56 protein-coding genes, 19 tRNA genes, 1 pseudogene, 1 riboswitch and 1 other annotated feature (1 of these 78 only partly in view) are annotated in these 55,293 nt (G+C 46.1%); of the genes and pseudogenes, 14 read left to right on the top strand and 62 right to left on the bottom strand.

The window, feature by feature from the left end; genetic code table 11:
- The 3 genes in view from BLQ32_RS12650 to BLQ32_RS12640 are tightly spaced (at most 43 nt apart) and all read right to left on the bottom strand, a layout consistent with a single transcriptional unit that may run on beyond the window.
- A protein-coding gene (locus tag BLQ32_RS12650; protein WP_074510589.1) for a hypothetical protein crosses the window boundary here: on the bottom strand, window positions 1–499 show its 5' portion. It extends 11 nt beyond the left edge of the window; the window shows 499 of its 510 coding nt (coding positions 1–499); it begins with the start codon at window positions 497–499; the stop codon falls past the left edge of the window.
- Between the two features lie 33 nt (window positions 500–532).
- The gene (locus BLQ32_RS12645) at window positions 533–1,081 is read right to left on the bottom strand and encodes a DUF84 family protein (protein ID WP_051413752.1); all 549 of its coding nucleotides are present in this window, start codon (window positions 1,079–1,081) and stop codon (window positions 533–535) included.
- A 43-nt stretch (window positions 1,082–1,124) separates the two neighbouring features.
- Entirely contained in the window at window positions 1,125–2,198 is a 1,074-nt protein-coding gene (locus tag BLQ32_RS12640) for a M42 family metallopeptidase (RefSeq protein WP_074510588.1), read from the bottom strand.
- Between the two features lie 167 nt (window positions 2,199–2,365).
- Between BLQ32_RS12640 and BLQ32_RS12635 the strand changes: the two genes are divergently transcribed.
- Window positions 2,366–2,680, top strand: coding sequence for a PepSY domain-containing protein (locus BLQ32_RS12635; protein ID WP_036804920.1), 315 nt, complete (start codon window positions 2,366–2,368; stop codon window positions 2,678–2,680).
- 32 nt (window positions 2,681–2,712) lie between these two features.
- Here BLQ32_RS12635 and BLQ32_RS12630 read toward each other — a convergent pair whose 3' ends face one another.
- The 6 genes from BLQ32_RS12630 to pepV all read right to left on the bottom strand — a co-directional run bounded on the left by BLQ32_RS12630 (window position 2,713) and on the right by pepV (window position 8,111).
- The gene (locus tag BLQ32_RS12630) at window positions 2,713–3,567 is read right to left on the bottom strand and encodes a YtnP family quorum-quenching lactonase (RefSeq protein ID WP_053165398.1); all 855 of its coding nucleotides are present in this window, start codon (window positions 3,565–3,567) and stop codon (window positions 2,713–2,715) included.
- Window positions 3,568–3,587: 20 nt separating this feature from the next.
- Window positions 3,588–4,238: a tRNA (guanosine(46)-N7)-methyltransferase TrmB gene (gene trmB / locus BLQ32_RS12625; protein ID WP_074510587.1), complete on the bottom strand. Its 651-nt coding sequence runs from the start codon at window positions 4,236–4,238 to the stop codon at window positions 3,588–3,590.
- Window positions 4,235–5,167: a diacylglycerol/lipid kinase family protein gene (locus BLQ32_RS12620; RefSeq protein WP_036802209.1), complete on the bottom strand. Its 933-nt coding sequence runs from the start codon at window positions 5,165–5,167 to the stop codon at window positions 4,235–4,237. The genes trmB and BLQ32_RS12620 overlap by 4 nt, the downstream gene beginning before the upstream one ends.
- Window positions 5,168–5,188: 21 nt before the next feature.
- Window positions 5,189–5,728, bottom strand: a complete 540-nt coding sequence (thpR, locus tag BLQ32_RS12615) for an RNA 2',3'-cyclic phosphodiesterase (protein ID WP_074510586.1) — start codon at window positions 5,726–5,728, stop codon at window positions 5,189–5,191.
- A gap of 80 nt (window positions 5,729–5,808) precedes the next feature.
- Window positions 5,809–6,657 (bottom strand): D-amino-acid transaminase, encoded by an 849-nt coding sequence (gene dat / locus BLQ32_RS12610; RefSeq protein WP_036802207.1) that lies wholly within the window; start codon window positions 6,655–6,657, stop codon window positions 5,809–5,811.
- 68 nt (window positions 6,658–6,725) lie between these two features.
- On the bottom strand, window positions 6,726–8,111 hold the full coding sequence (pepV, locus tag BLQ32_RS12605) for a dipeptidase PepV (RefSeq protein ID WP_074510585.1): 1,386 nt from the start codon (window positions 8,109–8,111) through the stop codon (window positions 6,726–6,728).
- A 299-nt stretch (window positions 8,112–8,410) separates the two neighbouring features.
- On the opposite strand from pepV, the gene BLQ32_RS12600 reads away from it, so the two are divergent.
- A complete protein-coding gene (locus BLQ32_RS12600) occupies window positions 8,411–8,632 on the top strand; it encodes a DeoR family transcriptional regulator (RefSeq protein ID WP_036802205.1) in 222 nt (73 codons plus the stop codon).
- A gap of 179 nt (window positions 8,633–8,811) precedes the next feature.
- On the opposite strand, the gene BLQ32_RS12595 is transcribed toward BLQ32_RS12600, so the two are convergent.
- Entirely contained in the window at window positions 8,812–9,525 is a 714-nt protein-coding gene (locus BLQ32_RS12595) for a pseudouridine synthase (RefSeq protein ID WP_074510584.1), read from the bottom strand.
- Window positions 9,526–9,535: 10 nt separating this feature from the next.
- The gene (locus BLQ32_RS12590; protein WP_036802203.1) at window positions 9,536–11,143 is read right to left on the bottom strand and encodes a putative polysaccharide biosynthesis protein; all 1,608 of its coding nucleotides are present in this window, start codon (window positions 11,141–11,143) and stop codon (window positions 9,536–9,538) included.
- A gap of 132 nt (window positions 11,144–11,275) precedes the next feature.
- Between BLQ32_RS12590 and BLQ32_RS12585 the strand changes: the two genes are divergently transcribed.
- Window positions 11,276–12,541: a BaiN/RdsA family NAD(P)/FAD-dependent oxidoreductase gene (locus tag BLQ32_RS12585; RefSeq protein WP_074510583.1), complete on the top strand. Its 1,266-nt coding sequence runs from the start codon at window positions 11,276–11,278 to the stop codon at window positions 12,539–12,541.
- Window positions 12,542–12,911: 370 nt separating this feature from the next.
- On the opposite strand, the gene leuS is transcribed toward BLQ32_RS12585, so the two are convergent.
- The 4 genes from leuS to BLQ32_RS12565 form a co-directional block, all read right to left on the bottom strand.
- Complete coding sequence (gene leuS, locus BLQ32_RS12580; protein WP_074510582.1) at window positions 12,912–15,323, bottom strand: leucine--tRNA ligase; 2,412 nt, start codon at window positions 15,321–15,323, stop codon at window positions 12,912–12,914.
- 41 nt (window positions 15,324–15,364) lie between these two features.
- Window positions 15,365–15,570 (bottom strand) — a binding site (T-box leader).
- A gap of 45 nt (window positions 15,571–15,615) precedes the next feature.
- On the bottom strand, window positions 15,616–16,269 hold the full coding sequence (locus BLQ32_RS12575) for a 3-oxoacid CoA-transferase subunit B (RefSeq protein ID WP_036802200.1): 654 nt from the start codon (window positions 16,267–16,269) through the stop codon (window positions 15,616–15,618).
- Between the two features lie 17 nt (window positions 16,270–16,286).
- Window positions 16,287–16,979 (bottom strand): CoA transferase subunit A, encoded by a 693-nt coding sequence (locus BLQ32_RS12570; protein ID WP_036802199.1) that lies wholly within the window; start codon window positions 16,977–16,979, stop codon window positions 16,287–16,289.
- Window positions 16,980–17,120: 141 nt separating this feature from the next.
- A complete protein-coding gene (locus tag BLQ32_RS12565; RefSeq protein WP_074510581.1) occupies window positions 17,121–18,323 on the bottom strand; it encodes an MDR family MFS transporter in 1,203 nt (400 codons plus the stop codon).
- Between the two features lie 158 nt (window positions 18,324–18,481).
- Between BLQ32_RS12565 and mnmL the strand changes: the two genes are divergently transcribed.
- Window positions 18,482–19,435 carry a tRNA modification radical SAM protein MnmL/YtqA gene (gene mnmL, locus BLQ32_RS12560; protein ID WP_053167788.1) on the top strand — a complete coding sequence of 318 codons (954 nt, stop codon included), beginning with the start codon at window positions 18,482–18,484 and terminating at the stop codon, window positions 19,433–19,435.
- On the top strand, window positions 19,432–19,995 hold the full coding sequence (gene mnmM, locus BLQ32_RS12555; protein ID WP_074510580.1) for a tRNA 5-(aminomethyl)-2-thiouridylate-methyltransferase MnmM: 564 nt from the start codon (window positions 19,432–19,434) through the stop codon (window positions 19,993–19,995). Before mnmL ends, mnmM begins: the two co-directional genes overlap by 4 nt.
- A 101-nt stretch (window positions 19,996–20,096) precedes the next feature.
- Here the strand turns inward: mnmM and BLQ32_RS12550 are convergent, their stop codons facing one another.
- Window positions 20,097–20,543 (bottom strand): hypothetical protein, encoded by a 447-nt coding sequence (locus BLQ32_RS12550; RefSeq protein ID WP_074510579.1) that lies wholly within the window; start codon window positions 20,541–20,543, stop codon window positions 20,097–20,099.
- A 309-nt stretch (window positions 20,544–20,852) separates the two neighbouring features.
- Here BLQ32_RS12550 and BLQ32_RS12545 point away from each other — a divergent pair, with 309 nt between their 5' ends.
- Both BLQ32_RS12545 and BLQ32_RS12540 read left to right on the top strand, forming a co-directional pair.
- Window positions 20,853–21,380 (top strand): RNA polymerase sigma factor, encoded by a 528-nt coding sequence (locus BLQ32_RS12545; protein WP_074510578.1) that lies wholly within the window; start codon window positions 20,853–20,855, stop codon window positions 21,378–21,380.
- Window positions 21,358–21,906: a hypothetical protein gene (locus BLQ32_RS12540; RefSeq protein ID WP_074510577.1), complete on the top strand. Its 549-nt coding sequence runs from the start codon at window positions 21,358–21,360 to the stop codon at window positions 21,904–21,906. Before BLQ32_RS12545 ends, BLQ32_RS12540 begins: the two co-directional genes overlap by 23 nt.
- A 274-nt stretch (window positions 21,907–22,180) precedes the next feature.
- Here the strand turns inward: BLQ32_RS12540 and cdiI are convergent, their stop codons facing one another.
- From cdiI to BLQ32_RS12520, 4 genes are all read right to left on the bottom strand, one after another.
- Window positions 22,181–22,558, bottom strand: coding sequence for a ribonuclease toxin immunity protein CdiI (gene cdiI, locus BLQ32_RS12535; RefSeq protein WP_083335331.1), 378 nt, complete (start codon window positions 22,556–22,558; stop codon window positions 22,181–22,183).
- An 88-nt stretch (window positions 22,559–22,646) separates the two neighbouring features.
- Complete coding sequence (locus BLQ32_RS12530; RefSeq protein ID WP_074510576.1) at window positions 22,647–23,006, bottom strand: cupin domain-containing protein; 360 nt, start codon at window positions 23,004–23,006, stop codon at window positions 22,647–22,649.
- Window positions 23,007–23,032: 26 nt separating this feature from the next.
- Window positions 23,033–23,614, bottom strand: coding sequence for a group-specific protein (locus BLQ32_RS12525; protein WP_074510575.1), 582 nt, complete (start codon window positions 23,612–23,614; stop codon window positions 23,033–23,035).
- A gap of 337 nt (window positions 23,615–23,951) precedes the next feature.
- Window positions 23,952–24,974: a zinc chelation protein SecC gene (locus tag BLQ32_RS12520; RefSeq protein ID WP_139150545.1), complete on the bottom strand. Its 1,023-nt coding sequence runs from the start codon at window positions 24,972–24,974 to the stop codon at window positions 23,952–23,954.
- 641 nt (window positions 24,975–25,615) lie between these two features.
- On the opposite strand from BLQ32_RS12520, the gene BLQ32_RS12515 reads away from it, so the two are divergent.
- Window positions 25,616–25,987, top strand: coding sequence for a YhfM domain-containing protein (locus BLQ32_RS12515; RefSeq protein WP_074510573.1), 372 nt, complete (start codon window positions 25,616–25,618; stop codon window positions 25,985–25,987).
- Between the two features lie 107 nt (window positions 25,988–26,094).
- Here the strand turns inward: BLQ32_RS12515 and BLQ32_RS12510 are convergent, their stop codons facing one another.
- From BLQ32_RS12510 to BLQ32_RS12470, 9 genes are all read right to left on the bottom strand, one after another.
- On the bottom strand, window positions 26,095–26,385 hold the full coding sequence (locus BLQ32_RS12510; protein WP_074510572.1) for a hypothetical protein: 291 nt from the start codon (window positions 26,383–26,385) through the stop codon (window positions 26,095–26,097).
- Window positions 26,386–26,584: 199 nt separating this feature from the next.
- On the bottom strand, window positions 26,585–26,959 hold the full coding sequence (locus BLQ32_RS12505; protein WP_074510571.1) for a hypothetical protein: 375 nt from the start codon (window positions 26,957–26,959) through the stop codon (window positions 26,585–26,587).
- 262 nt (window positions 26,960–27,221) lie between these two features.
- Window positions 27,222–27,659: an SMI1/KNR4 family protein gene (locus BLQ32_RS12500; RefSeq protein ID WP_074510659.1), complete on the bottom strand. Its 438-nt coding sequence runs from the start codon at window positions 27,657–27,659 to the stop codon at window positions 27,222–27,224.
- A 405-nt stretch (window positions 27,660–28,064) separates the two neighbouring features.
- Window positions 28,065–28,520 carry a GNAT family N-acetyltransferase gene (locus BLQ32_RS12495; protein WP_074510570.1) on the bottom strand — a complete coding sequence of 152 codons (456 nt, stop codon included), beginning with the start codon at window positions 28,518–28,520 and terminating at the stop codon, window positions 28,065–28,067.
- A gap of 45 nt (window positions 28,521–28,565) precedes the next feature.
- A complete protein-coding gene (gene uvrA / locus BLQ32_RS12490; protein WP_074510569.1) occupies window positions 28,566–31,019 on the bottom strand; it encodes an excinuclease ABC subunit UvrA in 2,454 nt (817 codons plus the stop codon).
- A gap of 46 nt (window positions 31,020–31,065) precedes the next feature.
- Complete coding sequence (locus BLQ32_RS12485) at window positions 31,066–31,437, bottom strand: hypothetical protein (RefSeq protein WP_139150544.1); 372 nt, start codon at window positions 31,435–31,437, stop codon at window positions 31,066–31,068.
- 84 nt (window positions 31,438–31,521) lie between these two features.
- Entirely contained in the window at window positions 31,522–32,052 is a 531-nt protein-coding gene (locus tag BLQ32_RS12480) for an endo alpha-1,4 polygalactosaminidase (RefSeq protein ID WP_074510567.1), read from the bottom strand.
- Window positions 32,053–32,192: 140 nt separating this feature from the next.
- Window positions 32,193–33,212, bottom strand: a complete 1,020-nt coding sequence (locus BLQ32_RS12475; protein WP_074510566.1) for an LLM class flavin-dependent oxidoreductase — start codon at window positions 33,210–33,212, stop codon at window positions 32,193–32,195.
- Between the two features lie 16 nt (window positions 33,213–33,228).
- Window positions 33,229–34,032: an alpha/beta fold hydrolase gene (locus BLQ32_RS12470; RefSeq protein ID WP_074510565.1), complete on the bottom strand. Its 804-nt coding sequence runs from the start codon at window positions 34,030–34,032 to the stop codon at window positions 33,229–33,231.
- Window positions 34,033–34,248: 216 nt separating this feature from the next.
- On the opposite strand from BLQ32_RS12470, the gene BLQ32_RS12465 reads away from it, so the two are divergent.
- Window positions 34,249–34,767, top strand: a complete 519-nt coding sequence (locus tag BLQ32_RS12465) for a gamma carbonic anhydrase (RefSeq protein ID WP_074510564.1) — start codon at window positions 34,249–34,251, stop codon at window positions 34,765–34,767.
- A 120-nt stretch (window positions 34,768–34,887) separates the two neighbouring features.
- On the opposite strand, the gene metK is transcribed toward BLQ32_RS12465, so the two are convergent.
- A complete protein-coding gene (metK, locus tag BLQ32_RS12460) occupies window positions 34,888–36,096 on the bottom strand; it encodes a methionine adenosyltransferase (protein ID WP_074510563.1) in 1,209 nt (402 codons plus the stop codon).
- 197 nt (window positions 36,097–36,293) lie between these two features.
- A riboswitch (SAM riboswitch) is annotated at window positions 36,294–36,405 on the bottom strand.
- Window positions 36,406–36,641: 236 nt separating this feature from the next.
- On the opposite strand from metK, the gene pckA reads away from it, so the two are divergent.
- On the top strand, window positions 36,642–38,231 hold the full coding sequence (gene pckA / locus BLQ32_RS12455) for a phosphoenolpyruvate carboxykinase (ATP) (RefSeq protein ID WP_074510562.1): 1,590 nt from the start codon (window positions 36,642–36,644) through the stop codon (window positions 38,229–38,231).
- A 75-nt stretch (window positions 38,232–38,306) separates the two neighbouring features.
- On the opposite strand, the gene BLQ32_RS12450 is transcribed toward pckA, so the two are convergent.
- The 3 genes from BLQ32_RS12450 to BLQ32_RS12440 all read right to left on the bottom strand — a co-directional run bounded on the left by BLQ32_RS12450 (window position 38,307) and on the right by BLQ32_RS12440 (window position 40,041).
- On the bottom strand, window positions 38,307–39,086 hold the full coding sequence (locus tag BLQ32_RS12450) for an alpha/beta hydrolase family protein (protein WP_083335328.1): 780 nt from the start codon (window positions 39,084–39,086) through the stop codon (window positions 38,307–38,309).
- Window positions 39,067–39,525 carry an RNA deprotection pyrophosphohydrolase gene (gene ytkD / locus BLQ32_RS12445; protein ID WP_083335327.1) on the bottom strand — a complete coding sequence of 153 codons (459 nt, stop codon included), beginning with the start codon at window positions 39,523–39,525 and terminating at the stop codon, window positions 39,067–39,069. The genes BLQ32_RS12450 and ytkD overlap by 20 nt, the downstream gene beginning before the upstream one ends.
- A gap of 69 nt (window positions 39,526–39,594) precedes the next feature.
- Window positions 39,595–40,041 carry a Dps family protein gene (locus BLQ32_RS12440; RefSeq protein WP_036802183.1) on the bottom strand — a complete coding sequence of 149 codons (447 nt, stop codon included), beginning with the start codon at window positions 40,039–40,041 and terminating at the stop codon, window positions 39,595–39,597.
- A 107-nt stretch (window positions 40,042–40,148) separates the two neighbouring features.
- Here BLQ32_RS12440 and yidD point away from each other — a divergent pair, with 107 nt between their 5' ends.
- From yidD to BLQ32_RS12425, 3 genes are all read left to right on the top strand, one after another.
- The gene (gene yidD, locus BLQ32_RS12435; protein WP_074510560.1) at window positions 40,149–40,379 is read left to right on the top strand and encodes a membrane protein insertion efficiency factor YidD; all 231 of its coding nucleotides are present in this window, start codon (window positions 40,149–40,151) and stop codon (window positions 40,377–40,379) included.
- Between the two features lie 88 nt (window positions 40,380–40,467).
- Complete coding sequence (locus BLQ32_RS12430; RefSeq protein WP_074510559.1) at window positions 40,468–41,469, top strand: metal ABC transporter solute-binding protein, Zn/Mn family; 1,002 nt, start codon at window positions 40,468–40,470, stop codon at window positions 41,467–41,469.
- A gap of 104 nt (window positions 41,470–41,573) precedes the next feature.
- Window positions 41,574–41,939 (top strand): iron chaperone, encoded by a 366-nt coding sequence (locus BLQ32_RS12425; protein WP_074510558.1) that lies wholly within the window; start codon window positions 41,574–41,576, stop codon window positions 41,937–41,939.
- 364 nt (window positions 41,940–42,303) lie between these two features.
- On the opposite strand, the pseudogene BLQ32_RS20155 reads toward BLQ32_RS12425, so the two are convergent.
- From BLQ32_RS20155 to BLQ32_RS12375, 10 genes and pseudogenes are all read right to left on the bottom strand, one after another.
- Window positions 42,304–42,783: pseudogene (locus tag BLQ32_RS20155) on the bottom strand (SMI1/KNR4 family protein); the annotation flags it as partial.
- A gap of 13 nt (window positions 42,784–42,796) precedes the next feature.
- Complete coding sequence (locus BLQ32_RS12415; RefSeq protein ID WP_074510556.1) at window positions 42,797–43,528, bottom strand: AAA family ATPase; 732 nt, start codon at window positions 43,526–43,528, stop codon at window positions 42,797–42,799.
- A 19-nt stretch (window positions 43,529–43,547) separates the two neighbouring features.
- On the bottom strand, window positions 43,548–43,913 hold the full coding sequence (locus BLQ32_RS12410; RefSeq protein ID WP_074510555.1) for a hypothetical protein: 366 nt from the start codon (window positions 43,911–43,913) through the stop codon (window positions 43,548–43,550).
- A gap of 178 nt (window positions 43,914–44,091) precedes the next feature.
- The gene (locus BLQ32_RS12405; protein WP_074510554.1) at window positions 44,092–44,760 is read right to left on the bottom strand and encodes an MOSC domain-containing protein; all 669 of its coding nucleotides are present in this window, start codon (window positions 44,758–44,760) and stop codon (window positions 44,092–44,094) included.
- 106 nt (window positions 44,761–44,866) lie between these two features.
- A complete protein-coding gene (menC, locus tag BLQ32_RS12400; protein ID WP_083335326.1) occupies window positions 44,867–45,931 on the bottom strand; it encodes an o-succinylbenzoate synthase in 1,065 nt (354 codons plus the stop codon).
- On the bottom strand, window positions 45,922–47,355 hold the full coding sequence (locus tag BLQ32_RS12395; protein ID WP_074510553.1) for an o-succinylbenzoate--CoA ligase: 1,434 nt from the start codon (window positions 47,353–47,355) through the stop codon (window positions 45,922–45,924). Before BLQ32_RS12395 ends, menC begins: the two co-directional genes overlap by 10 nt.
- A gap of 63 nt (window positions 47,356–47,418) precedes the next feature.
- Window positions 47,419–48,237 carry a 1,4-dihydroxy-2-naphthoyl-CoA synthase gene (gene menB / locus BLQ32_RS12390; protein WP_053167727.1) on the bottom strand — a complete coding sequence of 273 codons (819 nt, stop codon included), beginning with the start codon at window positions 48,235–48,237 and terminating at the stop codon, window positions 47,419–47,421.
- A complete protein-coding gene (gene menH / locus BLQ32_RS12385) occupies window positions 48,234–49,061 on the bottom strand; it encodes a 2-succinyl-6-hydroxy-2,4-cyclohexadiene-1-carboxylate synthase (RefSeq protein WP_074510552.1) in 828 nt (275 codons plus the stop codon). Before menH ends, menB begins: the two co-directional genes overlap by 4 nt.
- Window positions 49,061–50,758, bottom strand: coding sequence for a 2-succinyl-5-enolpyruvyl-6-hydroxy-3-cyclohexene-1-carboxylic-acid synthase (menD, locus tag BLQ32_RS12380; protein ID WP_074510551.1), 1,698 nt, complete (start codon window positions 50,756–50,758; stop codon window positions 49,061–49,063). The genes menH and menD overlap by 1 nt, the downstream gene beginning before the upstream one ends.
- Window positions 50,745–52,136: an isochorismate synthase gene (locus BLQ32_RS12375; protein WP_074510550.1), complete on the bottom strand. Its 1,392-nt coding sequence runs from the start codon at window positions 52,134–52,136 to the stop codon at window positions 50,745–50,747. The genes menD and BLQ32_RS12375 overlap by 14 nt, the downstream gene beginning before the upstream one ends.
- A 321-nt stretch (window positions 52,137–52,457) precedes the next feature.
- On the opposite strand from BLQ32_RS12375, the gene BLQ32_RS12370 reads away from it, so the two are divergent.
- Entirely contained in the window at window positions 52,458–53,420 is a 963-nt protein-coding gene (locus BLQ32_RS12370; protein WP_074510549.1) for a DMT family transporter, read from the top strand.
- Between the two features lie 79 nt (window positions 53,421–53,499).
- Here the strand turns inward: BLQ32_RS12370 and BLQ32_RS12365 are convergent.
- The 19 genes from BLQ32_RS12365 to BLQ32_RS12275 all read right to left on the bottom strand — a co-directional run bounded on the left by BLQ32_RS12365 (window position 53,500) and on the right by BLQ32_RS12275 (window position 55,283).
- Window positions 53,500–53,571 (bottom strand) — tRNA-Glu (locus BLQ32_RS12365).
- A 6-nt stretch (window positions 53,572–53,577) separates the two neighbouring features.
- Window positions 53,578–53,668, bottom strand: a tRNA-Ser gene (locus BLQ32_RS12360).
- Window positions 53,669–53,672: 4 nt separating this feature from the next.
- Window positions 53,673–53,747: transfer RNA gene (locus BLQ32_RS12355), tRNA-Asn, on the bottom strand.
- A gap of 1 nt (window position 53,748) precedes the next feature.
- A tRNA-Ile gene (locus BLQ32_RS12350) sits at window positions 53,749–53,825 on the bottom strand.
- A 10-nt stretch (window positions 53,826–53,835) separates the two neighbouring features.
- Window positions 53,836–53,909: transfer RNA gene (locus tag BLQ32_RS12345), tRNA-Gly, on the bottom strand.
- 6 nt (window positions 53,910–53,915) lie between these two features.
- Window positions 53,916–53,991 (bottom strand) — tRNA-Phe (locus BLQ32_RS12340).
- A gap of 18 nt (window positions 53,992–54,009) precedes the next feature.
- Window positions 54,010–54,085, bottom strand: a tRNA-Asp gene (locus tag BLQ32_RS12335).
- A gap of 4 nt (window positions 54,086–54,089) precedes the next feature.
- Window positions 54,090–54,166 (bottom strand) — tRNA-Met (locus BLQ32_RS12330).
- A 70-nt stretch (window positions 54,167–54,236) separates the two neighbouring features.
- A tRNA-Ser gene (locus BLQ32_RS12325) sits at window positions 54,237–54,329 on the bottom strand.
- A 14-nt stretch (window positions 54,330–54,343) separates the two neighbouring features.
- Window positions 54,344–54,420, bottom strand: a tRNA-Ile gene (locus tag BLQ32_RS12320).
- Between the two features lie 8 nt (window positions 54,421–54,428).
- Window positions 54,429–54,502, bottom strand: a tRNA-Met gene (locus BLQ32_RS12315).
- 20 nt (window positions 54,503–54,522) lie between these two features.
- Window positions 54,523–54,598, bottom strand: a tRNA-Ala gene (locus tag BLQ32_RS12310).
- Window positions 54,599–54,604: 6 nt separating this feature from the next.
- Window positions 54,605–54,681: transfer RNA gene (locus BLQ32_RS12305), tRNA-Pro, on the bottom strand.
- 25 nt (window positions 54,682–54,706) lie between these two features.
- Window positions 54,707–54,783 (bottom strand) — tRNA-Arg (locus BLQ32_RS12300).
- Window positions 54,784–54,816: 33 nt separating this feature from the next.
- Window positions 54,817–54,905, bottom strand: a tRNA-Leu gene (locus BLQ32_RS12295).
- Between the two features lie 28 nt (window positions 54,906–54,933).
- Window positions 54,934–55,008: transfer RNA gene (locus tag BLQ32_RS12290), tRNA-Gly, on the bottom strand.
- A 5-nt stretch (window positions 55,009–55,013) separates the two neighbouring features.
- Window positions 55,014–55,098 (bottom strand) — tRNA-Leu (locus tag BLQ32_RS12285).
- 24 nt (window positions 55,099–55,122) lie between these two features.
- A tRNA-Lys gene (locus tag BLQ32_RS12280) sits at window positions 55,123–55,198 on the bottom strand.
- Window positions 55,199–55,207: 9 nt separating this feature from the next.
- Window positions 55,208–55,283 (bottom strand) — tRNA-Thr (locus tag BLQ32_RS12275).
- Between the last annotated feature and the right edge of the window lie 10 nt (window positions 55,284–55,293).

The raw sequence follows: 55,293 nt of genomic DNA, 5'->3' as shown, positions 1-55,293 counted from the left end.
TGGATCGGACTGTTTTCATCATCCAGTCCATATTTTTTTCAATGTCCCGTTCTTCGGAAATGGTGGTCAACTTGACGCCTCCAGCGCTTACAACCAGTTCATAGCGGTCTTCGGCGATTTCCCGGACGGTTGTAAAGCCGAACCGTCCACTTTGTTCAAAGGTTTCATCAGCTACCCATTGTTGTTCTGGATTGGCTTTTTGAAGGTCATAGAATAAAGTGCTGTCTGCTGCCTCGTTCGGGTTAATAAATAACGCATAGGAGTCGCTTCCTTTGGTGATCATGATATTCTGTTTGTCAGAAGGCTCCTCAATGGTATAGCTTCTTGGGACATAAAGTTCAGTCCCGTCTGAACTTTCATTGGTTTCAACCGGCTCATCTTCAAAAGCTGCAGCCACTTTTGCGACACCGTCTGCAATACGTTCTTCCGGCAATGCCAGACAGCCGCTCAAAACAGCAGCCGATATGATTATTCCTGCAAAAAATCCTTTACGAGGCACACTTATTCCTCCCTATCCATACTTGTTCTTATTTTAAAGATGTTTCGGAGCACTTGCAACTGTATCGATGCCCCGTACATATTGTCCGACTAATAGGCTGACAATATGCTCGAACATTTCATCCCGGTTAACAAACCCCGCCGTCAAAATCCCGACAGCCCCTTTATGGTGGCGGACGCCGGTTTCATTCGCATAGTTGTCCATCACTGGACCCAGTTCTTGCCCTGCCCGCAATTTCCCGGCAATTTCATCCGGCAATGGGATTTGTGCACCTGCAGCTGTGTAAAGTTGCCCTTCGCTTGTCGCCAATGCTCCCCAGTTGCACAAATACATTTGCCCTTCCAGGTCATAGACGCCGCCTTCCAGGCCAATCGCCAGATCAAGTGTTCCAGTCAGTGCCGATTTCGAACGGTTAACCGCCCCTTGCCTTGTTTCTTCAAGAGACAGTGGTTGAGCGGAAACTCCGGACTCCACATCTGCTTGGGCCAAATCATACGCAATTTCCAATTTTTCCAAAACCGCTTCCACCGCTTTTACTTTTGCCGGGTTTTTCGAAGCGATTGCTGCCTTGATCTTTTTCATCCCAATCATTCCTTTCAAAAAAAAAGAGCCCGAAGGCACTTTTTTAGACGTTTTGTTTAATGGTCTCAAGTGTCGTGCGGTCAGCCGCTTTGACAAGTTTCGTAATCAATTCTTTTGCTGCTGCATAATCATCTGTATGGATGATCGATGCGGAAGTATGGATGTAGCGGGAACAAATACCGATAACGGAGCTTGGAATGCCTTCGTTGGCTGTATGCACACGGCCTGCATCCGTTCCGCCTTGTGAAACGAAGTATTGATACGGAATATGATGCGTTTCCGCCGTATCCAGGATGAACTCGCGCATGCCGCGATGTGTGACCATGGTCCGGTCCAGGATGCGCAGCAATGCGCCTTTTCCTAATTGGCCAAACTCATTTTTGTCGCCGTTGGCATCGTTTGCCGGGCTCGCATCCAGTGCGAAGAATAAATCCGGCTGGATCATTGCGGCAGCCGTCTGAGCTCCGCGAAGCCCCACTTCTTCCATGACGGTTGCGCCTGAATACAATTGGTTCGGCAATTGTTCATCTTTCAGTTCTTTCAGCAATTCAATGGCCAATCCGCAGCCGTAGCGGTTGTCCCAAGCTTTTGCCATGATTTTTTTGTCGTTTGCCATCGGAGTGAACGGGCTGAATGGCACAATTTGCTGTCCTGGACGGATGCCGAATGACAATGCATCTTCCTTGTCGTCTGCCCCGACATCAATCAGCATGTTCTTCATGTCCATCGGCTTGCTCCGCATTTCTTCGCTCAGCAAGTGCGGTGGAATGGATCCAACCACGCCCTGGATTTTTTTATCGCCGGCAATGATTTCCACGCGTGTAGCCAGCATAACCTGGTTCCACCAGCCGCCCAATGGCTGGAAACGGAGCATGCCGTTGTCGGTGATTTGGGTGACCATAAAACCGACTTCGTCCATATGGCCGGCTACCATGATTTTCGGGCCGTCTTGCGGGCCGTACTTGACGCCAAAGATGCTGCCCAGATTATCCTGAACGACTTCGTCCGAATATTTTTTGAGTTCTTGCTTCATGAATTTTCTCACTGCGTGTTCATTTCCTGGAGCTCCCGGAAGTTCAGTTAAAGTTTTAAACAACTCGCGCGTTTCATTATTCATCTAAGTGTTCCTCCTAATGGATTGCTAATTCAAGTTTAGAGCTTTTTTGGGCTGATTTCCAGCTTCTTCTTTCGATTATCGAAAGAAATATATTCTGCTTAGCACTTTGGTATGGCGAAATAAAATTTTGTGTTACAATTTATGGAGCACGTATAGGAGGGATTCTTGTGAAAAATCGAGATTTATTGGTTGGATTTGCAGCGGGTGTTGCAGCGACTTATATCATCAGAGAAGTCTATGACAGAAAAGCGACGCTTTACCCGGCTGACGATGTACTGAAAAGCGTCAAATCAGCGTTTAAAGAAGAAGGACCGATCGACGGCTCGTGGATTTTCATGAAAACCGAACCGTACAAACAGCATGCAGTTGCAACAGAAGTTTATAAAGGCGGCATCACCCGGCACCGCGAAGACGAGCTCGAGCAATTCGAGTTCCTGGCAGATGCGTATACCGGAGCTGTTCTTGAAGTAAATAAAGTCTAAAAAAAGAGCCGGCATTCAGCCGGCTTTTTTATTTATAGCTTTTTCTCTTGGTATTGCACCGATTCTACGATTTCTTTGCCATCCGCACTCCATTTAAGGACGCGGTAGTAGGCATCGTGGTAGAACGAGAAGTAATAGCCGTTTTCGAGCGCTTCTTTCATGAGCTTTTCCTTGGCGTAAATGGAATCCATCGGATAGTCGTCATAAGCAAGCACCCAAAGCGGATTTTGGTGGGCATGCGTTGGCATAATATCGCCCATATGCAGGAGCGTTTCGCCGCCGCTTTCCATTTTGATGACGCTGTGGCCGTTGGAATGGCCGCCGGTATGGATCATCGTAATGGCGTCGAACAAGGTTTTTTCGCCTTCGAAGGTTTCCACTTGGTCCACAATCGGCTCCCAGTTTTCTTTCCAGTATGTATTTCTGGAACGGATATTCGGATGCTGCATTTCTTCCCACTCAATGGCGGAAACGTGGATTTTGGCATTCGGAAATGCCGAAACGTACGCATCGCCTTGTTGCTTCGTCAAACCTGCGGCATGGTCTCCGTGCAAATGCGTCATCAGGACCGTATCAATATCTGCAGCAGTCAGCCCAAGTTCTGCCAAATTTTCTTCGATGCGTGATTCAGCGGATACCCCGAGATTCCGCTTTTGGCGGTCTGTCAGTTTTCCAGAGCCGAGCCCGCTGTCGATGATGATGTTATGGCCCTTATACTGTATCAGCACCGGATGTGTTGGCAATTCAATCTGGTTCTCTTCGGTCACTGGATATCGTTTAGACCAGACCACTTTCGGCACCACCCCAAACATTGTGCCTCCATCAAGCCAAGTCGTTCCCCCGTCCAGCCAAGTTAATGCCATGTCATGAAACTGAAATTTCTCCATCCCCAAATTCCTCCCAGTCCTTAATTCGCGTTGAATTGTGCTTCGAGCCGGTAAATCGGCTGCCCTTTTTTCGAGAACTTCTCTTCATACTCGGTCATGATGTTCCATTCCGGTTCGTTAGCGTGAAGGTCCAAAGAAACATCCTTCAGCAGCATGCCGTATTCCGACATGCTGACCAGCGAGTATTCAAAAAGGCCGCGGTTATCCGTTTTAAAATGGATTTCCCCGTTTTCCGGCAGAACCGATTCATAAAGCGCCAAAAATGTTTTGTACGTAAGGCGGCGCTTTGCGTGGCGCGTTTTTGGCCACGGATCGGAAAAGTTCAAATAGATGCGGTCCACTTCGCCTTTTTCAAAGAACTCCAGCAAATCAGCTCCGTTTACACGCAGCAGTCGCAAGTTCGGAATGCCGCCTTCCGTTTCAAGGACTCCTTCAAGCGCACTGACGATAACGCTGTCAAACAACTCGATGCCGATGTAATTGACTTCCGGATTGGCTTTTGCCATGCCGAGGATAAAACGGCCTTTGCCAGTTCCCACTTCAATATGAAGCGGCTTGTCATTGCCGAAAACTTCTTTCCACTTGCCTTTTTGCTGCTCCGGATTTGGAATAACAATCTCCGGATTGGCAGCGATCAAATCTGCTGCCCATGGTTTATAACGTGATCTCATTTACTTTCCTCTTTCTTCCTTGTATTTACGGCGTACCAATGATGCTCGCTTACAGTATAGCGTACCGCTTCTTGAATAGGTGTTTTCCCTGCGTAGTCTCCGTCTGTATGCCGGAAGATCTCCCCATCGACCGCCAGCTTGAATTCAGTGCCGCTCGTCTGGTGCACTTCTTTAAACCTTGTGTGGCTTCCGGTAAAAACCGTACCAAAGACCAGCAGCAGTTTCAAGCGGGAAATCCCGTGGACCACCGTCAGCTCCAGCAGGCCGTCATCGGTTTTTGAAGCGGGCGATAGTTTCATGCCCCCGCCAAAATAAGGCTGATTGCTCACCGTAGCGAGCCAGACATCTTCAAAAATCGTCTTCTGCCCTTGCTGTTCCACCGTAAGCTGAAATTTTTTGAAGCGGGCCAACGTCAAAACCACATACAATAGGTAAACCAATTTGCCGGCATTGATTTTATTCAGCCAGCTCTTTAATAGTGAACGGTTGACCAACGCCGATATTTCTGCATCCAAGCCAATGCCGGAACTGCTGGCAAACCGGTGGATTTCGCCGTTTTGCAGTTCGCCTAGATCTTCCCGTTTGGATGTTGGGTGCTTTAGAAAGTCCGCAATTGATTCAGCGGTCGGGAACGCGTGGTACCCTCTTCCAAAATCATTGCCGGAGCCTGCTGCAATCGCACCTACAATCAGCTGCTCGGCTCCCGCCGCTCCGGCGATGATTTCACGCAAGGTGCCATCCCCGCCAAAGCCGATGATCAGCGTTTTGTTCCCCGCTTCTTTATAAGACCGGACAATCGATGTAGCATCCCCAGCCCTTTGCGTAAGCACCGTTTCATATGGAAAACGGATGGTTTCGGCAAAGCGGCGCCATTTTTTTAAGGCATTGCCGTTGCCTGCCACTGGATTTATGATGAACACTGTTTTCATTGGACCTCGCCTATCGCGTTTTTAAACGCTTTCTTTCAGTTGATAGCTTGCTTCGGGAATGTACTTCGGCACACTGCCCGGCTCAATCCGGAAAACGGTGAATTCCGTTACCGGAAATTTCATGGCCGGAATCGGCATTTCAATATCAAGCGGCGGACCGCCTGCCCATTTTCCCGCTAACGTAATATGAGGAACAAACGGCTTTCCATCCGGATTCAATCGGAACGGACGCAGCGCTTCCCTGACTTTTGCCTGAAGTTCGATAAGCGGCGGACTGTCTTCTACCGCTGCATAAACAATTCGCGGTGTAGCAGGATTGCCGAAAGTTTTTACCGTGCTCGTCGTCAATTCAAACGGTGCGTGGCGGATTTTAGAAAGTGCCTGCTGCGCCTCCTGTATTTCTCCGTGCGGATCGCTGCCGATAAAAAGCAAGGTAATGTGCATGTCGACCCAATGGGTATAGCGCTTATGGCTTTTTAGATTCCAAGCCGTTCTTGCTTGGTCCAGTTTTTTGGCTGCTGGCTCTGGGATTTTGATGCCAATAAAATAATGTGCCTGCATAAACATCACCTCTCTTCAGTTTACCATTGATATCACCACAAAAAAATAGCGATCGGCTTTCGCCGATCACTTTGTGTCATTTATGATTTTACCGTTAACTTTAAGTTCGCTTCGAACGCCTGTTGGAGTTTTTTCGTCAGTTCACCAGGAACTCCTTCACCAATGTTCTGGCCGTCGATTTGAATGATCGGCATGATTTCAGCTGTCGTAGACGACATAAAGATTTCATCCATTTCAAGCGCTTCCGTTTTGGTGAACGCCGTTTCCTGAACCGTAATGCCCTGTTCTTTGCACAACTCCAAAATCACACGTCTCGTAATGCCGTTCAAAATCAAATTTGTAGCCGGATGTGTATAGATGACGCCGTTTTTAATTCCATACATGTTTGAAGAAGATCCTTCCGTCACTACTTCTCCGCGGTGCAGAATCGCTTCATAAGCGCCTGCTTCATGGGCTTCCTGCTTCGCCATTACGTTGCCAAGCAGGTTCAAGCTTTTAATATCGCAGCGCAGCCAGCGGACATCTTCAACAAATGCCGCTTTTACGCCGGCTTCCATCATTTCCACCGGACGTTCCACTTTTTTCGGATAAGCGACTAGCACTGGAGAAGTTACTTGCGGGAAGTGGTGCTGTCTCATTGCTTCTCCGCGCGTAATTTGCACATACACTTGGCCGTTGTCGATTTCGTTCATTTCCACCAAGTCATACATCATTTTGTGGAACACATCTTTCGTGTAGGGAATGACAATCTTAATTTTTTCTGCGCTGTCATAAAAACGGTCGATATGTTCTTTTGCTGTAAACAAATTGCCTTGGTACACGCGGATGACTTCATAAATCCCGTCGCCGAATTGGTACCCCCGGTCTTCTTTTGATACGTTCAACTCATTTTCCCGAATAAACTCACCGTTATGCAAAATCCACTCCATGTCAAATCCCTCTTTCCTCATTTTGTTCTGCCGCATTCCACGGGTCTTGCAAAAGCCCACTGCGGAAATCAAACGTCTCCGCTTTTCTTGCATGCTAATTGGTAAATGGCTTCAGCGTAAATCGCTGTCGCTTTTATTAAATTGTCGATATCGACAAATTCATCCGCTTGGTGGGCGACATCCTTTTCGCCTGGGAACAGCATGCCGAATGCCACGCCTTTTTGCAGCACGCGCGCATAGGTTCCGCCGCCGATGGATAGAAGATCCGCAGTGTTGCCTGTTTGTTTTTCATAAGCATTTTGAAGCGTTCGGATGAATGGGTCGTTTTCATCCACATAATGAGGAGTCGAATTGGAGCGAATTTCCATTGAAAAAGCATCCGTTTTCGCATCTGCCATTTTTTCTTCAAATGGATAACTGATCGAATACCTCATGCTGACTTCAACTGTTGCCAATTTGTCCTGTTCAAACTTCAGAATGCCGGCGTTGAATGTAGTATCACCGGAAATGTCATCGGTGTAATCCAGGCCAAACCGACGGCCGCGCGAATCATTGTAGAAATTATCTGCAACAAACGCCGTAAATTCTTTGCCGTCTCCAGCCAACTGGTCTTTCAAAAATACAGCCAGCAAAATTCCGGCATTAACACCGTCGTCCGGTTCCATGGCATGCGCCGATTTTCCGTGTACGGCCAATTTGACGCCTTCCTCCATTTGTTCGCATGTGCCTGCCACTTTGTGTTTGCTGCAGAATTCATCGAACTGCGTCTGCCAATCCGCTAAACTTCCATCCACGATTGCTTCTGCCAAATCCGGCACCATATTGGTCCGTTTGCCGGAAGCGAATGATTGCAATGCGTCCGGTTGCATCCATTCCTTTTTGGAGAATGCAAGAGACGCTATGCCTTTTTCAGCATTAATAATCGGGAAATCGGCATCCGGCGCAAAAGCGATCGTGGGCATTTCTTCGGTTTCAAAATAACGATCGACACAGCGGAACCCGCTTTCTTCATCGGTTCCGATAATGAGGCGAATCCGTTTATCAAACTCAAAACCTGCTTCTTTCACCATATTCAGTGCAGTCCAAGCGGCAATGGTCGGGCCTTTGTCATCAATGGATCCGCGTCCGTATAATTTGCCGCCTTCCACTTCACCGCCAAATGGCTCTTTCGTCCATCCAGCTCCAGCAGGCACTACGTCCACATGCCCCAGAATGCCCAGCAATTCTTCCCCTTCTCCAATTTCAAGATGGGCTGCTACATTGGCTACGTTTTTCACGCGGTAGCCGCGCTCTTCACCTTTATCCATAAACCAATGTAATGCACGTTTCACTTCGGTTCCAAAAGGGGCCTCGGGTGTTGCGTCTTCACTCAACACGCTCGGGATTGCGATTAAGCTTTGCAATTCCTCAATGATTTGGTCTCTTCTTTTTTCTGCTTCTGTTTGCCAGTCCATTTTTCACTCCCCTTTTATTAACGCTATTGTACACCTTTTGAGAAAAATTTAAAGAACCAACCTTAAAATTGCGAAAATAATCCTGTGTTTAAGAATGTTAAGTTTATGTGAAATAAACGTTATTTGTAGATATTCGAATACTTTTTCGCTATAATCAAATTGTCAGATAATACCGACTGACAGATTTTTATAAAAAAAGGGGATGTCTTTGGCATTTATTTCAAACCTGCTGAGTATAACTCAGCCATTCGTCCGCTAGTCTTTGCCTACAGGAAAAAAGATGAAGGAGTGGTTCTTACTTGAAACCAACAACTGATCGCATGCTAATTCGTATTAAAGATATGTATAAGTACATCCGTGACAACGGGACTGTAACTACGCAAGATCTTGTCGATGAATTCGGCATCACTCCTCGCACCATTCAAAGAGATTTGAATGTGTTAGCCTTTAACGATTTGGTAGAAAGTCCAACTCGCGGCAAATGGACAACGACGCACAAGAAAGTCAAAATGACATCCTAAGAAAAGCACAAGCGCCCATTCAGCTTCGACAGGCTTAAGGCAGAACTCGCAGGAATCCTGATTTCCGCAGCGGGCTGCCTTAAGTTCCCGAGAAGCTGGGCGCTGGAGCCTGGACATCCTGAGAAAAGCGCAAGCTAAAATTCTCCCCTGCATAAAGAAAATGACCGCAATATCTGCGGTCATTTTCTTTGTTTTAAGGCCTCTAATTCTGCTTCTGCCAAATGGCGGTATTCCCCAAGCTGCAAATTGGGATCCAGTTCCAGCGGCCCCATCGACAGGCGCTTCAAATAAGTCACTTCTTTCCCGACACTTTGAAACATCCGCTTTACTTGGTGAAACTTGCCTTCTGTAATCGTCAATTGGATTTCCGATTGCTCCCCGCTTTTCAAAATCTCCAGAACAGCCGGTTTTGTCACATAGCCGTCATCCAGCATGACGCCCCGTCTAAACGCTTCTCCGTCTTCTTCAGTCACAACGCCGTCAATCAAGGCGAAATACTTCTTGTCTACATGCTTTTTCGGAGACAATAGCTCATGCGCCAGTTTGCCGTCGTTCGTGATCAGCAAGAAACCTTCTGTGTCTTTATCCAGACGGCCGACCGGAAACGGTTCAAAGTTCTGTTCCGCTTCCCCCAGCAAGTCAATGACGGTCTGGTCGTATTTGTCTTCCGTTGCGGAAATCACGCCCTGTGGTTTGTTCATCAGCAGGTAAATAAACTCGGTGTAGTCGACTTTCTCTCCGCCCACTGTCACCACATCCGCTGCTTCATCCACATGGACTTTTGGATCGCGGACGGCTTGGCCGTTCACTTCCACCGCTTTTGACTTCAGCAGGACTTTCACTTCTTTCCGGGAACCGTAGCCCATATTCGATAAAAATTTATCTATGCGCATTGTGCCCCTCCTAAAAACCGAATTTCCGTGTGTATTTTGTCAGGCGTTCGCCTAAAAGCTTTTGCGCGATGCCCGTTTTCAAGCTGAGGTATCCATAAACTGCTCCGCCGATTCCGCCGACAATGAGGATGCGGGCCAGTGAATGGAATTTTGAATCCATTCCGAGGAACAGGTCCAGGCCGGCCAGTGAAGCAAAAACAGCTCCAGCCATAATGGCATTTAAAATGACTATCAACAGGATGCGGCGCAGCACCATATTCGAACGGTAATTCATTGTTTTGAAGATGACTGCCAAGTTCATGACGATAGCGACAACATAGCCGATAATGGTCGCCGCAATGGCACCGTCTGTTTCAAACATGCGAATCAATGGAATATTCAATGCAAACTTCAGCAAAAGGCCGATCGACAAGTTTAAAATAATCCATTTTTGCTGATTGATTCCCTGCAAAATCGAAGCCGTCACCGGGAACATGGCAAACAGGATGGCGACCGGCAAATAATGCGCCAGAATTTCCGAGCCCGGTTCGCTGATTTCATAGAACACATGGTATAGCTCATCCGACAGCATCGTCATGCCGACTACGGCCGGCAAGGTCAAGAATAAAAGAATTTGGAAAGTCTGGTCCAACGTGCGGTTTACAGACTTGAATTGATTATTCGTAAAGTATTTGGTGATCAGCGGGATAAGCGCCATCGAGAATCCGGTAGCAAGCATCACCGGAATCATCACCAGTTTATGGGCGGTCAAGTTTAAAATCCCTAAGTAAATGCTTGAATTGGCTGCGTTTTCCGTAGTGCTCATCGCATTGTTGAACGTCAGCATATCAATAAACTGGAACAACGGATTGGCAATGCCAAGAAACACGACCGGCAAGGCATAAATGGCGATTTCTTTATACATATCGCGCAGCCGGACATCATATGACTCCACCGATTTGGCGCGAAGTTCGTTGTACTCCGGCTTTTTCTTTCTCCAATAATAGAACAGGACAAGGACGCCGCCAAGCGCCCCGACAAATGCAGAAAGCACGGCAATCTGCACGGCGGTTTCCGGAGTTCCGTTAAAGACATTCAGAACCAGGTAAGCTCCGCCAAGCAGGAACACGATGCGGACAATCTGTTCAATCAATTGCGAAACGGCCGTCGGCATCATGAAGTTATAGCCTTGGAAGAATCCGCGGAACAAGCTCATAAATGGCACAACGATCAACGCAAAACTTACCCATTGAATCACTTCTTTTACGTCTTGCACCGAATTGACTTTATCTTTTTCATCAATTGTCAGCTCCGCAAGCGGGCCGGCAAAGAAATAAAGAAACAAAAACGCGGCAAAACCGGTGACCATCATAGTTGTCAGGCCGGATTTCAATAATCTCCTGCCGGTTTCGTAATCACCGAGCGAATTGTATTTCGCGACAAATTTCGAGAACGCAATCGGCGCCCCGGATATTGCCAGCGACAGCATTAAGTTATAAGGTATGTACGCATACTGGTAAAGGCCGATATTCTCTTCCCCAACCATATCGTAAAACGGAATGACATAAATGACCCCAAGGATTTTAGATAAGAACAAACCCATGGTTAAAATGGCGGTTCCTTTTATTAACGTTGACATTTTACACTTCCTGACATTTTTCTAATAAAAAAAACAATCTACACGATAGTTTACACCTATAAAAGAAATTACTCAACGAGTTTTCTTCCATGGTGTATACTGTAAGAAAAAACGAAAGCGAGTTCTTATTTTATGTATGATGTAATTATTATCGGCGGCGGCCCTTCCGGATTGATGGCCTCCATCGCCGCGGCTTCAGATGGCCAAAAAGTGCTGTTGATTGAAAAAGGCAAAAAGCTGGGCAAAAAACTGGTGATTTCGGGCGGCGGACGCTGCAACGTAACCAACCGGCTGCCACTTGAAGAAATTGTGAAACACATTCCGGGAAACGGACGTTTTTTATACAGCCCGTTTTCTGTCTTTAATAATGAAGACATCATCGCCTTCTTTGAAGGCCTTGGCGTCGCTTTAAAAGAAGAAGACCACGGCCGCATGTTCCCTGTTTCGAACCGGGCGCAGGACGTGGCAGATGCCATGTTCCGGGAAATGGACCGGCTGAACGTCAAAGTGATGCTTGATTCCCCGGTCAAAAAACTGCTGATGACCGATGACAAAGTGACAGGTGTGCGCCTTCATTCCGGCGAGGAATTTACGGCACAGGCGGTTGTCGTTGCAGTCGGCGGAAAAGCGGTGCCTCAGACCGGCTCAACCGGAGACGGCTACCCGTGGGCAGAAAAAGCGGGCCATACGGTAACGGATTTGTATCCGACGGAAGTTCCGCTCCTGTCAAAAGAGCCGTTCATCGTTGGCCGGGAACTTCAGGGCTTAGCGCTTCGCGATGCATCTGTATCCGTGCTGAATAAAAAAGGCAAAGTGCTCGTCACTCACCAGATGGATATGCTGTTCACCCACTTTGGCCTCAGCGGCCCGGCGATTCTCCGCTGCAGCCAGTACGTCGTCAAAGAAATGAAGAAAAACGGCCAGCAGCCGGTGGAAATGCGAATCAATACACTGCCGGAAGAAAATGCCGAATCGGCGTTTCAGCTGCTTCATAACATGATGAAAGACGAGCCGAAAAAAGCGGTGAAAAACGTCTGGAAAAGCATCACGCAAGAACGCTGGCTGCTGTTTTTGATGGAACGCGCCGGAATTGATCCGCAGGCAATCGGTGCAGAGCTGGCAAGCGACAAAGTGCGTCTTCTTGCTCAGCAACTGACGGCTTTCTCGATGTCCGTGACCGGAACTCAGCCGATTGAAAAAGCGTTTGTCACAGGCGGCGGCGTCTCGATCAAAGAAATCGAACCGAAAACGATGGCTTCCCGCAAAAAGCCCGGCCTCTACTTCTGCGGAGAAATTTTGGATATCCACGGGTATACTGGCGGCTACAATATCACATCCGCTTTGGTTACGGGCAATGTCGCCGGACAAAGCGCCGCAGCTTTTGCACGAGAAGCATAATAAGAATGGCAGCGTCCGCTTTTAGCGGGCGTTTTTTAATAGGACGAGAATATTTGATGAAGGATGCAGGCTTGTGGATTTATCGAAGGTGCTTCTCTCTTCACTTCTGTTTATCTGCTTTTATTTCCGTTTATCTGCGATTTCCGGTTTTTATCTGCGATTCTGAAAATTTATCTGCTTTATTGGAATTTTATCTGCGTTCCGCTATTTTACTGAGGCTTCCCTTCAAATATTTCTGTCACTTGCAGCACTCTGTTTTTTCTTGCAGCATTTCACTCCTTACTTCCACCAACTCCATTTTTACTTGCAGCAAACAAAAAAAGCCTGTCCGGCATGAGCATTAGGCTCTGCCGGACAGGCTTTAACTTTATTAAGCGATAACTACGTTAACCAATTTCCCTGGAATTGCGATGACTTTACGGACTTGTTTGCCCTCAGCCGCTTTCACAATGTGCTCATCCGCAAGTGCTGCAGCTTCCAGTTGTTCTTTCGTGGAATCTTTGGCAATGACCAGTTTCGTTCTGACTTTGCCGTTCACTTGGACGACCACTTCGATTTCGTCGTCTACCATTTTCGACTCATCAAATTCCGGCCATGCCGCATACGTGATCGATTCTGTATGGCTCAATTTCTCCCACAGTTCTTCTGCTACGTGAGGCGCAATTGGAGACAAAAGTTTCACAAAGCCTTCCACGTATTCTTTCGGGATCGCATCCGCTTTATAGCCTTCGTTGATGAAGACCATCATTTGTGAAATGGCTGTATTGAAGCGCAGCCCTTCAAAATCCTCTGTCACTTTCTTGACGGTCTGGTGATAGACTTTTTCCAGTTTGCCGTCATTGGCGTCAACCACTTTGCTGCTCAACTGCTCTTCTTCCACCAACAGGCGCCATACCCGGTCAAGGAATCGGCGTGCACCGTCAAGGCCGTTTGTCGACCAGGCGATGGACGCTTCAAGCGGCCCCATGAACATTTCGTACAAACGAAGCGTATCAGCTCCGTGGCTTTCGATGATCTGATCCGGGTTGACTACGTTGCCTTTGGATTTCGACATTTTCTCGTTGCCTTCCCCCAGAATCATGCCCTGGTTGAACAATTTCTGGAATGGCTCTTTTGTGGAAACCACACCGATATCGTAAAGCACTTTATGCCAGAAGCGTGCGTACAATAGGTGAAGTACGGCATGTTCCGCTCCGCCGATATATACGTCTATCGGAAGCCAGTGTTTTAGCAATTCCGGATCCGCCAGTGCTTCCTCGTTGTTTGGATCGATGTAGCGCAAGTAATACCAGCAGCTGCCAGCCCATTGCGGCATTGTGTTCGTTTCGCGTCGGCCTTTCATGCCCGTTTCCGGATGAACGACATTAACCCATTCCGTAATGTTGGCAAGCGGCGATTCGCCTGTTCCGCTTGGCTTAATGTCTGTCGTCACTGGCAGCATCAACGGAAGATCTTTTTCGTCGACCGGCGTCATGGTGCCGTCTTCCCAGTGGATGATCGGAATCGGTTCGCCCCAGTAGCGCTGGCGGCTGAACAGCCAGTCACGCAAGCGGTACGTGATTTTCTTTTCGCCGACGCCGTGCTCTTCAAGCCACGAAATCGCGCGTGCAATTGCTTCTTTTTTGTTCAGACCGTTCAAGAAGTCGGAGTTGATCAATTCGCCGTCGCCTGCATAAGCTTCCGTTGAAATGTCTCCCCCAGAAACCACTTCCACAATCGGCAAATCGAATTGCTGTGCGAATTCATAGTCGCGTTCGTCATGCGCCGGAACTGCCATGATGGCACCTGTTCCGTAAGTTGCCAACACGTAATCCGCTATCCAGATTGGCATTTTCTCGCCGCTTACCGGGTTGATTGCATAAGCGCCGGTGAACACGCCGGATTTCTCTTTTGCCAAATCAGTGCGTTCCAAATCGCTTTTCGTTTTCACGTCGTCGATGTATTTTTCAACTGCCGCTTTTTGGTCCTCCGTTGTAATGTCTGCCACCAATTTGTGCTCTGGTGCCAAAACTGCATAAGTTGCACCGAAAATCGTATCCGGGCGAGTGGTGAAAGCACGGAATGAATGGCCGTTGCCGTCCACCTGGAATTCAAGTTCTGCGCCTTCTGATTTGCCGATCCAGTTGCGCTGCATGTCTTTCAAGCTTTCCGGCCAGTCCAATTCATCCAAATCTTCCAGCAAACGGTCCGCGTATTCCGTAATGCGAAGCACCCATTGGCGCATCGGGCGGCGTTCAACCGGATGTCCACCGCGTTCTGATACGCCGTCGACCACTTCTTCATTGGCAAGGACGGTGCCAAGTGCCGGGCACCAGTTGACCGCTACTTCATCAACGTAGGCCAAGCCTTTGTTGTAAAGTTGGATGAAAATCCACTGGGTCCATTTGTAGTATTTTGGATCCGTTGTATTTACTTCACGGTCCCAATCATAAGAGAATCCAAGTTCCTGGATTTGGCGTTTAAACGTTGCGATGTTTTTCGCCGTAAATTCTGCCGGGTCGTTTCCGGTATCAAGCGCATATTGCTCTGCCGGAAGGCCAAATGCGTCCCAGCCCATCGGATGGAGCACGTTATAGCCCTGCATGCGTTTCATGCGGCTCAAAATATCGGTTGCTGTGTACCCTTCCGGATGCCCGACGTGAAGGCCGGCGCCTGAAGGATATGGGAACATATCCAACGCATAAAACTTCGGTTTGGAAAAATCCGTTTCCAATTTGAAGGTTTTGTTTTGATCCCAGTATTTTTGCCATTTCTTTTCAACTGTCTTGTGCTTGAATGTCATCTCTGTTCCTCCTCAAAAATAAAAACTCCCGTCCCTCATAAATAAGGGACGGGAGTTTCCCGCGGTACCACCCAAATTAGCGGCCAGCCGCTCAACTTGATTCCTTAACGCGGAAAACGGTGTATATTACTCCATTCACATACACGGACTCCAAGGCGAGTTCAATTGCGCTATCCACCGGCTTGCACCACCCGCCGGCTCTCTTCAAGAATAGACGCAATCTACTGCTCCTCTTCACAGCCACTTACTATTACTCCTTATTCTATCGGAGCCGCCAGCCTTTGGCAATACATTATGATACTTTCACGTTCTCCGTATTCAGCGGCGCATCCGTTGAATCGATGATGTCCTGCACCGTGAAGCCTTCGAACACTTCAGTCAACACTAGCCCGTTTTCCGTCACTTCGATGACGGCGCGCTCCGTGATGATTTTATTGACAACGCCTTTGCCCGTTAAAGGCAGATCGCACTGCTTTTTGATTTTTGGCGAGCCGTCTTTTGACACATGGTCCATAATGACGATGACTTTTTTAGCACCGTGCACCAAATCCATTGCGCCGCCCATGCCTTTGATCATTTTCCCGGGAATCATCCAGTTTGCCAAATCCCCATTTTCCGCCACTTCCATACCGCCCAGAATGGCAACATCAATATGGCCGCCGCGGATCATGGCGAACGATTCAGCACTGGTAAAGAAAGCGGAACCTGGAATCGTTGTGACCGTTTCTTTGCCTGCGTTGATCAAATCCGGATCCACTTCGTCTTCCGTCGGGTAAGGCCCGATGCCGAGCAAGCCGTTTTCAGATTGCAGCACGACGCTTTTATTGTCAGAAATGAAGTTCGCTACAAGCGTCGGCATGCCGATGCCCAGGTTCACGTAATCGCCGTCTTTGATTTCTTTTTCGGCGCGTCTGGCAATTCGTTCTCTCACTAAGTTCTTGTCCACAGAATTCCCGTCCTTTCTTATACCGATCGAGTGGTTAAGCGTTCAATTCGTTTTTCCTGTTTCGCTTGAAGCAAACCTTGCACGTAGATGCTTGGCGTCTGGACTTGGTTCGGGTCGATGTCGCCGATTTCCACGATTTCCTCGACTTCGGCAATCGTGATCTTACCCGCCGCTGCTGCCAAGGGATTGAAGTTTTGCGCGGTTTTGTTGTAGACGAGGTTGCCCATTTTATCGGCTTTGGCTGCACGCACTAAAGCGAAATCCGCTTTCAAGGCATGTTCCAATACGTATTCTTTGCCGTCAAATTCACGGATTTCTTTTCCTTCCGCCACCGTTGTGCCAACGCCCGCCGGAGTGAAGAATGCCGGAATGCCGGCTCCGCCTGCCCGCATTTTTTCTGCCAATGTCCCTTGCGGCGTCAATTCCACTTCGATTTCACCGGACAGCACCTGGCGTTCGAATTCTTTGTTTTCGCCCACATAAGAACCGATCATCTTTTTGATTTGTTTGTTTTTCAGCAATAAGCCGAGACCCCATTCATCCACACCGCAGTTATTGGAAATAACGGTAAGGTCCGTTACCCCTTTTTCCACAAGCGCCAGGATCAATTTCTCAGGAATCCCAACCAAACCGAACCCGCCAACCATTATTGTGGCGCCGTCCTGTATTTGTTCAACTGCTTCTTGAGCAGAACCATAAATCGGTTTCATCAAAAGTGGCCTCCATTCGACTTTACAGAATATTATTTAAATAAAGCGCTTTCTCTTCTAATTTAAACAAACTCCCATTTAAAACGCAACATGAAGAAAGCCGGAAGACTAAGTTTTATCAGTCTTCCGGCTTCTGTTCAATCAATTATAGGTTTCCTGCAGTTGTGCCGATTGTTCCAATTCGGCTGCCTTAAGCGGACGGTCGTATAATAATGCGGTGACAATCGCAATCGCGATTAACACTGTCACCAAGATGAAAAGTGCCGGCATGCCATACACATCGACCATCACACCGCCAAGGAGCGGCCCGATCATGCGGCCGCCAGTTGCGACGCTGTTGACGATGCCCTGGTAAAAGCCTTCCCGGCCTTTTGGCGCAAGCTGATTCGCCAAAGCCGGAACCGCCGGCCAAACGAACATTTCCCCGATGGTCAACACAACCATGGCCGCCACAAACATCGAGAAGTCCTGGGCAAATGCAACAATCACATATGAAACGATCATGATGCCCATGCCGATGACGAGCTGGCGTTTGATATTGTCTTCAATCCGTTTCATGATCGGCCGGATAAATGGCTGGCCCGCCACAATTAAAAAGCCGTTCAATGACCACAATAAACTATATTGTGTCAAGGTAATGCCGATTTCCTGCGTATAGGCAGAAATCGTAGATTGCCACTGTACGTAGCCGATCCAGCATAATAGATAGCCGGCGGAAACGATCATCAACGCATTAAATGGTGCTTTTTTGCGGATCCGCTTCCCTTCATTGAACACCGACGTATGCGACACCGGAGAAATCGACATCGACTTGAAGCCGAACAAGGCAATCAAGAAAAACAGGACGTACATTCCGAGGTTCGCTGCAAATATAAAGTCAAAGCGGTAAGCGGCGAGTATCCCGGCCATCGCCGGACCGATGGCTACGCCCACGTTCTGTGCCAAGTAAATGGCGTTGAACGCTTTTCGCCCGCCTTCCGGCCAGACCGTTCCCACCATCGCATACATACTTGGGAACACAATCCCGCCGCTAAATCCGATGATCGTATAAAAAATGACAAATGGCAGAAACTCGTGCCATAAGGTCAACCCGGCCAAAGCAACGGTTGTAACAACAATCCCGCCGAGAATCGATTTATAGCCGCCGATCCGGTCAAAGAGCGCACCGCCCAGCAAATTCCCGATCACCGCTGCGCCTGCGTTGGCCATTAATACAAGCCCGGCAAGCGAAAGTGATTTCCCTAAATGGTCGTGCATATATATAGTAGTCAAAGGCCATAAAAACGAGTTCCCCGTCACGTTGACGAGCATTCCGATAATCAAAAGCCAGACGCGTTTTGGCATCCTAATCTCTCCTCATATTCCAATTCCAAAAGCCATTGTATTCCTTTTATTCCTTCCCGACAAGACAAATATTTCGCGTCCCGTAAAATCAGATTTTTCAGGCGTTGTAGCGCTATTTCCGCCCGTGATACAATACTTTTCAGAGGAGTTGTTTTAAGATGAATTCTACTTTGCCTTTTCCGTCTGACGGCAAACGCTACTATACATGGAACCGCCATTTGCGCGGCGAGTTTGGAATGAAAATCATGAAAATCGCACTCGATGCCGGCTTTGACTGCCCGAACCGCGATGGCACCGTCGCCCACGGCGGCTGCACCTTCTGCAGTGTAGCCGGTTCCGGCGATTTTGCCGGCGACCGGGTCGATTCCATTCCGGTCCAGTTTGATAAAATCAAAACGAAAATGCACCGCAAGTGGAAAGACGGCAAATATATGGCGTATTTCCAGGCGTACACGAATACCCACGCGCCGCTTCCGGTCATCAAAGAAAAATTCGAAGCCGCACTGCAACAGGAAAACGTCGTCGGCTTAAGCATCGCGACGCGCCCCGACTGCCTGCCGGACGATGTGGTTGAATACCTGGCGGAACTGAATGAACGCACTTACCTTTGGGTCGAGCTGGGCTTGCAGACCGTCCATGAACGGACTGCCCTGCTCGTCAACCGGGCACACGACTACGAAGCTTACGTCGAAGGAGTGGAAAAACTTCGCAAACACGGCATCCGGGTCTGTACGCACATCATCAACGGCTTGCCGCTTGAAGACCGCGGCATGATGATGGAAACAGCGCGCGAAGTGGCAAAACTCGACGTCCAAGGCATCAAGATTCATTTGCTTCATTTGCTGAAAGGCACGCCGATGGTGAAGCAATATGAAAAAGGGATGGTTGAATTTCTGGACAAGCAGGAATACATCCAGCTTGTGGCAGATCAGCTCGAAGTCCTGCCGCCAGAGATGGTCGTTCAGCGCATCACCGGAGACGGCCCGATCGATTTGATGATCGGACCGATGTGGAGCGCCAACAAATGGGACGTACTGAACGGCATCGATGCCGAACTCGAAGCGCGGGACAGCTGGCAAGGTAAATTGTACAAAGGGCATGTTGAAGTATGACATTGCAGCGCGTATTGCCTTTTACGAAAAGTTTATTGGAACAAACGGTCCGACCGGGAGATGTTGTGATTGACGCGACTGCCGGAAACGGCCACGACACGCATTTTCTGGCCGGGCTAACGGGCGCCGGTGGCAAAGTATTTGCTTTTGATATCCAGCAGGAAGCCATTGATGCGACCCGAAAACGCGTGGAAGCGTTCGCGCATGTGGAATTGGTCCACGACAGCCACGCCAAGATCAGTGAATACGTCAGTGAACCGATTTCTGCCGCTGTCTTCAACCTGGGGTATTTGCCAAAAGGCGACCATAGCATCATCACAAAAGCCCAAAGTACCCTTGCGGCCATGGAGCAATGCTTGAGCCTGTTAAAAGAACAAGGGCTGCTGCTCGTTGTTATCTACAGCGGCCACGAAGGCGGCAGCGAAGAACGGGACGCCGTCATGGCATTCGTCCAAAATCTGCCGCAGGTTTCGTATGACGTATTGAAATACGAATTTATCAACCAGCGCCATTCGCCTCCTTTTTTGGTGGCGATTGAAAAGAAGAAATTGAAGAAATGAACAAGAGGGCAGCCGGTAGTAATTTAGCCGGCTGCCCTCTTGTTTTATATAGAGCTATTAGACAAAATTGAATGACGATAATCCTTCATATGCAAACCAAGTTAAATATTTTCTTCATAATAAGTCAGCTCATAATAGCCGTATTCACTTTCCTCTAACAAAAGTATTTGGTTCAAGTCGATTGAACATACGAACCAATGCAAGAGTGCATCCTTTGAGAGGTCTTCAACCATCTTATCCACATGCCGAATCAATTCACTTTTATTAAACTGAACGAGAAAACTGTCTGTACTAAAGTAAAGCACTGTCCCTAATTTCTCGCTGGCAGAGAAAATTTGTCCAATCTGTTTTCGAAGGGATTCTATGCTAACTTCTTCAATTCTTCCTATTACTCTCCCCTGGTTTATTTTATTCCATATTTTTTCATCCGCATTAGAGACTAGAAGTTGGGGTGGCGGGTAATTTTTTGATTCAAGCATCTGTATAAATTGTTTTTGTCTTTGAACCACTTTTAATTCATCTATTCTGTTACGTCTGTCATCCTTCATCGCCAATTCTCCTTTGCCTGGTTCTCTTAGTAAACGATTCTCTTGAACTATACGGAGTGGTAACTAAGACATCCAGAGATATTTGGAAATAAAACTATTCGTAAAAGTACACTTACACAAACACAAAGAAAAAGCTTTTTTTGCTTCTTCCCTTCCGATAACTGCTGATATGTAAACCAATTTTCTTCATACAATCATATTTAGAGAATTATAAAAGAAAAAATCGCTTTATTTCCTAAAAAAATACAGAATAAAGCGATACTTTTTCCACTTTCATTCGTCTAGATGAGTAAGGGGGGGGGAAGAACCATGGACGAAGAAGTGGAAAAACTATTTTTTGAGCACAATCAAGCGATTTATCGCTATATATACTGGCTGGTTAAAAACAGAGAGACCGCAGAGGATCTTACTCAGGATACCTTTTGCAAAGCCCTTAAAAGCATTCATAAATTTCAGCACCAGTCTTCCGAATTAACCTGGCTTTTAAAGATTGCCCGCAATATTACATATGACTATTTCCGTCGTAAAGGGTTGATTCGTTTTTTGAAGTGGGAGTCTGAAAATGATGTAGATACGTCTTCTTTGAGTCCGGAATCTTCTATCCTGCAAAACGAAGAACTTTCCAAACTGTATCAAGCTTTTGATCATTTAAAGAAGGATTACCGGGATGTCCTGATTCTTCGCCAAGTAAACGAATGCTCCATCAAAGAAACCGCCTATATATTGGGGTGGACAGAAGCAAAAGTCAAGGCGAAGATGTCTAGAGCCTTTGAGGCTTTGAAACAGGAGTACAACCGAAAGGACGGTTTTTTAAATGAGCCCATCAAAAGAATTTGACCCTCTTTTTCAGGAAATGAAAAATGTAGAACTATCTAAAACGGCAGAGAGAGAGCTTCTCGTGAAAATACAAAAGAAAGCCGCTCGTAAACGAAAACACCTTGTTCCCACTATCTTATCTGGTTTAGCAGTCGCAGCTGTCCTTACTTTTTGTGTACTTTTTGCCACAAATTCAGTGATGTTCGAGAATATCGCTACTGGTAGTTCGGGCACTGAAAAAATAGTATTTGCTGGATCCGAAGAAAATTGGACGATTGAGTACGTCATCACTTATCCCAAGGAGGGTTGGGAAAAGGAAGTTTTCACCATCACCTATATTGGTGATGAAGAACCTCCTGAAAGCATCGACTATTTAATTGAAAGCATAAGCGGAGGCAGTAATGGAACAAATGTAAGTTTGAATGAAAATCAGAGGGTAACTGGAAGCAAGGAAAGTAACGGAGCAAAGGTAATGGAAAACGAGGAACTCGAAGCAACCATTACCTGGCTCGGAAAAACTGAAACCATTACTTTAAGAAGCCAGTAAAATGACAGGCTTGTTGTCTATACTATTTCGTATAACAAGGCATTTATTTTATAAAGAGATATCGAAAAGATAAGATGAAGTACTCCCGAAAGGTTGCCACTTTTTAACGGCTCCCTTACGGGGGTACTATTTTGCATTCGGTTAAATTCATCAAGTATTTAGGACAGAATTTTGCACTTAAAACCGTTCGTAAAAGTACGCTTTCCTGGACAAAAAAAGAGGAAACTTATTGCAAGTTCCTCCTCGTCCTTTGAGCTATTATAATTTTTTATGCTTAATTAAGATTTAAATTGGAATGAATGACGCTCAATAATTTTTTCACTTCCTGCGAATCCCGAGGGTGCATCTCAAGATAAAGGATGCATACTTTTGAGAGATAGTAATAAAAAATCTTGTAGCTAACAATTACTTCTGCTTCATAGGCATGAGGAACATCTACTGAAAATCTCACACCGTCTGGAAAGTAATCATCCTCTAAAGGATGCATCTCCAGAGAAAGCTCAACGGTATGGTAGTCAATTGAGTAACCTTTATTTTGCGAGAACAATCTTAATGCTTCTAAAAAAGTTATCGGGCTACCTATCACTTGGTCGTAATAAGCAGACATTGCTACCAATTCTGGCGGAGCACCTATCTTATCAGCTACAAACATGCTATTCCCCCTCTTTCCCCTTGATATATCAGTAACTTCTCATAATCCCTCATATGTAAACCAGAATTTATAAAGATACAGCTTAAGTCTAGGTTTTTGGGGGACTACTACAATCAAACGGCAGTAATTCTTCAGCTTCAATTATCAATGCTGTTAACCCCTTTTCGGTCGTCGTTTCATGACCTTCACCTTTCGCCCAACTAACGGCTTCCCCTTTCTTGATCCGTTGTTTTTCTTGCGTATCACTTCTCACCCATCCTTCCCCTTCTATCACCAGCAGAATTTGGGGAACCACGGCTTCATGAAATCCGATGATCTCTCCAGGTTCAAGAAAGACAACTCCTGTATGAGTGGCAGTTTCTGTCTTTGCAATTCGCGTCAGAATAAAATTTGAGTCAAAAGCCGTGATCCGTTTCCCATTTTCTTTATCGAACGAATATACTTTCACTAACTACCCCTCCATAAATTCATTCTTTATGATTTTAAAGATGTTGAATTAATAGGACTGCTCCAGTTAATAATATCGACTTTTGCCACATCGACTTCCCCTAGACTCAACAAATGAGGAATATAGGCAAACATGCCAAACCCTCTCCCTTGCTCATTTTCTTCCTTATAATAAGCTAATGCAGCTTCAGGCAGTGTTTCGAGCATTTTGTACTTTCGTATATCAATCAATTCAATATTCTCGAATTGGATGGGGGCTGCTGGACCCCCGTAGCTTTCTTTAGGGTAATGATAAAGCGCATTTGGGTTTTCCTTCAGCTGTTCTACAGGAATCTGGAAGAAAAGGACATCGCTCTTCACCGGTATTCCTAATGACTGCAAACCTTGATAGATATGATAGGGATGCAAAGGCAAGAAATGAAGGACATCGTTCCATAAACAGTCTAATTTCGGCACGGATCTTTCTAAAAGCTTAGGCCTATCCGGATGATTAAAATACTTCTGTTTGTACTCCTCATAAAGTTCTTCATTTATACTTTTCAATTGATTTAATGGAATGAGTCGATTCCCCATCATTTTCTTAGGTACCATGTGATAAACATACGCCATCCAATCTCCTCCTTGTGCTTCTCTTCATGATATGGAAGAAGTTTGGATATTTAAAGACTTATAATTCAAAATTCTATGTGCTATAATGGTAATACAAGGAAAGAGATTCTCTAGTATTTAAAATTGCATATTTCTATATACTTAAGCCCTCATTTTTCATTGAGGGCTTTTATTTTATTATAAAAGACGAAATGAAAAACCAAAACGTTGAAAAAAGTACAATTAAATAGGCAAAAGGGGAAAAGCCTTGCTAACTAGCACTGCTTTCCCCCTTTGTATTCTGCTATTTCAATTTCTGTAACTTCCTATAAATTCATGTTATGTTCGCAATCCAATTTTAATTTAGTGGCTTGAATAAATTTATTTTATTTCTTTCCCCGTAGCGAAATCCTGGCAATTTAGCTGAATTACGTAGTATCATTCCATTCATTTTGTTATATAAAATAAAATCTTTCTCCGTCAAATTTGCATAGAAGGTGTACGCCATTTGTGTTTCTTCGTCCCAATTTTTCCATAATCTTGGGCTTAATACCATGTTTTCAGAGTATAACGGCAATATAAGAGACATATAAAACTTCACTTTATCTACGGGTGAACTTTGTAATTGATTAAATAAGTCTAAGTAAATTTCTTTTTCACTGTCTAAGCAATTTAATAGGATGTAGGAATGCCCTTTCTCTGGAATTGCAGTAACAGCAAAGCGATGGATGAAACCTTTAACCTTGTTTTTTATTTTCTTTCCATTCAAATCATAATCAGGTGCAATGTATGCATAGTTCGAGAAATTAATTTGCTCTGGTATTTTAATAATACAGGATGTTACACCAGTATGTTCTCCAGCAAGAATTTTCTTATCGAAATGTTCTTTTATAGAATCAAACTCTTTCATATTCAATTGTAAATTTCTGTATCTGGAAACCATATCAGATTTACTAAATACTGTTGGATACTTTCCGAATTGAGTTCTGAAAATATCCATTGACATCCAAACCTTATAATATTCAAAGATAAAAGCCTTATAAGCATATACAAATTTCATTATCTCACTAGTTTCATCAAAATCAGGTGCTCCCTTTTCAATTGCTGCAAAAGCAATATTATCATGTAAATCACAAAAGCAAGTTTCAGTTGTTGCAGCATTTGCACTTGTTCTGCTCATTTCGATAATAAGTTCTTGTTCTCCGTTGGCAAGCGGAACTATTAAAGGACTTCTTTTAGTGTCCATCAAATATACATGCCTTTCATCACCTGCTAATAAAGAAATAATTTTATTATTTTGCAAAGCATGAGCTCCTTTAATGATTCCTTTACAATTTTGTTGATCCGGATGCATACAGAACTTTTTCATTGATTTTCTCATCATTTCCCCAATCAATACTTCAGGTGGTTTCTTAGTTTCGATGGGTGGATTAAATTCTTTATTACGGCAACAGTTTATAAAGACTTCACCACTTCCACAAGGACAACTTTTCTTTTTTGCTAATCTTGATACGTTTTAATATATTCATTTTATAAGCTCCTTTTAATGACCAACCAATTTTCTCAACTTTGCCCGACTGTTCCCTTAATTATACAGTCTCTTATTTTATAATTAGAATATTATTGTCAAAGAAATACTGGCGTTCGGAAAAGTATACTTATACAGATAAAAGAGGAAGTCGGACGCTAATCAGCATCCATCTTCCTCGTTGTGTTTTGCTATTGAAATTACAGCTACTACCGATAACCCCATGATATGTAAACCTAGATCTTTTTGAAATTCTTCCCTTTTAAGCCTTACGGAACAGCCTATTGAATGTATCATTTTTTCTAGCAAATCCCCTCTATCTCGTTGCTCTTCAAAGTCCTTTGTAGTTGGGATTCTGAATGTAACTTAATTACTATTATGTTACATTCAAAATCAATAAAAAAATAATTTTAAAAGTTAGATTAATAACTGAAAATAAATTAAGTAACTTTAATTGCTTAGAAATGTCTAATCAATCATAAGGGGGGATTCCGTTGAAAAAATGGTCTTTGTTATTTATATTCGTGGTTTTTACTTTGTCTTTTGTTGGTGGGTGTTCTTCAGAAAATACCGAAAAAGTAGATGTTTACGAAATGGAAAGCTTTTCGGTTATCAAAAAGGATTCATTAACTTCATACACAGACTCTGATGATGTTAGCCATTTAGTAAAAGCGTTCAAAAAAGCTAAAAAAGAGCCAGGAATAGTTGATATGGTTGATCCTGACTATAAAGTTGAATTCGGTGAAGAATCATATTATCTCTGGATCAGTAAAGAACAGGGAACGATAATGAATCTAGATGATACGAATTTCATCTACACCCTTTCACAAAGTTCAGCAAAAACAATTTACGAGCTATTAAATTAACAGGTTTTTCAGTACAGTGAAATCAAAGGTTTGAATGTAACTTACTTGGTATTAAGTTACATTCACATTCCTTATACCTAAATTGTTTAGCTATTTCATTAATCTAATTAAAAAAAGTGCCAAAATAAATAAATCAATCCGATCATAAGTAAGGAAGTTAAAAGAGCCACCATCCGAAAAACTATTAACTGGAACCTTGGGGGAAATAGTTTTTCACTTACCCATAAAACGAAAATAAAAAATAATCCAATGATTGCAAAATTGTCAGTGCCGTAGGTATAAGGATCATCAAATCCTCTTTCCTCATCTTTTTTGTAAGGTTTTACGCCAGCATATAAGCTGGTAATTGCAAAGTATCCGAACAAAACAGTCGCAAGCCAAGGTAGCCATACTTCCATATAATTCTCTCCATTCTTGTAACTGCTTATTAGACTTTCCTACTTAAATTTCAAGGCACTAACAATCAATAGAAACAAGAAATTTCAGGTACAAGAGCTGCTTTGTACCTCTCACTTCCTAACAAGTAAATCAATCACTTTTACTTGAATGTAACTTAATTCACATTAAGTTACATTCAACTTTTTTAGAACCAAGGTTTTATGAACCCGTAATTACACCCATCGGAGTGGATTTTCCGTTTATGAGTACGTCTATCATTTCCGTCTCCTTGTCGATCTTCAATTTGAATACATGCTGTTCAACATTGTCGCCATCTTTAGGTACAGCTTTTAGTTTTATGTTTAACTTGTCTCCTTGTTTTTCAAGAGAAGCCGTTACCTCATCCTTTGATTCATAAATAAGATAAGTCATTTCTCCATTCTTATTTACCGATTGAAGAGGCACAGCCGGATCTAATAGTTCTTGCACATTTTCTGGCGCCTTATTTAGTTTTTCGATACTAGGTGAAGACTCAATTAAATTACACGCTGACAGCAAAGTAAAAATGAGTACAATTACCAGTGATTTTTTCACGATTCTTTTCCTCCTCTGACTTGGAACTTATTTCCTTTAAATCTATCTTACCTTATTTCAAGAAAAGTCAGTATATTAAAAAACGAATGTAACTTAACTGCACATAAGTTACATTCAAATCCTAGTCTTTGCGCCAAAATTTCTGCTTGGAATTTACCGGCGCTTTTTTCAATTCGTCTAGCTCGGTTTGCAGCTGCTGAACGCTGACTAAAAACTATTCTTTCCGTTCCTGGCTCTTTTTTTCATCTAACCTTAAAGCTTTTTAAACAGAAATTTCCCCAGTAATCCATCCCTCTATAAACTCTTTCAAAGAGGAAGCAATCCAAGTTCGACTGTCATCTTCATGATTCCAGACATAGATGTCTTCTCTTTGGATTTGTCCGTTCAAAATGGCATAACCAAATAAATCCCCGTTTCCAGCATCTGAAAAAAAAAGGAGATGATCAAACGGCATATAAAGGTCTTTAAAATCTTCCCATCCTCTATAATAGAGGTTTTCTTCAACAATTTTATTGATTGACCAGAGTAAATGGCAATCGAATTGATCATACACTCCATCTGTTTCACTCAGTAAGTCTTCTAACTCTCTCGGCAATTCGACATTCAATTTTTCCTTGATTAAGCTTATATCCTTATTAGTGGCGGGATGAGTAGTGTGATAATCGCTTGATACATTTTCTATAAAGCTTTTCCAATTCATCATAAAATCCCTCTTCCAAATTTATTAAGACTATTGAATACAGCTGAACCGCATACTACTTATTTTCAAATCCACGTCGTTGTTCTAAAACTTCCCTTCAAACCTTGTAGTTTCTTTTCATTTTTCAAATCATGGAATAAAATTCTTATATTTAATATACTTAGAACTCAAATTAATAGCTAGATAATTCTGGAAATAAAAGCGTTCGTAAAAGTACACGTTTACGAACGCTTCAAAAACAGTAGAATATAGCAAAAATAAACGTTCGTAAATGTGCCAAAACACTTTACGAACGTTCGCCATTTTTATATTCTTTTACGAACGGGAATTGGGTCTTCCTTTATTACAGCAATCATTTATTCAACATCAACTTGCTCATGCTTAAAAGAACCTCTTTTTACCGCTTCACAATTCCTTCGCCATAAATACACTGTTCGGATCTTCCTTATAATCGGCAAAAGGTTCACACACCACAAAACCGAACCGCTCGTATAGTGTTCTCGCCGGTTCAAAAGGAGCAGCCGAACCCGTTTCTAAACTCAGCCGCCGGTAGCCGCGTTCCTTCGCTTCATCCATGATGTGTTCGAGTATTTTCCGGGCAACGCCTTTCCGCAAATGGTTGGAAGAAGTTCTCATCGACTTGATTTCCCCATGCCGCGGGTCAAGTTCTTTCAATGCTCCGCAACCTAATAGTTCGCTTTCTTCCCAGGCACTCCAGACAGTTATTTCCGGAGTGCGCAAAGCTTCCACGCCGAGTGCGTGCTTGCTTTCAGGAGGAGAAATTTGGAGCATATTCTGTATATGTTCCTCCACCAATTCCGCTATTTCTTTTCCTGACAAATCGTCCAATTTAATGTCCACTACTGCTTCCCCCTTAGACGCCTTTTGGTTAATTCACTTTGTTCTTCATACTTTCAAGAATCCACCCGTGTAAGAGGCAGGATTTTTAGCCACTTGTTCCGGCGTCCCTTCCGCCACAATGTAACCGCCTGCTTCACCGCCTTCAGGCCCTAAGTCGACAATCCAATCAGTTTCCTGAATCATCTCAGTATTGTGTTCGACTATGATGACCGTATTGCCTGCTTCCACCAATTTATTGAGCAGGAGGAGCAGCTGTTTGACGTCATTCGGATGGAGGCCGGTTGACGGTTCATCCAGAATGTACAGAGTCTGTCCTTTTGCCGGTTTGTTCAATTCCTTGGCAAGTTTCAGCCGCTGGGCTTCGCCGCCAGATAAAGTGGTCAGGGTCTGGCCCCATTTCAAATAGCCTAAGCCGACTTCAAGCAATAAGTTGATTGTCATTTGGACTTTTTTGTTTTCTGTAAACAGCTCCATGCTTTCTTCAATGCTCAGGTCCAGAAGACTGGAGATAGAATGCCCTTTGTACGAGACTTCCAGCACTTCTTCTTTAAAACGTTTGCCGCTGCAGACCGGGCAGACCACTTCAAGGTCCGGAAGAAAATGCATATTCACCAGCACAAAGCCCATCCCCTGGCAATGTTCGCAGCGCCCGCCTTCGGTATTGAATGAGAAATGTTTGGCTGTAAGTCCGCGTTCCACCGATTCCGGCAATTTGGCAAAAAGCGTCCGGAACAAGGTATAAACTTCTGTATAGGTCGCGATATTGGACCGCTGCATCCGGCTTAGTGCCGACTGGTCGACGGTCACCATACGCTCTACTGTTTCCAGCCCTTCAATATGGCTATAGCCTTCTCTTATACGGTCTTCTTCTGCACTCGCTGCCACTACATCAAACAGCAAAGAGGATTTCCCGGAACCTGATACACCCGTTACAGCAATAAAACAGCCGAGCGGAAATGCCACTGTAACATCCTTTAAATTGTTTTTGACCGCGTTATGGACGGTGATTTTTTGTCCGTTGCCCGCTCTTCTCTTTGGCCTTGGCACATACATTTCTTTTAAATAGTTTCCAGTCACCGACTGGTCCTGTGTCTTCAGCGATTCGAGCGTCCCTTGCCCGACAATTTCCCCGCCGCGCATGCCGGCTCCCGGCCCAATGTCGATAATCCAGTCGGCCTGTTCCATGACATCGACATCGTGCTCGATCACCAACACCGTATTGTCGAGATCCCTCAATTGCTTTAGAACAGCTACGAGCCCAGCTGTATCTTTTGGATGAAGGCCGATTGTCGGCTCATCCAAAATGTAGAGAACGCCGGACAAAGCCGAACCGAGTATGGTCGCCAGGCGGAGGCGCTGCGATTCTCCGCCTGACAACGTGACTGACTGCCGCTCCATCGACAAATAACCAAGCCCGATGCTGACGATGCGCTCTATTTTCACTTTCAGTTCAAAAACAAGCGACCGTGCAATGGAGTTTTCCCGGTCTTCCAATTCTTTTGCGATTTCCTGCACCCATCCCAGCATCTGGTCAAGCGGCTTTTTGGAAACTTCGGAAATGGGCAGACCCGCTACAATCACTTGCCGGCTTTCTTTTTTCAGTTTTTCGCCGCGGCATTCCGGACAGGTTTGATGATAAAAGTACATCGCCTCATTGGAGACGCCTTCGCGTTCCTGGTACCTTCTCCACATGGCCGTCACAACCCCTTCGAACTTCCCTTTATTGGTCGTTTTTGGAGGCGGCGTGTCCGGGAAATGCTGCTTGAACTGCTCGCTTTCTATGCCGTAATACAGCAGATCCCGCTGTTCGGGGCTGTAGTTTTTCAGCGGCAAATCCATATCAAATTCAAACCCGTAATGTTTGGCAGCCGCTTTCAGCACAAGCCCATAATAATCGATTATGTTTTTATACCAGGTTTTAACTGCCCCGCCGTTCAAGCTCAGTTCTTGGTCAAATATCAGTTCGGTGCGGATGCTCAAGGTTTTCCCGAGCCCCAAACACGTCTCACAAGCCCCTTCCACCGTATTGAACGAAAAATGGGCTTTGTTCAGGTTTTTCATTTCATAGCCGCAATTGGAACAAGGCATCATCAGGCTTTCCTCGTCCAAGTCTGCCGGTTTTTTCACACGTTTATGGCAGTTCGGGCATTCCCGCTCCCCCAACTTTTCGTAAATCACCCGCAAATACGTATACATGTCCGTCACGGTTCCGACCGTTGAACGTGGATTGCGGTTAGTCGTCATATGCTGACTGACACCGATGGATGGGGATAATCCCGAAATTGACCCCACTTTCGGCTTGTTGATGAAATTCGTTGTCATGCCATTCATCTCAAAATACTGGCGCTGGCTTTCCCGCTGAAGAATATCCACTGCCAAAGTCGATTTGCCGGAACCGGAAGGACCGGTGATGACGACGAATTTGTTCTTTGGAATATTTACGGAGATGTTTTTTAAATTATTTTCAGCCGCATCTTTGATTTGAATAAAATTTGTCATCCTTTTTCCTCCTTTGCGAAATCGTTTTGCTTAGAGACAGCCCCCGTCACTGCTGCGGAATCCAATCATCTAATTCCCGGTCGTTCATAGCCGAAAAGCAGAAAAAACCTTCATCGGTACAGCGCTGCATGTAATCTTTGATTCGCTTCTGGTCTTCCGGAGTGGGTAATTCCGCAGCAACGTAATCCACGGAAAGGACATTCTTCCCCGCATCACGGACCTTTTTCAGATAAGGCAAGCGCTCGTCTAAATCGCTGCTTTTTTCCGTTTCGTCATACCACAGATCTTCCGTTCCCATGCCATCAATAGCAGCTAAATACGAACCGTCGTCGTAGTCGAAGATGCTTTCCGCATTTTGCGGATAGACCAGAAAATCAGGAGAATCCTTTTTCATATAGCCCGAAATTCGCTCTACCAAAAACATCATCCGTTCTGCAGCTTCCCCTTCACTTTGCGGGTCTGAAACCAGGCGTGACTCCTGAACATGCGTTGCATCATTTGCCTAGTAGTAATACGCATCGACAATGTCCAAATATACACCGTCAAATCCCGCTTTTTTAATTTTTTTCAATTCCGGCTCTAAAATATCCCACCACGCTTCTTGCCAGTAGCGCACTTTTACGCTTTCCGGCCAATCGGGATTCGGCGTTCGGCCAAGCCATTCCGGCGCCTCCTCTGCAACTTGGAGTACACCGTCCCTTTCTGTTCCCCAGTTAGGGTTCCAGTAGTCTAAATACGAACTCGCTTCGCCGATGCTGAAATAGGCCAAGACGGTTGTACCGTTGGCTTTCATTTGCTCCAAATGCTCTTGTGCGTAGCGTGTTTCTTCGCTGCCGTCAGCTGTAGGATCGATAACAGCAACGCTGTAACCGCCCGCTGCCAGTTGAACTGGATCGGCATTTTGCAATTGATAATGCCATCGTTTGAAGGCAGCATCTTCTGTCCCTTTCTCTGCCGGCACCGACGAACAGCCAGAAACCATCAAAAGAAGCGCACAAAATGCAAAACAAAGGATTTGATGTTTTCCCGGCATTCCGAGCCCTCCCGCTTTTTCGTTTCATTAGTCGGAATTTTCCTTCTATTATAATGCGAATCAAGAAAAATGAAAAACCCGGATGTTCTTCATTTGAAGCCATCCAGGTTTGGTAAGCAGAGCTGAGTCAGTTTCCGCTATTATTTTCTGTTTTCGCGTTTTTGCATTTCTTCCGCAATCAAGCGGTACGTCGTGAGCTTATCTTCAAAATTAAAAGCGATCGAAACAAGCATCACTTCATCGGCGGCGTAGCTAGCCGCCAGCTTTTCAAGTCCATCCACTACCTGTCCAGGCGTCCCGACAATCATGCGTTTGCGGTTTTCTTCCACGAGCAGGCGCTCAAATTTGCTGTACGGGTAATCTATCGCCCGCTCAGGCGGCGGCGTGCCTTTTGACGGCATGCCTTGAGCTCCCATTGCCAATGCCAAATCCATTGAAGAAGCCACCCGTTCTGCCTGCTCTTCCGTTTCCTGGCAGACGACAAATATCGCAACGCCCTGATATGCTTCGCTTCCACTATGAGAGATAAAACGGTCCCGATAGGTCCGGGCAAAACTTTGTCCGCCTTCTCCGTTAATAAACTGCGCGAACATATACGGCAGCCCTTTCTCGGCAGCCAACTCCGCTGAACTCTGTCCGGAGCCGAGCATCCAGACCGGCGGCGCAGATGGCGTCACCGGCGTTGCCTTCATGCCGTAATACTTATGGTCTTCAGGGATGGCATCCGTCAAATACATCTGCAGTTCATCGATTTGTTCCGGAAAACGGCCGACATCGCGTTTTTTGCCCTCGTTCAGCGCATAACTGGCGCGCGGCATGCCGCCCGGCGCCCGGCCCACGCCTACGTCAATGCGTTCCGGATACAGCGCTTCAAGCAGTTTAAAATTCTCTGCAACTTTAAACGCTGAATAATGCGGCAGCATCACGCCGCCGGACCCGAGGCGGATCTTCTTCGTGACGGCGCCGAGATGGGCAATCAACACTTCCGGAGACGATCCGGCAAGCGTCGCGGCATCGTGGTGTTCCGACACCCAAAAACGGGTATAGCTCCATTCTTCCGCCTTTTGTGCAAGAGTAGCCGTCTGTTTCAATGCTTCCTGCGGGTTGCTTCCTTCTGAAATAGGCGACTGGTCTAAAATACTGTATTTTAAATGTGCCATTTTGTACTTCCCTTCTTTACGTCACGACATACCCAAGCGAGCGCATAACATTCTGCAAAAACAAATGCGACGACACAAAAACATCCTCCCGCTCCGGTTCCTGGAATATATCGTGGCGGCATTGCTTCCACTCTTTATAGCTGAATTCTGTTAAATCCTGCTGGCGGATCCAGCGTTTGGACACTTCTTTATCCGCTACTTGGTCAACTTCCCCAATATGCAAAAATAGTGGAATGTCCGGGAATTTGCCGATCCCGAGGGCTGCTTGCTTCATGTAATTCTGCAATTCATGATACCATCCGGCAGTGACATGCGTATTGTAATAAGGATCCTCTTTTTCCTGTTCGATCACTTCCGGATTGCGGGTTAAATCCTCGATGCGAAGATTGTGGTCAATGTTCACGCCGGGCGCCAGTTTATGCAATCCGGACAAAGCAGCCGGCAATTTTGACGGGGTCTTTACTAAGCGTAGCCAAGGTGAACTTAAAATGGCCCCCGCTATCGGATGTGAATATCTGCTTAAAAAATTCATCGCGATGGTCGCCCCTAATCCATGGCCTGCAATAAATACCGGCAAACCATGTTCCAGCGCTGCCCGTATGGAATATTTAAGCGATTTTTCATATTCTTTAAATGCCACTGCATGCGGCTGGCCAATTTCCATGCCCTTGCCATGCCCGGGTAAATCTCCCATGATGACATGAAAATCTGCCGTGCGCCATTGTTCAATTTGCCAGGCGTAGCGAAGATGATTTTCATACGCGCTATGTATGATGACAATTACCGCTTTTGCCTGCCCTTTTGCTTCCCATTTCCACATTTCGGTCATCTCCTTTTGCTTTGCTTTCATACATCCTGTTTTCTCTAAGTGGCCGGGAGCCATTTTTATAAGGCCAATTGCCTTCATGTGGAATCAGTAGGAAGAAAACCCACTGATTCAAATCTTACGTTATGTACTTTCCTGTCCTTGCATTTGACCTTTGCAACGAATTTGATAGGATTAAAGATATCTTAACTTTTTTAACGGAGGTTTTCCATGATTTATCCATTTAACGGCAAATATCCATCCATCCACCCTTCTGTTTTTATTGCAGACCACGCCATCGTCACCGGAGACGTGACCATCGGAGAAGATTCGTCCGTCTGGTTTAATACCGTCATCCGCGGAGACGTCGCACCAACCATTATCGGCAATAAAACCAACATCCAGGACTTGTGCATGCTGCATCAAAGCCCGGGCAAAACCTTGTTTCTTGAGGATCAGGTCACCATCGGGCACCAAGTGACGCTCCACAGCTGCGTCATTCGAAAAGGCGCTTTGGTGGGTATGGGCTCCATCATCATGGACGGAGCCGAAGTCGGCGAAGGCGCATTTATCGGCGCCGGCAGCCTCGTGCCGCCCGGCAAAGTGATTCCACCCGGCATGCTTGCTGTCGGCCGGCCAGCAAAAGTGGTCCGCGAACTGCGGGATGAAGACAAACAGGACATGGAACGCATTGTCCGTGAATATGCAGAAAAAGGCGCGTATTATAAATCGCTTCAAAAAAGTGAATAAAAAAAGAGCCGGCAGCTTTGATCGAAGCTAACGGCCAACGCCTCTCAAGGGGCGAATCTGCGCAAGAAGCAGAAAAAAAGACGGCCGGCATAATTTTGCCGGTCGTCTTTTTGTTATTTATTACGCTTGTTTAAAAATGCCAGATTGCTCTCTTAATACTTCCACTTTATCTGTACGTTCCCATGGAAGATCGATATCTGTACGGCCGAAATGTCCGTAAGCTGCCGTTTGTTTGTAGATCGGGCGGCGAAGGTCAAGCATTTTGATGATTCCAGCCGGGCGCAAGTCAAAGTTCGCACGGACTAGATCGTCCAATGTTTCTTCATCCACTTTGCCTGTTCCGAACGTATCAAATGCGATCGATACCGGATGAGCCACGCCGATTGCATAAGCCAATTGGACTTCGCAACGGTCAGCAAGTCCTGCTGCTACGATGTTTTTCGCTACATAACGGGCTGCATAAGCGGCAGAACGGTCAACTTTCGTTGCGTCTTTGCCGGAGAAAGCACCGCCGCCGTGGCGAGCGTATCCGCCGTAAGTGTCAACGATGATTTTGCGTCCTGTCAGTCCCGCATCTCCTTGTGGCCCGCCGATTACAAAACGGCCAGTCGGGTTGATGAAGTATTTTGTTTCATCATCGATCAAGTTTTGCGGAACCACTTCATTGATGACGTATTCTTTAATATTGCGCTGGATTTGCTCAAGCGTTACTTCCGGATGGTGCTGAGTGGAAATAACGATTGTGTCCACGCGAAGCGGTTTATTGTTTTCATCATATTCGATTGTTACTTGTGTTTTGCCGTCTGGACGCAAATATGGAAGAATTTCTTCTTTGCGTACTTCAGCCAATCGGCGCGCCAATTTATGGGCAAGCGAGATTGGAAGCGGCATTAACTCTTCTGTTTCGTTGCAAGCGAATCCGAACATCAGACCTTGGTCTCCTGCTCCGATGTCGTCTAGTTCTTTATCAGTCATTTGGCCTTCACGAGATTCAAGCGCTACGTTCACTCCAGCGGCGATATCCGGTGATTGCTCATCAATTGCTGTCAAAACTGCACTTGTCTCTGAGTCAAAACCGTACTTAGCGCGTGTATAGCCAATTTCACGAACTGTTTCACGCACAACTTTCGGGATATCAACATACGTAGATGTTGTAATTTCCCCGGCAACAAGTACAAGCCCTGTTGTTACGGTTGTTTCGCACGCAACCCGTGCATTTGGATCCTCTGCTAAAATGGCATCCAAAATAGAATCGGAAATCTGGTCACAGATTTTATCCGGATGTCCTTCTGTTACTGACTCTGATGTGAATAATCGACGGTTTTTCAAAATGTGTTTCCTCCTTATATCCTGCGAGATTGCTCTCGAAATTGATACGGTACTCGTTTCCCATGTCAAGTCCGTTCCGTGAGGATTGAACTTCAAGCCGTTGTGGCCTTTGTACACGAGGATTAAGGGCAATTTCATAAAAAAATCCCATCCAGCATCTGCATGTGGAAAGGAGAAATCATCATAAGCACCTTTCACTCTTATCGTCCAAGGTTGAGACCTTGCTTCAGGTTTGGCACCTTCTCTGCATGCAGCAGCAGGTTGCCGGGTTTCATAGGGCCTGTCCCCTCCACCAGCTCGGAATAAGAGTATCCGTTCAATTTTTCATCATACGGAAAGTAGGAAGTGATGTCAACGATTTTCGTTCAAACAACGACAATATTGCAATTAAACCGCTATATTTTTTGTTACAGGCGCATAAAAAGGATTTTTTTCATAACAATTGGTTATTAGTATAGACTATTAGTTTGAATGTGTTATACTAATGTTCGAATATACATCCTCCCCATTGCCATGGGAATAACCGAAAAGGAAGGTACATATAAATGAATCCAGTGAACTTCGCAAATAATCTTAAGGATCTTTTAAATGGCCAAAATGTGCACGTCCAGCTTTCAGTTCCACAATTAGTGGAAGCTGCAACATCACGTGGGGAAGCCGTATTGACTCGAGAAGGTGCTGTTAAAGCTGAAACAGGCAAATACACAGGCCGTTCACCTAAAGATAAGTATATAGTAGAAGAAGATATTTCTAAAGACAAAGTCGATTGGGGTTCCGTAAACCGCCCGATTTCTTCTGAGGTTTTTGAAAACTTATATAACAAAGTAATTGAGCATCTGAAAAAACAGGATGCTTTATACGTTTTCAAAGGCTTTGCAGGAGCAGACCCTGAGTCCCGTTTGGCAATCCAGACGGTCAATGAATACGCGTGGCATAATCTTTTCGCCCATCAATTATTCATCCGCCCGACTGCTGAAGAATTAGCAGCACATGAAGCGGAATTCACTGTTGTTTATGCACCAACTTTCCATGCTGACCCTGCAGTGGATGGCACCGATTCAGAAACATTCATCATCGTTTCAATGGAAAAGAAAATCATCTTGATCGGCGGTACAGAATACGCCGGCGAAATGAAAAAATCCATTTTCTCAATTATGAACCACATCCTGCCTGAAAAAGGCATTCTTCCAATGCACTGTTCAGCAAACGTTGGGAAAGACGGCGATGTGGCGTTGTTCTTCGGTTTATCCGGCACAGGCAAAACAACTTTATCTGCAGACCAAGACCGCAAATTGATCGGCGATGACGAGCATGGCTGGTCAGACAACGGCGTATTCAATATTGAAGGCGGCTGCTACGCGAAAACAATCAACCTTTCACGTGAGCACGAACCGCAAATTTACGACGCCATCCGTTTTGGTTCTGTCCTGGAAAACGTTGTTGTTGATCCAGAAACACGTATTCCGGATTACAACGATGGTTCTTTGACGGAAAACACACGCGCGGCTTATCCGATCCAGGCAATTGACAATATTGTCGATCCATCGGTTGCCGGCCATCCGAAAACCATCGTTTTCTTGACTGCTGATGCGTTCGGCGTATTGCCTCCAATCAGCAAGTTGACAAAAGAACAAGCGATGTACCATTTCTTGAGCGGCTACACGTCGAAGCTTGCTGGAACGGAGCGCGGCGTCACTTCTCCGGAAGCGACATTCTCGACTTGCTTCGGTTCTCCATTCTTGCCGCTTCATGCTACAGTATACGCAGAAATGCTTGGCCAGAAAATTGATGAGCACGGCGTAGACGTCTTCCTGGTAAACACAGGCTGGACAGGCGGCGAATATGGCGTTGGAAGCCGCATGAAATTGTCCTACACGCGTACAATGGTCCGCGCGGCAATCAAAGGCGAACTTCATGACGTGGAAACAGAACAGGAAGCAATCTTCGGTCTGCAAATTCCAAAACAAATTGAAGGCGTACCTGCTAACATCCTGAACCCTCGCGACGCTTGGGCTGATAAAGAAGCTTACGAGCAAAAAGCGAAAGAACTTTCTCAGAAATTCCAGGAAAACTTCAAAAAATTCGGCACCGTTTCTGCTGATATCAGCGCACAAGGCGGACCAACACCGCTATAAGCCATAAGCAAAAAAGCTATCCTTCGGGATAGCTTTTTTGCTTGAGTACCTTTAAATTTTATTCTATCTCCTGACTTACTGCTCTTGCCTTCTCATCCATTCCGTCAGAGCTCTTGCCGTCTTGCGGTTTGCTGCTGGCGGAAAGAAATGGGTGTATTCCGGGAAATACCAAGTTTCGTGCGGTTGGTCATTCATTTTCAAAGCTTCTTCCAGCAAATAAGCCTGTCCGGGATAAACGTTTTCGTCTTTCAGGCCATGGATGATTAAGACGGGCGCATTCACTTCGTCCAAGCGCAATAAGGGGTTGCGTTCTTCGTATGCGGTTAACGCCGTATTCGGTGTTCCGCCATACAAGCGTTTCATCATGCGCCGCATATCCGGCCGCTCCTTATACGTTAGCACCGTATCCGTAACGCCGGCCCATGTGACGACAGAGCTAATGTCCCCTCTTAACACGGCTGTCCATAGCGCCATAATGCCGCCGCGCGAGAAAGCTAATATATGCACATTTTCATTGCTGAACTTTTTCAATACGTCAACTGCATGAACAGCGTCCCACCGGTCGGCTCCAGCAAATTCATCACGGCCTTCCCCGCCCCGGTTGCCCCGGTAATAAGGAGCAAACACCACAAACCCTTGGGCTGCAAATTGCGCAATGCGTGCCGGGCGCACCATCCCGATGGACTGGATGCCGCCTCTCAAATAAAGAATGCCGCTCCAGTCGCCGGCCTCTTTCGGTTCCGCCAACAGCCCCTTCACCCGCAAACCATCTGACCAGTAGACGATTTCAGTCAAACGGACATGTGGATTGGGCGACGGATACATTTTTCGCGATTCAATTGCCCCATTTTCCAAGTTGCTTCACCTTCTTTATAATTTCCTTCATTCCGGCGTCTTTCATCAAAAAGCTGAAGGAACCGTCCGGATGGAGTTTTTCCATTAACACAATTCCTTCGGTTTCCATCTTTTCGATTTTCTCCAGGCGCTCCACTTCCGCCAGAAAAACGGTTTTGCAAAACGGTTTTTCCGAAAAGACGACATACTCCGCAAACCATTCGGGATTGCGGATGACTGCACCGGTTTCTTCGTATACTTCCCTTTTTGCGGCCTGCCTCAAACTTTCACCTGGTTCCACCTTGCCGCCTGGAAATTCAAGGCCGCGTATCGAGTGCTTTGTCAGCACCCATTTATCGTTGAATTTACAGATCACCAGTACATGCCTGCTTTCAATCGGAAACGTTCCAGGCTCAAATGACAGTTCGCAGCGGCAGCCGTTCAAATCGATATATTCCATCATTTCACCTCTTGGACATCAGAAAAAGCGTACCCTGATATTATCAGTGTACGCTTCTGTATCTCTATCTTACTTCTTTTCGCCCAAAAATGCTGACAACATCCAAGAATGTTTCTCAAGATTTTGGTGGATGGCATTAAGCATGTCTTCTGTCATATCGTCATTGTCGGCAGCTGCCAACTCCATGCCTTTTTTCAAGGATTTCATGATTTTGTCGAAATCTGATACGACGGTCTGCACCATCTCATCTGAATTTTCCTGGCTGGTCGCTTCATCGACAACCGACAATTCCAGCTGCTCTTTCATCGTTGCGACCGGCTTGCCGCCAAGCGCCAACAAGCGTTCTGCAATTTCATCCATATGTAGAGTCGCTTCGTTGTACAGCTCCTCAAATTTCACATGCAATGTAAAGAACTGATGCCCTTTTACATACCAGTGGAAATTATGTAATTTTGTATAAACGACTGACCATGTTGCGACCTGTACGTTTAATTCCTGATTTAATTCTGCTGACATTCCAAATCACTCTCCAATTAGTTTAATAAGCTCTTATACTTTATTTATACCTCCCCTCTGCTTACAATAAACATACGTAATCTTTTCCAGAAAGAAGCTGACTTCAAATGAAGACCATCTTGTTGAAAATCTTCCGCTTTTACCAGCGGTTCATCTCCCCTTTATCGCCTCCAAGCTGCCGTTTTTACCCGACCTGCTCCCACTATGGAATCGAAGCAGTGGAAAAGCACGGTGCATTCAAAGGCGGCTATCTCGCCGTACGGCGGATCCTTCGATGCCATCCATTCAATAAAGGCGGAGTCGATTTTGTTCCGGAACAATGGCCACCAAAAAAATAATTTGGTGGTTTTTCTTGTGTTTTTTAATAACATGCTGTAACATACATTTTGTTATTAAAACGTAATCATTACAATTTGGAGGTACATAATGAAAAAGTTAATCCCCTTTCTTGCCCTTATTCTATTTTTAGCAGCATGCGGCAATCCGGCAATCGATTCCCAAACGGAATCAGAAGATGATTCCAAACTGCATGTCAAAACCACGGTTTATCCGCTTACTTATTTCACTGAGCGCATCGGCGGAGATCGTGTCACTGTTGAATCGGTTTACCCGGCTGGCGCCAACGAGCACAGCTTTGAACCGACCCAACAGGACATGATTGCGCTTGCGGAAGCCGATTTGATGTTTTACATTGGTTTAGGCTTGGAAGGTTTTATTGACAGTGCGAAAAAAACACTCAGTGATGAAAATGTGCAGTTTGTCGCAGCAGCCGATGCCATAACAGATGAACAATTGGAGGCTGCCAGCCACGGAGAACATGCTGAAGAAGAAGAGCACGCACATGAAGAAGAAGGACACGAAGAAGAAGCCCATGAGGAAGAAGGGCATGAAGGGCACAACCACGGCTCCACGGATCCCCATGTCTGGATGTCGCCTGTACTGAGCCAGACATTGGCCGAATCCATCAAGGATTCACTGATTGAAGCAGATCCTGATGGTTCTGGGACGTACGAAAGCAATTATGCAGAGCTCATTGTGGAACTCGAGAACTTGGACCGCTCATTCAGCGAACTTGCAGAACGCGTCGAAAACGACACTTTCTTTGTCTCCCATTCAGCGTTCGGCTATATTGCCGAGCCTTACGGGTTTGAACAAGTGGCCATTGCCGGACTGAACAGCCAGGACGAGCCTTCGCAAAAAGAATTGACTCAAATTGTGGATCAGGCGAAAGAAAAAAACATCAACTACATTATTTTTGAACAGAATGTTTCATCCAATTTAACGGAAGTCATCCAAAAAGAAGTTGGAGCAGAAGCACTTCAGATGCACAATTTAGGCGTACTTACCCAAGAAGATATTGATAACGAAGAAACTTACTTCACCTTGATGGAAAAGAACCTGCAGACATTAGAAAAAGCATTAAAATAAATAGAAAGGCGAAATCCGATGGGATTTCGCCTTTTTTGTATATAATCGAGCTAAAGATAAACGAACAAAAGAGTGAGGATTTTTCTTCACAGAAAGGAGAACCGATGAAACCTGAAAAAGAATCCTTTCATACGATTGATGAATACATCAGCCAATTTCCGATGGACATCCAGGAAAAGCTCCAACAGCTGCGCACGGTAATCAAAGAGGAAGCGCCCCAGGCGGCAGAAAAAATCAGCTATCAAATGCCGACTTTTTATCTTAATGGCAATCTCGTCCATTTTGCGGCTTTCAAGAACCATATCGGCTTTTACCCTGCCCCTAGCGGCATTGCCGCTTTCGCCGAACAATTATCCCGCTACAAAAGCGCCAAAGGCTCTGTCCAGTTTCCACTTGATGAACCACTTCCGCTTGAATTGGTCCGCGAAATCGTCAGGTACCGGGTCCAGGAAAACCTAAAGCAATCGTAGACACGAAGCCAAAGCCGCTCTCGCCCCCATCGCGGCTTTGGCTTTTTTATTGCTCCTTGAAACTCTCGATGTAATAATTCAATTCTTCATCGTTTTCGACGAATGACAATATCAGTTCTCTCAGTTCATTGCTTAATGCGCCTTTTCCTTGAAAATGAAAAGCATAAACCACAGCAAATTCTCTAAATTGTGGATTTTGATGCTTTAACAACTTCGGAAGTTTCTCTTCTATCAGCGGATGATACAAGACCGGATTGGCTTCAATATGGTTCAGCGACCTTATTAGGGTTTCCGGATCATCCGAATCGAGTCCTTCTGCCACTTGCTCTTCCGACAACTCAATTTCTTCCCTGTATTCGTAGTCTTCCATCTCTATGTCAGCAGTATAAAGCCCCTCCAGAAAAACCTCGAAAGAAGGCGCAAGTTCAAATAATTGGCCGCCTTCATTATCAATATAAATGACAGGCGGATTTTCTTTTACTTGCCGGTAATCCAGCGCAACCCACGAATGGCCGTCTCCTGTCAAAAGCACCAAACCCTTCGGCATATCCCATTCTTCGATTAAGTAGGCACTGGCGAGTATGCCTTCGCCTTCTTCAATGCCCATGATATGCTCAATCTGAACATGGTCTTCTGCCCAGACGTTTGGTTCACTTGCCAGATGGGCATTAAAACGGATCGATCCGCCGTTTTGTTCGCGCAGCAATTGAAGATAGGCCTGCGGCAGTTTCACTCCCAGTTCTTCTTCTGCTTTGTTGATCATCGTTTCACTCACTGGTGCTATTTCCGAACTTTCCTCTGTTTCTTCCCAAATGCCGCGATTCCCCAATCCAATCTCTCCCATCCAGTTACCTGTTTTATTCTTCTTCCAACAGCTCTTTCAAAAACTTTTCACGATGGTCCAGAAAATACTTGGTGATTTTAAAATGGTCCGTTTCTTCATAGCCGATTTCTTCAATGGCCCCACCATCAAAGCTCAGGATTTGTGCTCCCGGGTAGCCCAAAAGAATCGGCGAATGTGTGGCAATGATAAATTGGCATTCCTCTTCTTCTGCCAGCTCGTGCATGATGCGCAGGAAAGTCAGCTGGCGCTGTGGAGACAGCGCCGCTTCCGGCTCATCAAGAAGATAGATGGCCTGTCCGTTAAAGCGGTTCATGAACAGCGACAGAAACGATTCGCCGTGGGACTGAGCATGCAGCGAACGGCCGCCGTAGCTCCGATAAGCATCATTCCCATCCCTTTGTAATTCGTCAATATGGGAAGCAAAATGATAAAAAGATTCCGCCCGCATGAAAAAGCCGTTTGACACTTTCGGCATCCAGGACAGCCGGACGTAGTCCCCGAGTTCCGATTCTGCCGCATGTGTTTCATATGTATTATTGCGCCCGCCGCCAGCGGTATTAAAGCCGCACTTATCCGCAATCGCTTCCAGCAGCGTCGACTTCCCCGAACCGTTTTCTCCGACAAAGAAGGTTACGGGACTCACCAAATTCAATTGATCGAAACTAGCAATCGACGGAATATCAAACGGGTACTGCGTAAAATCCGGTACTTGTTCCCGCATCAAACTGATTCTTTTTAAAAACATTGCATCACTCCCAAGCTTTTTATAGTTCTTGTGATTTTTTGGAATTCCGGCGCTTTAGCTGAATTGAAATTTGGAAAAGCGACACCAAGAACAACGCCCATACGATTGGGTTGTCGAGAGAAATTCCCGATGTGGAATGCCCGCCAAGCACACTCATACCGATGACCACAAACAGTAAATACAAGCTGCTATACAAAGTCCATTTAAATGTTCGCCGCTCCTCTTGTTCTTTATCGGCCAAAACGCTTATGCACGTGAAAATAACTAAGAAAAGCAGTAAAACGATCCATTTGGAAACCTTCAAATCCGGCAATGCTTCAGGGAAAAAATCATTGAACATTAGAAACGTAAATCCCAACATTAATAGTAAAACAATCCCCCGCATCGGCACGCCCTCCTCTTAAACCACTCCACTTTCCATTATACGTAAAAAGAGGCAAAAAGATTCATTTCCCTGACTTTTATCATACATCCTTTTTGGGATCATAATCTGTTTGCGTACAGAACGTTTTTTGCCAGATCACCGATCATCTCATCTATTTTCTTGCCGGGATTTCAATTTTTTAGCGGGAAGCAGTCAATTTCTCCAGCCGTTTCTCGAAATGTTTCCGCCATTCTTCCGCCAACGCATCTACTTTCAATATCTTTGTCATTGCCTCGATGTCTTTGGCACGGTGAAAATTCACTTCATTGGTATAAAGAACAGAGATTTGTTCAGGATGCGACTCAACCAATTCAATGTCTGAATCCGCTCGAATTTCTCCTTCTTCAATGACACGGCAAAGATACCCGGTAAAACCGGTCTTCACCATCCGCTTCATTAAAGGGGTCATTTCCAGCCGGCGATCAATGGTCTGGCAAGGCACTCTTCCTTGCGTCACTTGAATAATTGCCTCGCCAACCCGGAAAATATCGCCGATGTATACATCCTGTTCCAGCATGCCTGACACTGTCAAATTTTCTCCGAATGTTGCCGGCGGCAGCGTCTTCTGGAATTCCTGTTCCCATAGCGGGTAATGCTCCGCCGGGTAAATGCACACGGCCCGTTCCGCTCCGCCGTGATGCTTCAAATCTGCCACTTGGTCTCCGTGGAACCCTTCTTTCGCCAAAAATACCCGCTCGACTGCTTGCTTTTCAATAGCTGACTGCATTTCTTTGCCGTTGCCGTACTTCAAGGTTTTCGGCATGCCCACTGACAAATTGTGTATCTTAGCTTTTTTGAAATCTCTCATTTATCTATTGACCTCATTTCTGTACTTTAATTATTAACGTATTTCTGTTTCATGATTTCAATCTTACCAAAAAAAAAGCCTGAAATCCGTAAAGGATTCAGACTTTTTATAATTTCACTTCATATCCAATACCATTCTCAGTACTTAGCGCTACTTCGCCGTTGTCCACATGAATTTCCGGGACGACAATGTCTTCCTCCCAAAAATGATGCGAATCGGAAAAATCGCCGGGCAAGATGATTTCGGGCAAGGATGCCAGAGCCAGATTATGCGCTTTCGATACGCCGAACTCAATCATCCCGCCAACCCACATGCCGATGGAATGGTTATTGCATAACCTCGCAATTTTAAGCGTCTCACTCCAGCCGCCAAGGCGCCCCATTTTCAGGACAATCATGTCCCCCGCTTGTTCTTCAATCATCCGTTGGACGTCTTCGAAACTGCGGATGCTTTCATCTAGGCAAATAGCAGTTTTCATGGAATTCTTCGCTTTTGCATGAAGCTGCCATTGTTCTTCCCCAAAAGGCTGTTCGATCAAGGCAAAGCCCGCCTGGTCAAGTTCCAGCAATTGCTCAAAGGTTTCTTCCGCAAAAGTGCCATTGGCATCTGCGAAAAATAGCTGCTCCGGGTATTTCCGGATGATGCCTGACAGCAAATCCAGATCAGAAGAAGGACTGATTTTGATTTTGATGCGTTTGTATCCTGCCGCAGTTGCCTTTGCCACCTGGCGTTCGATGTTCTCCGGATCTGCCGCCACGACAATGCCTGCTGGAATCGGCTTTTGTTCTCCGCCGACCAGTTTCCACAACGGCACGCCTTTTTTCTTGGCGAATAAATCCCAGACAGCCATTTCAACAGCGGCTTTTGCCATCCGATTGCCTTTCACTTGCTGGAAGATCCGGTTGACTTGTCCGGGATGCTTCAAGTTTTGATGCAGCAATAACGGCATCAGCACTTCTTGAATGACAAAACGGCAGCTCACCACCGTTTCTTCCGTGTACCACGGAGTTGTGAACGCGACACACTCTCCGTAGCCACTTGAGCCTTCTGCATCGCTGACTTTTATAATCAGGCTTTCCCGTTCTTCCACTGTCTGCAAAGAAGTCTTAAATGGCTGTTTTAATGGTTTTCTTACTTCATATATGCCAATGGCCGTAATGGTCAGTTCCATTGCTTCAGCTCTCTTCTAAGCAGTTTATTTGATGCATTGCGCGGCAGCGCTTCAACAAAGGATAAACGTTTCGGTACTTTATAGGAGGCAATTTGATCCTTGCAGTAAGCGATCAATTCCTCTGCTTCTGCCGGTGCATTCAATACAACAAACGCGGCCGGAATTTCGCCCCATTGCGCATCCGTCACCCCGCATACGCCTGCTTCCCGGACAGCTGGATGCGCAAGCAGCACTTTCTCAATCTCGGCCGGGTAAATATTTTCCCCGCCTGAAACGATTAAATCCGAGCGCCGGTCAATGACGAATAAAAAGCCTTCTTCATCCATGTAACCGATGTCCCCTGTATGGAGCCAGCCGTCTTCCTTAACATTGCGGTCTGAAAACTTGCCAATATACCCGGGCGTCACTTGCGGCCCTTGAATCAAAATCTCTCCTTTTTCACCCGGCTGGCCGGTTCCTTCAATTTTCACTTGATACAAAAACAAAGGCTTTCCGGAAGAGCCGATTTTCCGCTCAGCGTCTGCAGATTGCAAAGTCGTGGTTTGTGAAGACGTTTCGGTCATGCCGTAGGTTTGGAGAACCGGGATGCCGCACCGTTCGGCCCGCTGGATATACGCCACAGGGATCGGCCCGCCCCCTGCAAGAATCGCTTTAAATCGCGGCGACGCATTCATGGACGCTTCTTCCACATTGCTCAGTACGCGTTCAAGCATGACGCCGACCAGTGACATATGGGTCACTGTGCCATTGCAGATTTCTTCCGCACTGCGTGTTGCATCGAATTTTTCGTACAAACGCACACCCATGCCATAAATCAGCGACCGCATCAAAATCGAAAATCCACTGATATGAAAGAGCGGCACCGAACAAAGCCAGACATCTTCCGGCGAGATGCCGATATTCAGCGCGGATGATACCGCGCTTGAAAAATGGTTTTCTGCCGTCTGGCGGACTCCCTTCGGATTGCCCGTTGTCCCGGATGTATACATGATCGAAATGGTGCGTTCTTTGTCCCACTGAGGCTGAATGTCAAACCTTGCCGGAATCGTCTCCCGGATGGCGCTGAATAAAACCGGATTCCAGTCCGCCACTTTTCCCTGCAGCTCATCATCGGCCAAAACAAATTCAGCTTTTGAATCGTCGATCTGGTAAGCAAGTTCCGGTGCAGCCAGGCGTTCATTGAGCATGACCATTTCACAGCCGACATGCAGGCACCCGTACATGACAAAGACAAACTCAGGGTTGGACTTGGCCAGGATGGCGACGCGCGACTCTTGCCGGACGCCGAGCGCTGCAAGTTTCCCGGCATACTCAAGCGCGATTTCATTGATTTCCTCAAATGTCCATTGCTGTTCCTTGAATGATAAAGCCATGCGGCTCCCACTTAAGAAGCTCCGCTGGCTCAGCCAATTCGGATATGTCATTTCAAAAATCCTTTCTTTAAAAAAAGCTGCCCCTGTAAAGGACAGCTTCTGATTATTCGTCGATCAAGGGAAACGAGGGAATTGGCCGAAATCCGGTTTGCGTTTTTCTTTAAACGCATCGCGTCCTTCTTTTGCTTCATCGGTTGTGTAGTAAAGCAATGTTGCGTCTCCAGCCATTTGCTGAAGTCCAGCAAGGCCGTCCGTATCCGCATTCATTGCCGCTTTTACAAAGCGAAGTGCAGTCGGGCTCATTTCAAGCATTTCCTCACACCATTTTACGGTTTCATCTTCCAATTGGTCGTAAGGGACCACTGTATTGACTAAGCCCATATCCAATGCTTCCTGAGCGTCGTATTGGCGGCACAAGTACCAAATTTCACGTGCTTTCTTATGGCCGATGATGCGGGCCAAATAACCGGAACCATAGCCGGCATCAAATGAACCGACACGAGGGCCTGTTTGGCCGAAGCGTGCGTTGTCAGCAGCAATCGTCAAGTCGCATACCACGTGCAGGACGTGTCCGCCTCCGATAGCATATCCCGCCACCATGGCAACAACCGGTTTTGGAATCACACGGATCAAGCGCTGCAGATCCAATACGTTCAAGCGAGGAATTTCATCTTCCCCAACATAGCCGCCGTGTCCGCGTACCGATTGGTCGCCTCCAGAGCAGAATGCTTTTTCGCCTTCGCCAGTTAAAACGATAACGCCTACTTTTGAATCATCGCGTGCACGTGAAAATGCATCGATCATTTCATGTACGGTTTTCGGACGGAATGCATTGCGCACCTCCGGACGGTTGATCGTAATTTTGGCAATGCCGTTGTACGTTTCATACTTGATATCTTCATATGTACGTTCTGTAATCCATTCGCGTGTCATGATTTTCCTCCTCGATAATGTAAACTCAAATACTCCTTTACCATTGTAGCAAATTCAGCGGGTTTTTCCACATGTAATGCATGGCCCGCTTCAATAACACCGTGCTGGACTTTCGGCAAGGTTTGTTTCATCTCTTCAGCAATTGCCATAAACTTGGGATCCAATGTGCCTGTCAGCAGCAAAACGGGAACTTCCAGCTTATTGAGTTTGCCCCAATAGGAAGACTGGCTGCCGGTGCCCATGCCGATCAAGCTGTTGGCAAGGCCCAATGGATTTTGGGACAGCCGCTCTGCCCGAACCGCTTGCCTGACGTTTACCGGCAAACTTTTCTGGCTGTTAAACAGCGGAATATTCTCCCAGCTATTCACAAATGAAGCAATGCCATTCGCCAAAATTTTTAACGCCAGCTCACTGTCGCGCTGCTGCCGCTCCAAGCGGTCCGAAACGGTTTTCAAACCGGGAGACGAACTTTCCAACACCAGCGCGCCCAGGCGTTCGGGATGCGTGCAGGCATAAGCAAGCGCTGTGCGCCCCCCCATCGAATAGCCGACCAAAGCAAAGCGTTCCACTTTTAATTGGCGGAGAAGCACGTCCAAATCATCGATTTGCCGCTCCATCGTATAACGCGCCGAATCTTCCGGTGATTCCGTTCTGCCATGGCCGATCAAATCAACCTGTACAATTTTGTAATCCGGGAAAAACTTCACCACTTCGTCCCAGGTTTTCGAGCTTCCCGTAAAGCCATGGAGAAAAACGATGGTCGGCGCTTTGTCCGTATTCAAAACTTCTACATAATACCGAACCCCGGCAATCTCCATCTCCATTACTTCGACAGCTCCTCGCTCAGCCGGTTCCACAGTTTCCGGTGGACCTTCACGTTTTGTTGTCTATCGGTAAAGACTTCAATGATTTTAACGGCTTTTTGTTTAGGCGTACGCAGTGCTTGCACAAGCTCTTCTTTCGTCATTACAGAGGCATATTCCGTATCATACATACGTCCAGCATCTTCAAAATTCATCCCTGTCGGCGTTCCAAACAAGTCTTCAAAATAACGTTCTTCTTCCGACTGCGGCAAATAAGAGAAAATGCCGCCGCCGTCGTTATTCATCACCACGATCGTCAAATCCGTTTCCTGCATTTTCGAAGCAATCAACCCGTTCATGTCATGCAAAAAAGATAAATCGCCGATCAATAAATAAGTCGGGCGTTTAGCAGCCGCCTGCACACCGAAAGCGGTTGAAACCACGCCATCAATGCCGTTTGCTCCGCGGTTGGCATAAACCACCACATCACGATCGGTTGTCTGAAAATACGTGTCCAAGTCGCGGATCGGCATACTGCTGCTGACCACCAAATGGCATTCGTCCAGTTCATCAAACAGCACTTTTGCCAATACGCCTTCGTCCAGTTCTTGTTCGCAATGCTGCTCCATCAATCGCCAATACAATTCGGATGCCTGCTGCCATTTTGCTGTATAGGCATTGTTTTCTCTCGTTTTGACCGGCAGCTGCCACAAACCTTTAGCAGCCGATTGAATGTGATGCGTCACAACCGACTGGGCATCGCGCATCATCGCGCTTTCATCGAAGACGACATAGGTTTTCGGTTTAACCGCCGCCAAAAACAACGTCAGCGGCTTGGATACCGGCTGCGGTCCGATACGGATGACCGCTTCAGGTGCCATCGCAGCCTTGAACGCCTCACTTTTTAAAATCGCATCATAGGAATCAATGATCAAATGCTGATGTTCCGGTTTGACGTTGGCGCGCAGATTAGACAATGGATCTGCAAGCACCGGCCATTGCAAATCTGCAATAAACTGCCAAAATTCTTGCGGCATCGGAGCTGTCATTTCTCCTACTACCAATAAGCCCCGCTCTGTTTGCAGCAATTTTTGCAGAAATGTCTCCGTCTCCTGGTTCAGCTTAAATTCCCCGGTGAAATGCATCATTTCACCCCGGCTTTCAAAGGGCTGGTCAAAATCAATCCGTAAAGGTTCACGGAACGGCACATTCAAATGCACCGGTCCTTTTGGCTCTGTTTTGGCCGTTGCCACCGAACGATGCAAATGGCGCGCCAAAAACTCAAGCAAGTTGTTGTCTTCCGGCATCGGCAAATCGGTCGCCCATTTCACATGGGAACCGAATAGATTGATTTGATTGATGGCCTGCGGAGCACCGACTTCACGCAATTCATGGGGCCGGTCTGCCGTTACGACCAAAAGTGGCACCCTTGCATAATAAGCTTCTACAATAGCGGGAAAATAATTCGCTGCTGCTGTTCCAGATGTGCAAAGCAGCATAACCGGATTGCCGGATGCTTTGGCCATCCCAAGTGCAAAATAGGCAGCCGACCGCTCATCAATCTGCCGGTAAACGGTCAGGCCCTCTTGCTTCATGCAAGCATAGGCAAGCGGAGTAGAACGGGATCCTGGACTGATGACGACATCCGTGATGCCTAAATGCATGAGTGAATGGGTAAATGCGGATACATATTCTGTTAAAGATTTACGATTCGTCACTTAATAGACCTCCAAGTGCACGCAGCATCGGTCTGAATTTAACCCAGGTTTCATCGTACTCCGATTCAGGTGTGGAATCTTCTACAATTCCGCCTCCTGCGTATAAATAAGCTTCTTTTTCATTTAATAGCGCTGAGCGGATCGCTACGGCAAACTCCCCATCGCCTTTTGCATCAATCCACCCAACCGGCGCCGCGTAATACCCCCGGTTCATCGTTTCATACTCGCGTATTATATCCAGAGCTTCTTGTTTCGGCTCCCCGCCAAGTGCCGGAGTTGGATGCAAGTCGCGGACCAGGTCAAACAAAGTAGAACCGGAATTCAGCTCTCCTTCTACCGGCGTATGCAAATGCTGGATGTCCCGTATTTTCATCAGTTTCGGGACATTGGGTACAGTTAAACGTGAAGTATGGCCATTGAATACTTCACGGATCATATCTACTACATATTGATGTTCCGACCGATTTTTCTTGTCATTCAGCAACGCTTCCCCAAGTTCCATATCTTTTTCCATGGTTTTTCCGCGCGGAGTCGACCCGGCAAGACAAGTGGACAACGCCTGGCTTTCTTTCACTTTTACAAGGCGTTCGGGTGTAGCGCCGAAGAAAAACTGGGTTTCTGCTTCCATCCCGAACAAGAAACTTTCGGGCTGTTCTTCCGAAACTTGGTACAACGCCGAAGAAGCCGAAAGCGGCTCTTCAAAGTCCAATTTCAACGATCGGGCAATCACCACTTTTTCTGCCTGTTCCGCTTTAATGATGCCAGTGACTTTATCAATCGAATCAAGATACTGTTCTTTTTTGATTTCCGTGCGGTCCATTACTAACGGTTTCTGATACTTCGGCAACTCCAGAACCTGTGCCGCATGGATCAGCCGGTCACGTTCTTTTCGCATAAGCTCGAATTGATTGAACGTCTCCTTTTCTGCCGTGATCAAATTGATGCTGACGTAAGCTTGATCATCTTTAATGACCAATTGGAAAGAAGGCACTGCAAAATAAGCTTCTGGAAAATGCGTCCATTCACTTTCAAGTTCATTTAACGGATCAAATGAAAAACCGCCGAATAAAATCGGTTCGACATCCGGTTCTTCATTCACAATCTGTTTGCACAGACTCTCCCACTTCTGCTTAATTTCTTCAAAACGGCCTTGCTGAACCGAAGAAGCGAGCACATGCGCATGCCCAAGGCCAACCAAAGTAAAGGTCTTTTCGCGGTTTTGCCAAAACATGCGTTTTCCCTTGTACTGCTTTTCTCCGGCTTCAAAAAAAGCCAATGCCGACATGCGCGACACTTCAATTGTTTCAGTGTAAAAACGATACGCTGAGTAACGCGTATCCGTAGATTGTTCAATCGATGAATACTGTTGTGGATTCATCTTTTTCCCTCCGTTTTAAACTGGTTGTGCAATTTAAGCACAATCTGCTTCACTTTTTAATCTCTATCTTATATCATACTCTTTTCTGCTAAATTCAGCACAACATTTGCTGTATTTCCCCTTATATTGGAATCCAAAACTAGTGCATTTATGTCTAAATTATTTCTGCCATTTTACTCAATAAAGAATAGCATGAACTTGTAGACTCGATTTTCGGCAAGTAACCTGCAGCTATCCGAAAAAGGAAAGGGCGCCTTGTATTGACCTCGATGCATAAACGCGATATATTGAGATAAATTTTCTGAAGCAGGAGGAAATCATGTGCGCTCTATTGCAATTGGAATTTTTGCGGCTTTCTTTTTCGCCTTCACCTTTGTTTTAAATGCCAGTATGGAAGCATCAGGAGGAAGCTGGGTTTGGAGCGCCTCTTTGCGCTATCTTTTTATGGTGCCATTTTTACTGGTGATAGTACTTGCTAGAAGAAACCTAAAGCCGCTTTTAGCGGAAATGAAAAACAAGCCTGCTGCATGGCTGCTATGGAGCTTTATTGGATTCGTTCTCTTTTATGCCCCCTTATGCTATGCAGCTGCCTATTCTCCTGGTTGGCTGATTGCCGGTACTTGGCAAATCACCATCATCTCAGGTTCTTTATTGGCTCCGTTGTTCTACTCAACCATCCAGACGCGAAACGGCTCTCTTCTCGTCCGGGAAACAATACCTTATCGGGGATTAGCATTGTCTCTCATCATTCTTTTAGGAGTTTTGCTTCTGCAGCTGGAGAATGCTCAGCACATGCCTTTAAAAAGCTTTCTATTAGGTTTTCTTCCCGTCCTCTTAGCTTCATTTGCTTATCCCTTAGGCAACCGCAAGATGATGGAACTTTGCGATGGCAGGCTGGATGCATATCAACGCGTTCTCGGTATGACCTTAGCGAGTCTTCCTTTTTGGATCATGCTTTCTGGCTATGGATTGTGGATTGAAGGGGCACCAAGTTCATCTCAGATGCTCCAATCATTGCTTGTTGCCATTTGTTCCGGTATAGTCGCGACCGTCTTGTTTTTCATGGCCACAGACCTGGTGCGCCAAGACATGAGAAAACTGGCTGCTGTAGAAGCTACTCAGTCTTTAGAAGTGGTGTTTGCGTTAGCGGGAGAAGTGATTTTCCTCTCGATTGCTTTACCTTCTTCTATAGCTTGGATTGGAATCGCCACAGTGATGTTCGGTATGATGATCCATAGCCAGGCAGCCACCAAAAAACAAGAACTTGTGATTCAACAAAAATAGCCACTCCGTCAAGAGTGGCTTTTCTTGAATCAGGCAAAACAAAAAGAGACATGCAATTGAATGCATGTCTCTTTTAAGATGACCCCTACGGGATTCGAACCCGTGTTACCGCCGTGAAAGGGCGGTGTCTTAACCGCTTGACCAAGGGGCCAATTACTGGCGGAGAAGGAGGGATTTGAACCCTCGCGCCGGTTTCCCGACCTACACCCTTAGCAGGGGCGCCTCTTCAGCCACTTGAGTACTTCCCCAGTATGGCTCCGAAGGTAGGACTCGAACCTACGACCATCGCATTAACAGTGCGGTGCTCTACCACTGAGCTACTTCGGAATGGTGGGCCTAAATGGACTCGAACCATCGACCTCACGCTTATCAGGCGTGCGCTCTAACCAGCTGAGCTATAGGCCCATATGTATAATGGAGCGGGTGAAGAGAATCGAACTCTCATCATCAGCTTGGAAGGCTGAGGTTTTACCACTAAACTACACCCGCAAAAAATGGTGGGTCAGGACGGAATCGAACCGCCGACACTTAGAGCTTCAATCTAATGCTCTACCAACTGAGCTACTGACCCACATAATTAAGATAAAAATGGCGGTCCCGACCGGGATCGAACCGGCGATCTCCTGCGTGACAGGCAGGCATGTTAACCGCTACACCACGGGACCTTTTTGGTTGCGGGGGCAGGATTTGAACCTGCGACCTCCGGGTTATGAGCCCGACGAGCTACCGAACTGCTCTACCCCGCGACAATAATAATTGAGTTTCTTCTATTATATAGAAGTTTGAAAAATGATAGTCCACACATTTTAAAGTAAATGGAGGAGGAAGAGGGATTCGAACCCCCGCGGGATTTGACTCCCCTGTCGGTTTTCAAGACCGATCCCTTCAGCCAAACTTGGGTATTCCTCCGTGATAATAATAAATGGTGGACCTTGCAGGACTCGAACCTGCGACCGGACGGTTATGAGCCGTCTGCTCTAACCAACTGAGCTAAAGGTCCTAAAAAAGTGGCGGCAGAGGGGATCGAACCCCCGACCTTACGGGTATGAACCGTACGCTCTAGCCAGCTGAGCTACGCCGCCAGGATCTTTAATATAATAGTTGGTGGAGCCTAGCGGGATCGAACCGCTGACCTCCTGCGTGCAAGGCAGGCGCTCTCCCAGCTGAGCTAAGGCCCCATTGAATGGTCGGGAAGACAGGATTCGAACCTGCGACCCCTTGGTCCCAAACCAAGTGCTCTACCAAGCTGAGCTACTTCCCGAACTGAAACTGCTGAGTTGAAAATATGGCGCGCCCGAGAGGACTCGAACCTCTAACCGCTTGATTCGTAGTCAAGTACTCTATCCAATTGAGCTACGGGCGCATTATTTAGAAAACCTACGGTTTTTTTGCTTAATGGTGCCGAGGACCGGAATCGAACCGGTACGGTAGTCACCTACCGCAGGATTTTAAGTCCTGTGCGTCTGCCAGTTCCGCCACCCCGGCTTAGGGTCAGCAAGATTGTGCAAAAAAATGGAGCGGAAGACGAGGTTCGAACTCGCGACCTCCACCTTGGCAAGGTGGCGTTCTACCACTGAACTACTTCCGCAAAAATGGTGCGGGTGAAGGGAGTCGAACCCCCACGCCCGAAGGCGCTAGATCCTAAGTCTAGTGCGTCTGCCAGTTCCGCCACACCCGCGTGGCAATAATGAAGTTGTAAAAATGGTGAGCCATGAAGGATTCGAACCTTCGACCCTCTGATTAAAAGTCAGATGCTCTACCAACTGAGCTAATGGCTCAAACTTGAGTGGTGCCGGAGAAAGGACTTGAACCCTCAACCTACTGATTACAAGTCAGTTGCTCTACCAGTTGAGCTACTCCGGCGAAAGAGAAA

Origin of the sequence: Planococcus glaciei, from assembly GCF_900099655.1 — a bacterium.
In the GTDB taxonomy this organism is placed as follows: Bacteria; Bacillota; Bacilli; order Bacillales_A; family Planococcaceae; genus Planococcus; species Planococcus glaciei.
The sequence above is the reverse complement of the archived record's forward strand: the minus strand, read 5'-3'. Positions and strand labels throughout refer to the sequence as shown.

Excerpts from the sequence above, each read along its gene's own strand:
- BLQ32_RS12645 (WP_051413752.1), bottom strand. The coding sequence starts at position 1,081 with ATGAAAAAGATCAAGGCAGCAATCGCTTCGAAAAACCCGGCAAAAGTA.
- BLQ32_RS12640 (WP_074510588.1), bottom strand. The coding sequence starts at position 2,198 with ATGAATAATGAAACGCGCGAGTTGTTTAAAACTTTAACTGAACTTCCG.
- BLQ32_RS12630 (WP_053165398.1), bottom strand. The coding sequence starts at position 3,567 with ATGGAGAAATTTCAGTTTCATGACATGGCATTAACTTGGCTGGACGGG.
- trmB (WP_074510587.1), bottom strand. The coding sequence starts at position 4,238 with ATGAGATCACGTTATAAACCATGGGCAGCAGATTTGATCGCTGCCAAT.
- BLQ32_RS12620 (WP_036802209.1), bottom strand. The coding sequence starts at position 5,167 with ATGAAAACAGTGTTCATCATAAATCCAGTGGCAGGCAACGGCAATGCC.
- thpR (WP_074510586.1), bottom strand. The coding sequence starts at position 5,728 with ATGCAGGCACATTATTTTATTGGCATCAAAATCCCAGAGCCAGCAGCC.
- dat (WP_036802207.1), bottom strand. The coding sequence starts at position 6,657 with ATGGAGTGGATTTTGCATAACGGTGAGTTTATTCGGGAAAATGAGTTG.
- pepV (WP_074510585.1), bottom strand. The coding sequence starts at position 8,111 with ATGGACTGGCAAACAGAAGCAGAAAAAAGAAGAGACCAAATCATTGAG.
- BLQ32_RS12595 (WP_074510584.1), bottom strand. The coding sequence starts at position 9,525 with ATGCGCATAGATAAATTTTTATCGAATATGGGCTACGGTTCCCGGAAA.
- BLQ32_RS12590 (WP_036802203.1), bottom strand. The coding sequence starts at position 11,143 with ATGTCAACGTTAATAAAAGGAACCGCCATTTTAACCATGGGTTTGTTC.
- BLQ32_RS12585 (WP_074510583.1), top strand. The coding sequence starts at position 11,276 with ATGTATGATGTAATTATTATCGGCGGCGGCCCTTCCGGATTGATGGCC.
- leuS (WP_074510582.1), bottom strand. The coding sequence starts at position 15,323 with ATGACATTCAAGCACAAGACAGTTGAAAAGAAATGGCAAAAATACTGG.
- BLQ32_RS12570 (WP_036802199.1), bottom strand. The coding sequence starts at position 16,979 with ATGAAACCGATTTATGGTTCTGCTCAAGAAGCAGTTGAACAAATACAG.
- BLQ32_RS12565 (WP_074510581.1), bottom strand. The coding sequence starts at position 18,323 with ATGCCAAAACGCGTCTGGCTTTTGATTATCGGAATGCTCGTCAACGTG.
- mnmL (WP_053167788.1), top strand. The coding sequence starts at position 18,482 with ATGAATTCTACTTTGCCTTTTCCGTCTGACGGCAAACGCTACTATACA.
- mnmM (WP_074510580.1), top strand. The coding sequence starts at position 19,432 with ATGACATTGCAGCGCGTATTGCCTTTTACGAAAAGTTTATTGGAACAA.
- BLQ32_RS12550 (WP_074510579.1), bottom strand. The coding sequence starts at position 20,543 with ATGAAGGATGACAGACGTAACAGAATAGATGAATTAAAAGTGGTTCAA.
- BLQ32_RS12545 (WP_074510578.1), top strand. The coding sequence starts at position 20,853 with ATGGACGAAGAAGTGGAAAAACTATTTTTTGAGCACAATCAAGCGATT.
- BLQ32_RS12540 (WP_074510577.1), top strand. The coding sequence starts at position 21,358 with ATGAGCCCATCAAAAGAATTTGACCCTCTTTTTCAGGAAATGAAAAAT.
- cdiI (WP_083335331.1), bottom strand. The coding sequence starts at position 22,558 with ATGTTTGTAGCTGATAAGATAGGTGCTCCGCCAGAATTGGTAGCAATG.
- BLQ32_RS12525 (WP_074510575.1), bottom strand. The coding sequence starts at position 23,614 with ATGGCGTATGTTTATCACATGGTACCTAAGAAAATGATGGGGAATCGA.
- BLQ32_RS12520 (WP_139150545.1), bottom strand. The coding sequence starts at position 24,974 with ATGAGAAAATCAATGAAAAAGTTCTGTATGCATCCGGATCAACAAAAT.
- BLQ32_RS12510 (WP_074510572.1), bottom strand. The coding sequence starts at position 26,385 with ATGGAAGTATGGCTACCTTGGCTTGCGACTGTTTTGTTCGGATACTTT.
- BLQ32_RS12500 (WP_074510659.1), bottom strand. The coding sequence starts at position 27,659 with ATGAATTGGAAAAGCTTTATAGAAAATGTATCAAGCGATTATCACACT.
- uvrA (WP_074510569.1), bottom strand. The coding sequence starts at position 31,019 with ATGACAAATTTTATTCAAATCAAAGATGCGGCTGAAAATAATTTAAAA.
- BLQ32_RS12480 (WP_074510567.1), bottom strand. The coding sequence starts at position 32,052 with ATGCCGGGAAAACATCAAATCCTTTGTTTTGCATTTTGTGCGCTTCTT.
- BLQ32_RS12475 (WP_074510566.1), bottom strand. The coding sequence starts at position 33,212 with ATGGCACATTTAAAATACAGTATTTTAGACCAGTCGCCTATTTCAGAA.
- BLQ32_RS12470 (WP_074510565.1), bottom strand. The coding sequence starts at position 34,032 with ATGTGGAAATGGGAAGCAAAAGGGCAGGCAAAAGCGGTAATTGTCATC.
- BLQ32_RS12465 (WP_074510564.1), top strand. The coding sequence starts at position 34,249 with ATGATTTATCCATTTAACGGCAAATATCCATCCATCCACCCTTCTGTT.
- pckA (WP_074510562.1), top strand. The coding sequence starts at position 36,642 with ATGAATCCAGTGAACTTCGCAAATAATCTTAAGGATCTTTTAAATGGC.
- ytkD (WP_083335327.1), bottom strand. The coding sequence starts at position 39,525 with ATGGAATATATCGATTTGAACGGCTGCCGCTGCGAACTGTCATTTGAG.
- BLQ32_RS12440 (WP_036802183.1), bottom strand. The coding sequence starts at position 40,041 with ATGTCAGCAGAATTAAATCAGGAATTAAACGTACAGGTCGCAACATGG.
- yidD (WP_074510560.1), top strand. The coding sequence starts at position 40,149 with ATGAAGACCATCTTGTTGAAAATCTTCCGCTTTTACCAGCGGTTCATC.
- BLQ32_RS12430 (WP_074510559.1), top strand. The coding sequence starts at position 40,468 with ATGAAAAAGTTAATCCCCTTTCTTGCCCTTATTCTATTTTTAGCAGCA.
- BLQ32_RS12425 (WP_074510558.1), top strand. The coding sequence starts at position 41,574 with ATGAAACCTGAAAAAGAATCCTTTCATACGATTGATGAATACATCAGC.
- BLQ32_RS12415 (WP_074510556.1), bottom strand. The coding sequence starts at position 43,528 with ATGTTTTTAAAAAGAATCAGTTTGATGCGGGAACAAGTACCGGATTTT.
- BLQ32_RS12410 (WP_074510555.1), bottom strand. The coding sequence starts at position 43,913 with ATGCGGGGGATTGTTTTACTATTAATGTTGGGATTTACGTTTCTAATG.
- BLQ32_RS12405 (WP_074510554.1), bottom strand. The coding sequence starts at position 44,760 with ATGAGAGATTTCAAAAAAGCTAAGATACACAATTTGTCAGTGGGCATG.
- menC (WP_083335326.1), bottom strand. The coding sequence starts at position 45,931 with ATGGAACTGACCATTACGGCCATTGGCATATATGAAGTAAGAAAACCA.
- BLQ32_RS12395 (WP_074510553.1), bottom strand. The coding sequence starts at position 47,355 with ATGACATATCCGAATTGGCTGAGCCAGCGGAGCTTCTTAAGTGGGAGC.
- menB (WP_053167727.1), bottom strand. The coding sequence starts at position 48,237 with ATGACACGCGAATGGATTACAGAACGTACATATGAAGATATCAAGTAT.
- menH (WP_074510552.1), bottom strand. The coding sequence starts at position 49,061 with ATGGAGATGGAGATTGCCGGGGTTCGGTATTATGTAGAAGTTTTGAAT.
- BLQ32_RS12375 (WP_074510550.1), bottom strand. The coding sequence starts at position 52,136 with ATGAATCCACAACAGTATTCATCGATTGAACAATCTACGGATACGCGT.